The sequence below is a fragment of the Streptomyces sp. NPDC015532 genome (assembly GCF_043078065.1).
GTDB lineage: Bacteria > Actinomycetota > Actinomycetes > Streptomycetales > Streptomycetaceae > Streptomyces.
The window spans coordinates 187,881-243,878 of sequence record NZ_JBIBSY010000015.1; the positions used below are offsets into that span (position 1 = coordinate 187,881).

The 55,998-nt window shown below is 71.6% G+C and carries 52 protein-coding genes (1 of these 52 cut by a window edge); 23 read left to right on the forward strand and 29 right to left on the reverse strand.

What is annotated here, in order from left to right; all coding sequences use genetic code 11:
- The first annotated feature begins 233 nt into the window (after nt 1-233).
- Entirely contained in the window at nt 234-1,475 is a 1,242-nt protein-coding gene (locus tag ACF07B_RS34295) for a cation:proton antiporter (protein ID WP_392181800.1), read from the forward strand.
- Entirely contained in the window at nt 1,472-2,770 is a 1,299-nt protein-coding gene (locus ACF07B_RS34300; protein WP_365736569.1) for an ArsB/NhaD family transporter, read from the forward strand. The genes ACF07B_RS34295 and ACF07B_RS34300 overlap by 4 nt, the downstream gene beginning before the upstream one ends.
- Nucleotides 2,771-2,805: 35 nt before the next feature.
- On the opposite strand, the gene ACF07B_RS34305 is transcribed toward ACF07B_RS34300, so the two are convergent.
- Together ACF07B_RS34305 and ACF07B_RS34310 are read right to left on the reverse strand one after the other, a co-directional pair.
- Nucleotides 2,806-3,249 carry an ATP-binding protein gene (locus ACF07B_RS34305; protein ID WP_392181801.1) on the reverse strand — a complete coding sequence of 148 codons (444 nt, stop codon included), beginning with the start codon at nt 3,247-3,249 and terminating at the stop codon, nt 2,806-2,808.
- 979 nt (nt 3,250-4,228) lie between these two features.
- Entirely contained in the window at nt 4,229-4,675 is a 447-nt protein-coding gene (locus ACF07B_RS34310; RefSeq protein WP_392181802.1) for a nitroreductase family deazaflavin-dependent oxidoreductase, read from the reverse strand.
- Nucleotides 4,676-4,892: 217 nt separating this feature from the next.
- Here ACF07B_RS34310 and ACF07B_RS34315 point away from each other — a divergent pair, with 217 nt between their 5' ends.
- The 3 genes from ACF07B_RS34315 to ACF07B_RS34325 all read left to right on the forward strand — a co-directional run bounded on the left by ACF07B_RS34315 (nt 4,893) and on the right by ACF07B_RS34325 (nt 7,513).
- A complete protein-coding gene (locus tag ACF07B_RS34315; protein WP_392181803.1) occupies nt 4,893-5,981 on the forward strand; it encodes a PP2C family protein-serine/threonine phosphatase in 1,089 nt (362 codons plus the stop codon).
- A gap of 34 nt (nt 5,982-6,015) precedes the next feature.
- Nucleotides 6,016-6,552, forward strand: a complete 537-nt coding sequence (locus ACF07B_RS34320; protein ID WP_392181804.1) for a MarR family winged helix-turn-helix transcriptional regulator — start codon at nt 6,016-6,018, stop codon at nt 6,550-6,552.
- Between the two features lie 262 nt (nt 6,553-6,814).
- Nucleotides 6,815-7,513, forward strand: coding sequence for a hypothetical protein (locus tag ACF07B_RS34325; protein WP_392181805.1), 699 nt, complete (start codon nt 6,815-6,817; stop codon nt 7,511-7,513).
- Here the strand turns inward: ACF07B_RS34325 and ACF07B_RS34330 are convergent, their stop codons facing one another.
- A complete protein-coding gene (locus tag ACF07B_RS34330; protein WP_365736555.1) occupies nt 7,514-8,254 on the reverse strand; it encodes a DUF4142 domain-containing protein in 741 nt (246 codons plus the stop codon). It abuts the gene before it with no gap.
- Nucleotides 8,255-8,607: 353 nt separating this feature from the next.
- Between ACF07B_RS34330 and ACF07B_RS34335 the strand changes: the two genes are divergently transcribed.
- Nucleotides 8,608-9,831: a permease gene (locus ACF07B_RS34335; RefSeq protein ID WP_392181842.1), complete on the forward strand. Its 1,224-nt coding sequence runs from the start codon at nt 8,608-8,610 to the stop codon at nt 9,829-9,831.
- A 341-nt stretch (nt 9,832-10,172) separates the two neighbouring features.
- Here ACF07B_RS34335 and ACF07B_RS34340 read toward each other — a convergent pair whose 3' ends face one another.
- The gene (locus ACF07B_RS34340; RefSeq protein WP_392181806.1) at nt 10,173-10,415 is read right to left on the reverse strand and encodes a hypothetical protein; all 243 of its coding nucleotides are present in this window, start codon (nt 10,413-10,415) and stop codon (nt 10,173-10,175) included.
- Nucleotides 10,416-10,536: 121 nt separating this feature from the next.
- Nucleotides 10,537-12,216, reverse strand: coding sequence for a chloride channel protein (locus tag ACF07B_RS34345; RefSeq protein ID WP_392181843.1), 1,680 nt, complete (start codon nt 12,214-12,216; stop codon nt 10,537-10,539).
- Between the two features lie 722 nt (nt 12,217-12,938).
- Here ACF07B_RS34345 and ACF07B_RS34350 point away from each other — a divergent pair.
- Nucleotides 12,939-13,574 (forward strand): uracil-DNA glycosylase, encoded by a 636-nt coding sequence (locus ACF07B_RS34350; RefSeq protein ID WP_392181807.1) that lies wholly within the window; start codon nt 12,939-12,941, stop codon nt 13,572-13,574.
- 189 nt (nt 13,575-13,763) lie between these two features.
- On the opposite strand, the gene ACF07B_RS34355 is transcribed toward ACF07B_RS34350, so the two are convergent.
- Nucleotides 13,764-14,912, reverse strand: coding sequence for a lactonase family protein (locus ACF07B_RS34355; RefSeq protein ID WP_392181808.1), 1,149 nt, complete (start codon nt 14,910-14,912; stop codon nt 13,764-13,766).
- 419 nt (nt 14,913-15,331) lie between these two features.
- On the opposite strand from ACF07B_RS34355, the gene ACF07B_RS34360 reads away from it, so the two are divergent.
- Nucleotides 15,332-16,048 (forward strand): flavodoxin family protein, encoded by a 717-nt coding sequence (locus ACF07B_RS34360; RefSeq protein ID WP_392181809.1) that lies wholly within the window; start codon nt 15,332-15,334, stop codon nt 16,046-16,048.
- A gap of 470 nt (nt 16,049-16,518) precedes the next feature.
- On the opposite strand, the gene ACF07B_RS34365 is transcribed toward ACF07B_RS34360, so the two are convergent.
- Nucleotides 16,519-17,049: a TerD family protein gene (locus ACF07B_RS34365; protein ID WP_392181810.1), complete on the reverse strand. Its 531-nt coding sequence runs from the start codon at nt 17,047-17,049 to the stop codon at nt 16,519-16,521.
- 244 nt (nt 17,050-17,293) lie between these two features.
- Between ACF07B_RS34365 and ACF07B_RS34370 the strand changes: the two genes are divergently transcribed.
- The 3 genes from ACF07B_RS34370 to ACF07B_RS34380 all read left to right on the forward strand — a co-directional run bounded on the left by ACF07B_RS34370 (nt 17,294) and on the right by ACF07B_RS34380 (nt 19,865).
- Nucleotides 17,294-17,929, forward strand: a complete 636-nt coding sequence (locus ACF07B_RS34370) for an LmeA family phospholipid-binding protein (RefSeq protein WP_392181811.1) — start codon at nt 17,294-17,296, stop codon at nt 17,927-17,929.
- 487 nt (nt 17,930-18,416) lie between these two features.
- Nucleotides 18,417-19,454 (forward strand): hypothetical protein, encoded by a 1,038-nt coding sequence (locus ACF07B_RS34375; RefSeq protein WP_392181812.1) that lies wholly within the window; start codon nt 18,417-18,419, stop codon nt 19,452-19,454.
- A 66-nt stretch (nt 19,455-19,520) separates the two neighbouring features.
- Nucleotides 19,521-19,865 carry a hypothetical protein gene (locus ACF07B_RS34380; protein WP_369482545.1) on the forward strand — a complete coding sequence of 115 codons (345 nt, stop codon included), beginning with the start codon at nt 19,521-19,523 and terminating at the stop codon, nt 19,863-19,865.
- 57 nt (nt 19,866-19,922) lie between these two features.
- On the opposite strand, the gene ACF07B_RS34385 is transcribed toward ACF07B_RS34380, so the two are convergent.
- A complete protein-coding gene (locus ACF07B_RS34385; RefSeq protein ID WP_369482546.1) occupies nt 19,923-20,315 on the reverse strand; it encodes a DUF5997 family protein in 393 nt (130 codons plus the stop codon).
- Nucleotides 20,316-20,396: 81 nt separating this feature from the next.
- Between ACF07B_RS34385 and ACF07B_RS34390 the strand changes: the two genes are divergently transcribed.
- Together ACF07B_RS34390 and ACF07B_RS34395 are read left to right on the forward strand one after the other, a co-directional pair.
- Nucleotides 20,397-21,206: a LysR family transcriptional regulator substrate-binding protein gene (locus ACF07B_RS34390; protein ID WP_369482547.1), complete on the forward strand. Its 810-nt coding sequence runs from the start codon at nt 20,397-20,399 to the stop codon at nt 21,204-21,206.
- A gap of 162 nt (nt 21,207-21,368) precedes the next feature.
- Entirely contained in the window at nt 21,369-21,812 is a 444-nt protein-coding gene (locus ACF07B_RS34395; RefSeq protein ID WP_392181813.1) for a DUF6314 family protein, read from the forward strand.
- On the opposite strand, the gene ACF07B_RS34400 is transcribed toward ACF07B_RS34395, so the two are convergent.
- Together ACF07B_RS34400 and ACF07B_RS34405 are read right to left on the reverse strand one after the other, a co-directional pair.
- Complete coding sequence (locus ACF07B_RS34400; RefSeq protein WP_037628345.1) at nt 21,794-22,387, reverse strand: histidine phosphatase family protein; 594 nt, start codon at nt 22,385-22,387, stop codon at nt 21,794-21,796. The genes ACF07B_RS34395 and ACF07B_RS34400 overlap by 19 nt on opposite strands.
- Before the next feature lie 165 nt (nt 22,388-22,552).
- Entirely contained in the window at nt 22,553-23,989 is a 1,437-nt protein-coding gene (locus ACF07B_RS34405) for a PLP-dependent aminotransferase family protein (protein ID WP_392181814.1), read from the reverse strand.
- On the opposite strand from ACF07B_RS34405, the gene ACF07B_RS34410 reads away from it, so the two are divergent.
- The gene (locus tag ACF07B_RS34410; RefSeq protein WP_392181815.1) at nt 23,988-24,944 is read left to right on the forward strand and encodes a DMT family transporter; all 957 of its coding nucleotides are present in this window, start codon (nt 23,988-23,990) and stop codon (nt 24,942-24,944) included. The two genes, ACF07B_RS34405 and ACF07B_RS34410, sit on opposite strands and share 2 nt — an antisense overlap.
- Nucleotides 24,945-25,036: 92 nt before the next feature.
- Entirely contained in the window at nt 25,037-25,234 is a 198-nt protein-coding gene (locus ACF07B_RS34415) for a DUF1918 domain-containing protein (RefSeq protein ID WP_326788826.1), read from the forward strand.
- Between the two features lie 35 nt (nt 25,235-25,269).
- Here the strand turns inward: ACF07B_RS34415 and ACF07B_RS34420 are convergent, their stop codons facing one another.
- Nucleotides 25,270-26,517 (reverse strand): glycoside hydrolase family 10 protein, encoded by a 1,248-nt coding sequence (locus ACF07B_RS34420; protein WP_392181816.1) that lies wholly within the window; start codon nt 26,515-26,517, stop codon nt 25,270-25,272.
- A 169-nt stretch (nt 26,518-26,686) separates the two neighbouring features.
- Here ACF07B_RS34420 and ACF07B_RS34425 point away from each other — a divergent pair, with 169 nt between their 5' ends.
- Complete coding sequence (locus tag ACF07B_RS34425) at nt 26,687-27,547, forward strand: 3-hydroxybutyryl-CoA dehydrogenase (protein ID WP_326788824.1); 861 nt, start codon at nt 26,687-26,689, stop codon at nt 27,545-27,547.
- 209 nt (nt 27,548-27,756) lie between these two features.
- Nucleotides 27,757-28,014 carry a hypothetical protein gene (locus tag ACF07B_RS34430; RefSeq protein WP_392181817.1) on the forward strand — a complete coding sequence of 86 codons (258 nt, stop codon included), beginning with the start codon at nt 27,757-27,759 and terminating at the stop codon, nt 28,012-28,014.
- 27 nt (nt 28,015-28,041) lie between these two features.
- Here ACF07B_RS34430 and ACF07B_RS34435 read toward each other — a convergent pair whose 3' ends face one another.
- From ACF07B_RS34435 to infC, 10 genes are all read right to left on the reverse strand, one after another.
- Nucleotides 28,042-28,587, reverse strand: a complete 546-nt coding sequence (locus tag ACF07B_RS34435) for an NUDIX hydrolase (protein WP_392181818.1) — start codon at nt 28,585-28,587, stop codon at nt 28,042-28,044.
- A gap of 188 nt (nt 28,588-28,775) precedes the next feature.
- On the reverse strand, nt 28,776-30,116 hold the full coding sequence (locus ACF07B_RS34440; RefSeq protein ID WP_369482565.1) for a transcriptional regulator: 1,341 nt from the start codon (nt 30,114-30,116) through the stop codon (nt 28,776-28,778).
- A 398-nt stretch (nt 30,117-30,514) separates the two neighbouring features.
- On the reverse strand, nt 30,515-31,753 hold the full coding sequence (locus tag ACF07B_RS34445) for a PP2C family protein-serine/threonine phosphatase (protein ID WP_392181819.1): 1,239 nt from the start codon (nt 31,751-31,753) through the stop codon (nt 30,515-30,517).
- Between the two features lie 283 nt (nt 31,754-32,036).
- Complete coding sequence (gene pheT / locus ACF07B_RS34450) at nt 32,037-34,541, reverse strand: phenylalanine--tRNA ligase subunit beta (protein WP_392181820.1); 2,505 nt, start codon at nt 34,539-34,541, stop codon at nt 32,037-32,039.
- Nucleotides 34,541-35,668 (reverse strand): phenylalanine--tRNA ligase subunit alpha, encoded by a 1,128-nt coding sequence (pheS, locus tag ACF07B_RS34455; RefSeq protein WP_369482567.1) that lies wholly within the window; start codon nt 35,666-35,668, stop codon nt 34,541-34,543. Before pheS ends, pheT begins: the two co-directional genes overlap by 1 nt.
- Before the next feature lie 182 nt (nt 35,669-35,850).
- Nucleotides 35,851-37,026, reverse strand: coding sequence for an ATP-binding protein (locus ACF07B_RS34460; RefSeq protein WP_369482568.1), 1,176 nt, complete (start codon nt 37,024-37,026; stop codon nt 35,851-35,853).
- A gap of 53 nt (nt 37,027-37,079) precedes the next feature.
- Nucleotides 37,080-37,940, reverse strand: a complete 861-nt coding sequence (locus ACF07B_RS34465) for a TrmH family RNA methyltransferase (protein WP_392181821.1) — start codon at nt 37,938-37,940, stop codon at nt 37,080-37,082.
- A 265-nt stretch (nt 37,941-38,205) separates the two neighbouring features.
- On the reverse strand, nt 38,206-38,589 hold the full coding sequence (gene rplT / locus ACF07B_RS34470) for a 50S ribosomal protein L20 (RefSeq protein WP_007457565.1): 384 nt from the start codon (nt 38,587-38,589) through the stop codon (nt 38,206-38,208).
- A 94-nt stretch (nt 38,590-38,683) separates the two neighbouring features.
- Complete coding sequence (gene rpmI, locus ACF07B_RS34475; RefSeq protein WP_006374321.1) at nt 38,684-38,878, reverse strand: 50S ribosomal protein L35; 195 nt, start codon at nt 38,876-38,878, stop codon at nt 38,684-38,686.
- Nucleotides 38,879-38,984: 106 nt separating this feature from the next.
- The gene (gene infC, locus ACF07B_RS34480) at nt 38,985-39,716 is read right to left on the reverse strand and encodes a translation initiation factor IF-3 (protein ID WP_369482579.1); all 732 of its coding nucleotides are present in this window, start codon (nt 39,714-39,716) and stop codon (nt 38,985-38,987) included.
- Nucleotides 39,717-40,117: 401 nt separating this feature from the next.
- On the opposite strand from infC, the gene ACF07B_RS34485 reads away from it, so the two are divergent.
- Nucleotides 40,118-40,474 (forward strand): DUF1844 domain-containing protein, encoded by a 357-nt coding sequence (locus ACF07B_RS34485; RefSeq protein WP_362398440.1) that lies wholly within the window; start codon nt 40,118-40,120, stop codon nt 40,472-40,474.
- A gap of 42 nt (nt 40,475-40,516) precedes the next feature.
- Here the strand turns inward: ACF07B_RS34485 and ACF07B_RS34490 are convergent, their stop codons facing one another.
- Complete coding sequence (locus ACF07B_RS34490) at nt 40,517-41,248, reverse strand: SseB family protein (RefSeq protein ID WP_384238851.1); 732 nt, start codon at nt 41,246-41,248, stop codon at nt 40,517-40,519.
- Between the two features lie 149 nt (nt 41,249-41,397).
- On the opposite strand from ACF07B_RS34490, the gene ACF07B_RS34495 reads away from it, so the two are divergent.
- A complete protein-coding gene (locus ACF07B_RS34495) occupies nt 41,398-42,363 on the forward strand; it encodes a serine hydrolase (protein ID WP_392181822.1) in 966 nt (321 codons plus the stop codon).
- 78 nt (nt 42,364-42,441) lie between these two features.
- On the opposite strand, the gene mycP is transcribed toward ACF07B_RS34495, so the two are convergent.
- Both mycP and ACF07B_RS34505 read right to left on the reverse strand, forming a co-directional pair.
- Nucleotides 42,442-43,752: a type VII secretion-associated serine protease mycosin gene (gene mycP / locus ACF07B_RS34500; protein ID WP_392181823.1), complete on the reverse strand. Its 1,311-nt coding sequence runs from the start codon at nt 43,750-43,752 to the stop codon at nt 42,442-42,444.
- The gene (locus ACF07B_RS34505; protein WP_392181824.1) at nt 43,749-44,567 is read right to left on the reverse strand and encodes a hypothetical protein; all 819 of its coding nucleotides are present in this window, start codon (nt 44,565-44,567) and stop codon (nt 43,749-43,751) included. The genes mycP and ACF07B_RS34505 overlap by 4 nt, the downstream gene beginning before the upstream one ends.
- Nucleotides 44,568-46,946: 2,379 nt before the next feature.
- Between ACF07B_RS34505 and ACF07B_RS34510 the strand changes: the two genes are divergently transcribed.
- Nucleotides 46,947-48,149: an amino acid deaminase/aldolase gene (locus tag ACF07B_RS34510; protein WP_392181825.1), complete on the forward strand. Its 1,203-nt coding sequence runs from the start codon at nt 46,947-46,949 to the stop codon at nt 48,147-48,149.
- A gap of 60 nt (nt 48,150-48,209) precedes the next feature.
- Here ACF07B_RS34510 and ACF07B_RS34515 read toward each other — a convergent pair whose 3' ends face one another.
- The 4 genes from ACF07B_RS34515 to ACF07B_RS34530 all read right to left on the reverse strand — a co-directional run bounded on the left by ACF07B_RS34515 (nt 48,210) and on the right by ACF07B_RS34530 (nt 52,838).
- Nucleotides 48,210-49,124: a DUF2510 domain-containing protein gene (locus ACF07B_RS34515; RefSeq protein WP_392181826.1), complete on the reverse strand. Its 915-nt coding sequence runs from the start codon at nt 49,122-49,124 to the stop codon at nt 48,210-48,212.
- 101 nt (nt 49,125-49,225) lie between these two features.
- On the reverse strand, nt 49,226-50,017 hold the full coding sequence (locus tag ACF07B_RS34520; protein WP_369484740.1) for a 3-oxoacyl-ACP reductase: 792 nt from the start codon (nt 50,015-50,017) through the stop codon (nt 49,226-49,228).
- The gene (locus ACF07B_RS34525) at nt 50,014-51,369 is read right to left on the reverse strand and encodes an aldehyde dehydrogenase family protein (RefSeq protein ID WP_392181844.1); all 1,356 of its coding nucleotides are present in this window, start codon (nt 51,367-51,369) and stop codon (nt 50,014-50,016) included. Before ACF07B_RS34525 ends, ACF07B_RS34520 begins: the two co-directional genes overlap by 4 nt.
- Before the next feature lie 98 nt (nt 51,370-51,467).
- Nucleotides 51,468-52,838, reverse strand: coding sequence for a glutamine synthetase family protein (locus ACF07B_RS34530; protein WP_392181827.1), 1,371 nt, complete (start codon nt 52,836-52,838; stop codon nt 51,468-51,470).
- A 77-nt stretch (nt 52,839-52,915) separates the two neighbouring features.
- On the opposite strand from ACF07B_RS34530, the gene ACF07B_RS34535 reads away from it, so the two are divergent.
- Entirely contained in the window at nt 52,916-53,653 is a 738-nt protein-coding gene (locus ACF07B_RS34535) for a FadR/GntR family transcriptional regulator (RefSeq protein ID WP_369484742.1), read from the forward strand.
- Between the two features lie 180 nt (nt 53,654-53,833).
- The gene (locus tag ACF07B_RS34540) at nt 53,834-54,514 is read left to right on the forward strand and encodes a gamma-glutamyl-gamma-aminobutyrate hydrolase family protein (protein WP_392181828.1); all 681 of its coding nucleotides are present in this window, start codon (nt 53,834-53,836) and stop codon (nt 54,512-54,514) included.
- 132 nt (nt 54,515-54,646) lie between these two features.
- Here the strand turns inward: ACF07B_RS34540 and ACF07B_RS34545 are convergent, their stop codons facing one another.
- The gene (locus ACF07B_RS34545) at nt 54,647-55,573 is read right to left on the reverse strand and encodes a LysR family transcriptional regulator (protein ID WP_392181829.1); all 927 of its coding nucleotides are present in this window, start codon (nt 55,571-55,573) and stop codon (nt 54,647-54,649) included.
- Between the two features lie 95 nt (nt 55,574-55,668).
- Between ACF07B_RS34545 and ACF07B_RS34550 the strand changes: the two genes are divergently transcribed.
- On the forward strand, nt 55,669-55,998 hold the start of the coding sequence (locus ACF07B_RS34550; RefSeq protein WP_392181830.1) for a TDT family transporter. 828 nt of this gene lie beyond the right edge of the window; the window shows 330 of its 1,158 coding nt (coding positions 1-330); it begins with the start codon at nt 55,669-55,671; its stop codon lies beyond the right edge, outside the window.

Genomic DNA, 55,998 nt, shown 5'->3' on the forward strand with positions numbered 1-55,998 from the left:
TCCCGCGCTATTCAGGAGGGTCGCGTCGGTGCTCCCGCCGTTCAGTGGTTGTGCCAGTCCCAGGAACCCGATGGGGCCCGGTCCTGCCGGGAACCGGCAATCTCCTGCTGTCCTGAGTGCCCGGCAACAACCTGTTAAAGGCGCGTCAAGAACCGGTAAGGTTCCCATCGGTGTGCCGGGAAGCCTGGTCGGCGAGCAGGGGATCACTCTCTCTTCCGATCGGGGCGTTCGACATGGTGCTGGTGGTGGTGTTCGGCGTCGCGCTGCTGGTGGCGGTGCTGTTCTCGGGTCTTGCGGCACGGACGGTGCTGTCGACCTCCTTTCTCTTCCTCGTCGGCGGTGCGCTCGTCAGCGATGGTTTCCTCGGCCTGATCCACATCACGCCGGACAGCGAGATCGTCTCCGTGACGGCGGACCTGGCCCTCTTCGCGGTCCTGTTCACCGACGGGATGCACGTCTCACTGCCGACACTGCGCTCCAACTGGCGGAACCCGGCGCGAGCCCTGGGCCTGGGCATGCCGCTGGCGTTCGTCTTCATGGCTCTGGTCACCCACTTCCTGGTGGGCCTGGACTGGACGACGTCGTTCCTCGTCGGAGCCGTCCTGGCGCCCACCGACCCGGTGTTCGCCTCGGCGATCGTCGGCCGCAGGGAGGTCCCGGCCAAGCTGCGGCAGCTGCTGAACGTGGAGAGCGGTATCAACGACGGGCTCGCCCTCCCGGTGGTCCTCGTGCTGATCGCCGCCGCCGGCCCGATTGCCGGCAAGGGCGAGGCATCGCCCGGGACGATCGGCCTGGAGCTGCTGCTGGGCATGGCGTTCGGCATCGCACTGCCGCTGCTGGTCAACGCTCTGGTGCGCTTCCGTCTGCTGGGTGCGGAGCCGAAGCTGCAGCCGCTGCTGCCGCTGGCGACCGGGATCATCCTCTACGCGACGTGCCACCTCACGCACGCCAACACCTACCTGGCGGCGTTCTCGGCCGGCGCCGTCCTCGCACACGTCTCACCGGAGGCACAGAAGTCCTTCGAACCGCTGGGCGAGGCCCTGGCGGAACTGGCGAAGTTCGCGGCCCTGCTGGTCTTCGGAGCGCTGCTGACCCCGGCCCTGTTCGGGGACCTGTCGTGGGGCGGCTACGCCGCGGTGATCCTGGCGATCCTCCTGATCCGCCCCGCCTCGCTGCTGATCTCGCTGCTCGGTACGCGCATCTCCCGCAAGGAGAGGCTGGTGGCGGCGTGGTTCGGCCCGAAGGGCTTCGCCTCCGTGGTGTACGGGCTGCTGGTACTTCAGTCCGGCATCCCGCAGGCGGAAGAGGCGTTCGCCCTGATCGCGGTGTGCATCGCCTTCTCGATCATCGCGCACAGCTCCACCGACGTGCCGATCGCGCGGGCCTTCGACGTCGACGACCTGGTGGGTATCCCTGACGGGAACGAGACCGGGAGCAGGACCGTGCAACCCCTCGCAGGAACCGGAGCAACGTGAACGACTGGCACAGCTGGGCCGCAATCGCCGTGTTCGTCGGCGCGTACGCCCTGATCATCAGCGAGAAGATCCACCGCGTCGCCGTGGCCCTCGGCGGCGCGGGCCTGATGCTGGCGATCGGAGCGACCGACGACGTGTCGGCGTTCTACTCCGAGGACTCCGGCGTCGACTGGAACGTCATCTTCCTGCTCATGGGCATGATGATGATCGTCGGCGTGCTGAAGAAGACCGGCATGTTCGAGTACCTGGCCATCTGGTCCGTGAAGAAGGCGAAGGCCCAGCCCTTCCGGGTGATGGCCATGCTCGTCGTCATCACGGCGGTCGCCTCCGCGCTTCTCGACAACGTCACCACGGTCCTGCTCATCGCCCCGGTGACGCTGCTGGTCTGCGAAAGGCTCGCGCTGCCGGCCGCCCCCTTCCTCATCGCGGAGGTGTTCGCCTCCAACATCGGCGGCACAGCGACCCTGGTCGGCGACCCGCCCAACATCATCATCGCCAGCCGGGCCGGACTGACCTTCAACGACTTCCTGGTCCATCTCGCCCCACTGGCCGTGCTGCTGGTTGTCGTTCTCGTGGCACTGTGCCGGGTGATGTTCCGCAGGTTCTTCGTCTACGACGAGGACCGCGCCGCCGAGATCATGGACCTGGAGGAGCGGGAAGCCATCAAGGACCCCCGGTTGCTGGTCCAGGGCCTGATCGTCCTCGCCCTGGTCGTGGCCGGATTCGTCCTGCACCCGGTGCTGCACTACGAACCGAGCATCGTCGCCCTGCTCGGCGCGGGACTGCTCATCGCCGTCTCCACCGCCGAGACGAGCGAGGTCCTGTCCGAGGTCGAGTGGCCCACCCTCGCCTTCTTCGCGGGCCTGTTCATCATGATCGGCGGTCTCATCGACACCGGTGTGATCGACGAGGTCTCCAAGGCGCTGGCCGATGCCATCGGCACGAACGAACTCGGCGGCTCCCTGACTCTGCTGGGCGCCTCGGCCGTGCTGTCCGGCGTCGTGGACAACATTCCGTACGTCGCGACCATGGCGCCCATCACCGGCGACCTGGTCCACAACATGGGCGGAGGCAGTGACCACGTCATGTGGTGGGCTCTCGCCCTCGGCGCCGACCTGGGCGGCAATGCCACCGCGATCGGCGCCTCCGCGAACGTCGTCGTCCTCGGCATCGCCGAACGCAACCGCCAGCCCATCACCTTCTGGCAGTTCACCAAGTACGGCCTGATCGTCACCGCCGTGACCGTGGCGATCTCCCTCGGCTATGTGTGGCTGCGCTACTTCGCCCTGGCCTGATGCGGGGCTGGTCTGACTGGCGAAACCCGGGCGGGCTATGCGGTGATTGTGAGGACGATGTCCGCGGTGATGCGCTTGCCGAGGGGTGTCCGCTCCACGGTGACGGTCTGGGCGAGGGCTGTGACGATCTCCAGGCCGTGCTGGCCGATGCGTTTCGGGTCCGGGGCCTTGGCGGCCGGTGCGACGGGATTGCTGTCCCAGAGTTCGACCTGCAGCATGGCGCCGCTGATCCGCAGACGCAGAAGAGCGGGCCCTGGGGCGTATTTGCGGGCATTGGTGACCAGTTCGCTGACGATCAGCTGGGCGTTCTCCACCGCCCTGGTCGCCACCGGGATGCCATGATCGTCTCGGGCCTGCACCAGGAAGGCCACGGCCAGATCGCGTGCCTCGGCTATGCGGGAGCCGTCGTTGTCCAGCGCGAGCGACGTCTCCAGCACAGAGGCCGCCGTCCCGACGTCGTCCCGGCTCGATTCATTCATTTCTACCGGCGTCCATCCCCCCAGCACCTGCCCTCCAGGCGTGCCCCGCGTGGGCACGCCGACGTCTTCGGCCTTCACCCCACGCGGGATGCGGGCGACGGTGTGTCCGCGGACGCCGGGCCGGGCGGGAAGGCTGTCTCCGTGGATGGGTCGTCGGGGGCGTCCTCGGGCTGCTGCGAGGTGGCGTCCGCAGACCTGTCGGACGGAGCGTCCGAACTCGTCGGCAAGCAGGAGGCGGTTTTCAGGAGCGCGAGGATCGCGGCAACCGTGACGAGGGCGCGGGCGACGCGTCGGCGCCTTGCCCGGCCGTCCATGTCCCTCCAGGCCGGACCTCGCCAGGGCTCCTCCGGCTGCCACAGCTCGCCGACCGCGTCCGGCAGGTGCTGCCGGGACCCCGAATCGGCCGCCCAGCTCAGATTCCTGCATTCCGTCGGCCACCGAGTGGCGTCCGCCTCCAGTGGAGCACGATGGTCGGGCGTTGCCCTCTGAAAGGCGGAAGGTTCCTCAGGCGCGGAGGCCAGGATGGCGTGCTCGCCGTCATTGAGGAACTTTTGCCACACCTCGTCCGCGAAGGAAGGAGCGTCTTCCCCTTCGTTCGGCGTTGTGTCGCAGTCCGGCTCTCGATCGGCCACGGCCCCCTCTTCTCCTCATGCGGCGGATTCCATTCTGAGACCCAACGGGCTCGGTATCGAGGCCTTTCGACGTCGCCAGGGATCTTGCCGCGTTGCCTGATCGATGAGTTGGGCAAAATGTCAAGCATGTGAGGGTTGCCAACGGCCCGCTGGTGGGGGCCATCCGACGGCCGGCGCCTTGCCCGTGCCGGGGAATCGTGCCGTCGTCACTCCTGGACGCCAGGCGGCAGCAGGCCGTCGGATCGGCCCCCGAAACAGATCATTGCACAGTGCAAAATGTGCTGCTCATGCTTTCGGACTGTTTCGAGAGGTGGCGGAGCGGTCGACCCCTCCGTACGCCGCGCCGCTCACGGCAGCCGGGGCCGGGCCTCGTCCAGCCGCACGAACGGGATGGCCCGGCCCGCGTCACGGAACGAGGCCTCACTCCCGTCCGACGGCAGCTTCATGAACGCGCACAGTCGGCGTGCAGTCCGGGGGTGCCGCCGTCCGTAGCGCGCCATGATGTCGGCTCCGTCGTCCGCGCTGAGGAAGTGGGCGGTGACGGCGTGGTGCCGGTTGCCGAACTGGATGACGGTCTTCGGCTCCGCGCGCAGATTCCGGTACCAGTCCGAGCGCGTTCCGAAGCCTGAGGCCACGATCCAGCTGCCGGCGTTCGACTCGTACGCCACTACTTCGAGTACCACCCGCCGGTCGAGCCCGGTGGCGCGGCCGGTGTGGTGCAGCAGGAGCAGCCGCCCGCCGAAAGCCGGCCCCAGTCCCATGCGGAAGAGAAGGATCGGCAGCCGTGCGGCCATGCGTCGCCATCCGGCCGGGGGTGGTGGTCGCCGGGGGTCGGCCTGAGGCATGTTCACCCTTCCCGGGGGACTGGAGCGACGGATCCCGGCTTCGATTGGGTAAAGGGTCGAGCCGGAGTCGCTTGACCTGAGAAACCTTTGCATAGTCTAAAGGAAGGGGCTCCTGCCGTGCCTGTGGAAGGCGGCTCTCGATCGTTGCGACACCGTGGAGAACGTCATGACCGTGAACAGGGCGACGTCCGGTTTCCCTGTGCTGTCCTGGATGCCGGTGGCCGCGATGGGCGTCGTGGCCACCGCTGATGTCGTCGCCGGACCGGGAGTGGGCTTTCTGCCTCTGGTCTCGCTCGGGCCGGCGTTCGCCGGGCTGGTCGGCGGCTGGCGGCGGACGGCGCTGATCGGCGCGATCGCTCTGGTGCTGTGCGTCGGACTCGGCCTGTACGACGGGCTGTTCGAGGAGCGCCGGGGGTTCACCGCGATGGCGTCCGTGGCGGGCGTCACCGTTGCCGGCATCGCGGCGGCCGTCATGCGCGGCCGACGCGAGGTGGAGCTGGCCAATGTGCGCTCGATCGCGGAAGTGGCTCAGCGGGTGCTGCTCCGGCCGGTGCCACGGACCGCAGGGCCGCTGCAGGCTGCGGTGTCCTACACCTCCGCCGTGGCGGAGGCGCGCATCGGTGGCGACCTGTACGAAGTGGTCGCCTCGCCGCACGGCGTGCGGGTGATCGTCGGTGATGTGCAGGGCAAAGGTCTGGCCGCGGTGGAGACGGCGGCCGTGGTGCTGGGCGCCTTCCGGGAGGCCGCGCATGACGAGTCCGACCTGGTCGGACTCGGCGAACGCCTGGAGCGCAGCGTGGCCCGGGAGCTGGAAGGTGAGAAGTTCGTCACCGCCGTGCTCGCCGAGATCGGCTCGGACCGTGAGGTCGTCTTCCTCAACTACGGCCATCCGGCGCCGATGGTCGTACGTCAGGACGGGTCTGTGGACTTTCCGCAGCCACCCTCCTACGCGCTTCCGCTGGGTCTGGGCGCACACGGGGTCGAGGGGCCAAGACCGCATCGGGTGGCTTTCGCCCCCGGCGAGCAGCTGCTGCTGTTCACCGACGGCGTCTCCGAGGCCCGCGACGAGGGGAACTCGTTCTATCCCCTTGGTGAGCGTGCGCACCTTCTCAAGGATGCCGACGCGCACGGCGCCCTGGACGCCTTGCGGGAGGACCTGATGCGGCATGCTGCCGGACCGCCCCACGACGACGCTGCCATGCTGCTGCTCCGGTATCACGGTCATGGGGAAGGAAAATCTACTCCCGGCGGGTAAGTGGGTGGTGACTTCGGCACGGTAGAAAGGACGCATGCCGGAGCGAGAGACCCCTGCTGGGGCCATGGATGATGTCGATGCTGTGACGAGGGCGGTACTGACCGCGACACGGCTGCTGGTTGCGGTCTCGGCCCGCTCCCTCACCGAGGTCGAGGAGCGAGTCACTCTCCCGCAGTTCCGGATGCTCGTCGTGCTGTCCGCGCGTGGTGCCACCAAGCTGGTCGCCCTGGCCGAGCTGCTCCAGGTCGCGCCCTCCACCGCCATGCGCATGGTCGACCGGCTCATCACGGCCGGGCTGGCCGACCGGCAGACCAATCCCGAGAACCGGCGCGAGACGCTGCTGCGGCTCACGGATGAAGGGCGCAGGACCGTCGAGGACGTCACCGCCAGGCGCCGAGGCGAAATCGCCGCGATCGTGGAACGGCTCGCTCCGCGGCAGAGAGTGGCCCTCGTCGAGGCACTCGCCGCCTTCAACGAGGCAGGGGGAGAACCTCCGGCCCCAGCGGCGGACGATCCGGAGCCGCATCCGCTCGGCTGGGTTATCGACGCCGAAGCGGCGCACGACTCCTGACGTGCATGACGAACCGGCGTCGGTATCCCGACGACGCCCTGCCTGACTTCTCTGCGGCCGGATCATTTTGCATAATGCAAGAGAATGGTGAACGGGCGTCCACTGGTGCCGGTCCGGCAATGCGGCCGCGTCCGGGCGCGTGCAGGACCGGAGGCTCCCGGGCCCGGGACATGCGGCTGCTGCCGGAAAAGGGACGACGCTGGGGGACGGGACACGTATGCGCCGACTGCATCATTTCCCGCCCGTGACGGAGCCACGTCTCATGGCGCACCTTCGGACGACGGTGTGGGGACCCGCCGAGTTCGTCGGCCTGCCTCCTTGGTGGCTGCTCGGGGAGGGACTCCTTGCCGGAACCCTCGGGGCCCTGGCGATCGTCGGTACGGGAGCCGTCGGCGCCTGGACCGGTGCGTCCGCAATGGCCGACGGTGAGGCGGGCCTGGTGTGTGCCGCAGCCCTCGTGCTCTATCTGGTCCTCGTGCGGGCTGGGCGCGCGCTGGTCGGCATCGTCGCGGTGCTCGGCGTGTGTCTGGCGCTCCATGCTCCGCAAGCCGCGGCGGCCGTCGTTCTGGCCGGTCAGGGGCGTGAGCAGTCCGTTGTTGTCACATCTGTCGACGGCGGGAGTCAGGCGGCACCCGGCAGCGGCCGCCACCTCTGCTCGGTGGCCGACCAGGACGGTGTAGCGCTCGAGGTCCGCATCTGGCGGGGCTGCGGCCGGACCACCCGGCCCGGGGACGCGCTCGCCCTCGTCTACGACCCCGAGGGGCGGGTGCCGCCGCGTGGAGTGGAGGCAGGGTCGGTGACCGGCCCGCTCCGTGATCTGGCCGCCCTGGCCGCTGCGCTCGTCGCCGGTTGCGTGGTCGCGGTCGTACGCTCCTACCGCCTCACGCATGCGGTCTCGACCACGGCGCGGCCCTGCGCCGATGCGGCCGTGCGAAATCGGAACACGATCGACTCCCGGTGATCAGCCCGTTGTCGGGGTCGGTGTCGGAGCAGCCGTGTGCACGTTCAGGTCCGGACGCGCTTTGAGGACCAGGACGGGTGCTCCCGGCTGGGGCGGCGGCGGAGTCAGCTGGGCCTGGGGAAGTTTCGGCGGACTGGTCTGCTGGAAGTTGGCCTGGTCGAAGTTGACCAGGCCGGTCTTCTCCAGCACGGTGATGTGATCGAGAACGGTGTCGTTGGCCAGGTCGGCCAGTTGGCGCACCAGGGTGTTCTCGGTGCTCGCGCGGATCTTGGCGATGACGGGGAAGATCTGCCCGTGGGTCACGCGCATGATGTTGACCGCGGTGGAGTCGAACTCGTTCCCGGTCTTCGAGTCGGCGGTCGCCACGAACTGTTGCTGTTGCGGGGTCGCCTGGTTGGGCAGGGCGATGTTGAGCTCGGGGGCGATCTTTCGGCACAGTTCGTCGAGCCCGGCGTGGCCGACGATCAGGTGCGCGCCGGCTTCCTTCACGGCCGCTGTCGTGCCCTTCTGCATCGCGATCTCGCCGAGGGGGTACTCCCACAACCCGGCCGAGCGGACCTTGACCACGAAATCCCGGTCGGCCTCGGTCAGCGGGCCGAACCGGGTGTTGGCGATGATGCGCGTCGTGGACGTGGTCGTGGTCTGTACTCCGAGCATCGCGGGGTACACGAGGGCCGCGAGGGTCAGGCTCAGCGCACCGCCTACGAAGACGGTCCCCAGCCGGTTGCGTGATTTGGACATGCTGCCTCCAGACACGAACGGTTCCGTATGCCAGGAAGTACGGACGGGTCGGCCCGATCCATCATTGCTCTGCGCAAAATTTGCACTGTGCTATGTGTTGTGCGTCACACGCGTCAGGGGCTGTGGTTCAGGGAAGGGTGATCGCCCGGAAGTGATGAAGAAGGAGCCTCCGGACGGGTAGGCGCAGCTGACTCCGATGACAGGCTCTGTCCGCTCCATCTGGCTATTCCCGACGAGAAACGGCGGAGGGGTATGACCGAACGTGCCGCGCGGCCGGACGCGGAAGCGACGCTCGAATCGCGCAACGTGGTCATGGCGAACTGCGGTGCCCGCCCGGGAAGGCTTCAAGGATGATCCACGCCGTACTGCACGCTCTGTCGATCACCGGATCCATGACCTGGGAGATCACCTGGGCCCTGATCCTGGGCTTCGCACTGTCCGCCGTGGTCCAAGCCGTCGTGCGCAAGTCCACCGTCGCCTCCCTGCTCGGAGACAACCGCCCGCGCACGCTCACGGTCGCCGCCGGTCTCGGCGCCGCCTCTTCGTCGTGCTCGTACGCCGCCGTGGCCCTGGCGCGCTCACTGTTCCGCAAGGGCGCGAACTTCACCGCCGCCATGGCCTTCGAGATCGCCTCCACCAACCTGGTCGTCGAACTCGGCGTCATCCTCGCCCTGCTGATGGGCTGGCAGTTCACCGCGGCGGAATTCGTCGGCGGCCCCATCATGATCGTCGTCCTGGCGGTGCTGTTCCGCCTTTTCCTTCGCGAGGGGCTTCTGCGCCAGGCGCGGGATCAGTCCGAACGGGGACTCACCGGTTCCATGGAGGGGCACGCAGCCATGGACATGTCCGTACCCGGCGAGGGGTCCTTCGTCCGCCGCTTGGTGTCCCGCGAGGGCTTCACGTCGACAAGCCACGTCTTTGTCATGGAGTGGGCGGCGATCCTGCGGGATCTGGTGATCGGTCTCCTCATCGCCGGAGCCATCGCCGCCTGGGTGCCGGACTCCTTCTGGCAGACGTTCTTCTTCGACGGCCACCCTCTGGCCGCAAAACTGTGGGGTCCGGTCGTCGGCCCGCTGGTCGCGATCGCCTCGTTCGTCTGCTCGATCGGCAACGTACCGCTGGCGGTGGTGTTGTGGACCGGGGGCATCAGCTTCGGCGGCGTCGTCGCGTTCATCTTCGCCGATCTGCTGATCCTGCCGATCTTGAACATCTACCGGAAGTACTACGGCGCGAAGATGGCCCTCTTCCTCCTCGGCACGTTCTATCTCGCCACCGTCGTGGCGGGCTACATCGTGGAGTTCGCCTTCGGGGGCCTGGGCCTCATCCCCGACCAGGCTGATGCGAAGATCCCGACGGAGGGCGTCACCTGGAACTACACGACCTTTCTGAACATCGCCTTCCTCATCCTCGCGGCCGCCCTCCTCATCAGGTTCTTCCGCACCGGCGGCAGGGACATGCTTCGCATGATGGGCGGCGCGCCCGGCAGCGGCCGTGACGGGCACGGTGCCGCCCACGCCGGCCGCGCAGGGCAGAGCGGCGAAGCGGCACGCCGGGACGGGCGTCATGGCCATCAATGAGCGCGGCACGGGCCTGGCTCACCTAGGGATCGACGCGGGGCCGACCGACACCCGCAGGATATGAATGACCCCATGCGGGCGGCCCGGCCCGTTGCGGCCCGGAGGCCCTGCACAGCCGGCCGCCGCCAGGCTCGACAACGAGCAAGACGTACGGGGCTGCCCGCGAAAGCCGTGGAGAGCCGTTTTTCGACCAATCGCTGGACGGCGCTGCGGCAGGTGTCATCGCCGCCCACCGCTGCGGGCTGCCGGCGAGCGGCGCGGCCAACTGTCATCGCAGCCTCTGACGTTGCAGTCCACCCGTCGGTCGAACTTGCATGGGCGCCCGCCGGGCGACGCGTCCTTCAGATTTCGTGGAGACGTGCGGACGAGACGCGCCCTGGCCGCATGATGCGGATCTTGCGGCCTTCGCAGGCGGGGCATTGGGGAGACGTGAGGGGCGAGGGCACGCGGCTGCCATCGAGGTGGTAGACGGCGGAGATCCGGGCGTGCTCGTCCATGGCCACGTCTATCTCGTACGCGCTCTCCCAGCCGTACCCGCAGTCGAGGCACGCGAACGAGTAAGCGCGGTGAACGTGTGAATGCATGGTTCACCTCTCTCGGGCGGTCTTCCGGACAGGTCACCCCACCCATCTTTGCACAGTGCAAAATACTCTGATGGACGCCGAGCGGACCCTGACGGCTGTCTTGGTTCCGTCGGCCGCTCCCTCACACGGCTGTGTGCACGGCCCGCAGTGCGCTCTGGTGGCTGAGCCAGCCGACCGGCTTGCCGTGCTCGGGATCCAGGACCGGCACCCCGGTTCCCCCTGCCGAGAGCAGGGCGTGCAGAGCCTGCCCGAGGGGCTGGTCCGTCGTGACGGGCGTGGGCGGCTCAGCGAGATGCCCGACCGTTGTCGGTGCTGCCTCCGGCTCTTCCGCGAGAGCCTCGGCCACTGATTGAGCCGTGACGGTGCCGACGTACTGTCCGGCGCCGTCGACGACCGGGAGCGCGCCGTGGCCGGAGAGGCTCAGCAACTCGGCGGCGTCGCCGAGTGCCGTGGACGCCGGGAGCGCAGAGGGCAGCGGGTCCATGACGCTGCCGACTTGCTGAGTGCTGATCTGCGCACCACGGGCGGGGCCCTCGAGGTCGACGCCGCGTCGGCGCAACTTGAGCGTGTAGATGGTGTCGTGGGACATCAGGCGGCTGGTGACGGTGGCCAGCACGACCGCGAGCATCAGCGGCAGGATGATCGAGTACTCGCCGGTCAGCTCGAAGAGGATCACCACGGCGGTGATCGGCGCCCGGGAGGCGCCGGCGAAGACGGCACCCATGCCGACCAGGGCGTACGCGCCCACAGCGCCAGCGATGTGTGGCAGCAGATCGTGTACGGCGGCGCCGTACACCGAGCCGAGCATGGCGCCAATGAACAAGCTGGGGGCGAAGACCCCGCCCGAGCCGCCGATGCCGATGGTGAGACTCGTCGCCAGCATCTTGCCGATCAGCAGCAGGAGCAGGAAGCCGATCGCGTAACCGCCCTCGGTGGCCTTCTGCAGCACCGGATAGCCGACCCCGTACATCTCCGGCAGGGCCAGCAGTACCAACCCTAGAGCGAGTCCGCCGACAGCCGGGCGCAGCCATTCCGGCCCACGCCAGGCCCAGTCGCAGGCGTCCTCGATCAGGTACAGCACCCGGGAGAATCCCACCCCGGCGATGGCGGCGACGACGCCGAGCAGGGCGAACAGGCCGTACTGGGCGACGTGGGCGACGTGGAAAGGTGGCAGGTCGAGGAAGGCCACGTCGCCGAAGGCGGCACGCCCGATGACGCTGGCGGTCACGCTGGCCAGGACGGTCGCACCGAACGCCTCCGCGCTGAAGGTGCCCAGAATCAGTTCCATGGCGAAGAAGACGCCGGCGAGCGGCGCGTTGAAGGTCGCGGCGATGCCGCCTGCCGCGCCGCAGGCGACGAGGAGCTTCAGTCGCCCCTCGGTGAGCCTCGCCAGTCGCCCGAGGGTCGAGCCGAGCGCGGAACCGATCTGCACGATCGGTCCCTCACGGCCCACCGAGCCACCCGAACCGATGGTCAAGGCTGAGGCGAGCGTCTTGACGATCGCGACCTTCGGGCTGATCCGCCCGCCGCGCTGCGCTACGGACAGCATCACCTCGGGCACGCCGTGTCCGCGCGCTTCCTTCGCGAACCGGTTGACCAGCGGGCCGTACAACAGTCCGCCGATGACCGGCGCCAGGAGGACGAAGTAGCGGCCGAGCCAGGGTGCGTGCGGGTTGGCGGCGCCCGGCGAGGCCGCGTAATCCATGTGCCCGGAGAACAGGTGCGTGAACGTCTCGATGCACCACCGAAAGACGATCGAGCCGGCACCGGCGCCGGCGCCGACCGTCACCGCCAGCGCCATCAGTCCCCAGGGAGCGGTGCGGAGTCCCGTGGGACGCAGAGAGGGCCTGGCGAATCCCGTGTCCGTGCCGAGGGTCCGCTCGCCCTGCCGGACCGCCTGTGTGGTGCCCATTCCTTCCCCTTCCTTACTTTTGCATTATGCAAAGTATGCCAGGGCTCGCTGGCGCGGGGCTGCCTCTCGGGTTGCAGGGGCGTACAGGTCCGCCCCTGGTCAGCTTTGGCCGGAGGCGCTTGCTGCCCCCCACGTGCGTCGCGGCCTACGACTCCGTTGCACATCAGCCGTATCCGGAACTCGCCGCAGAGCAGACTGATCACGGCCGACTGGTCGAGGGCGCCGGGCAATTGCTCGTTCCCGGCGTCCGTGCTCGCGTGCCATCCGATTGCTCTTTCCCAGCCCGTGCCCGTCGCAGGGGCGCTGTGAGACGGGGAGGTCTCGCCGGTTGCAGGGCGCGCTTGCATCAACCGTCCGTGGAACCTGGCGGGAACGCAGGGCCGAGTCCGCGGCGTAATGCCGATCGGGCCCGGAGGGAGGCCGGCCCAGAAGCTCGAAATCTCGCCGTTCGGCGATCACCTCGCCTGGGTGCGGCAGGAAACGATCTGAGTCGCCAGGCTGGCTGGAGCCGAAGCCTGTGACAGGTCCGATCGAAGAGTGTCAGACGCGCCGGTTAGGGTCCCTGCGAAGCGAAGCTGCCGGCGAGCGTTGGAGGAAGTATGGCCAGACGGATGCGTGAAGAGGCGTTCCAGGCGGAGCAGGAGCAAGAGCGCTACGCCCCCCACGTCCGTCCGGTCAACGAGATGGTGGATGCCTTGCGTGAGCCGGAAGGACGCGGCTGGATGCCTTACGTCGCGCCGTGGCACGGAGGAGCGGAGGCTCGCGTCCTGTCCATTCTGCGAGACCCGGGCCCCAAGACGCTGGACGGAACAGGCTCGGGATTCCTCTGCGTGGAGAACGATGATCCGACAGCGGAGCTTCAGGCCCAGATCTTTGAGGAAGCCGGGATCGCTCCGCATGACGTCACTCCCTGGAACGCCTATCCCTGGTACATCAACCGCGCGCCGAAAGCAGCTGAGCTCCAGGCCGGAGCCAAGGTTCTGGAGCAGTTGCTGGGGTTGATGCCAAGGGCCGAGGTAGTGCTCCTCCAAGGTAACGAAGCGCAGGACGTGTGGCGGCGCCTGCTCAAGGCCCACCCGGATGCTGTCCGTGGCCGCACCCTGGAAGTCGTCAGCACCTACCACCCGGGGAAGCAAGCTCTCTTTGTAAGGGACCAGGACGAACGCGCCCGCCGCGCACAGCACCGAATCGACTCCTACCAGAAAGTCGGTGAAGCCCTCCGCGAGAGGGCGGCCGTGCAGCCGTAGGGCTCAACGATGCCGAAGAGCCCAAGTCCGGCGAGGCCATACTCTCGGATCACGACGGCAAGATCGCGTGTGTCATCGTGCAACGCCAATGCGGGACCTGCAGACCCAGAGATGCGGTGGATTGGCGCCAGGAGGCTGCGGCCCCGCTTGGTGGGCGGGGCCGCGGTCTTGTGCCGTGCGTGTGGCCGGTCAGGGGGCGACGATGCCTTCGCCGCCGACGGCTCCCGGTACGGTCCGGGAGCCAAGCGGGGTGAGTGAGCCGTCGTGGTTGACCGCGAACTCGTCGACGATGCCGTTGACCCCTGTCTGGACGTAGAGGTAGTGCCCGTCCGGGGTGGTCGCGGCGTCGACGGTGCCGGGGTCGGTGGGTGTGTTGCCCAGGGGAGTCAGTCGGCGGCCGTGGTCGGAGGCGCGGAAGCCGCTGAGGGTCGAGCTGCCCGCGTTGGAGGCGTAGAGAAGGCTGCGGGCGGCGACGATCCAGCAGGTGGCCGACTGGCCGGTGGGCGCGAATGCCTCCTGCGATGCGGTGCCGTCGCGGTGGATGGTGAAGGTCGCGACGGCGTTCGTCCCGGCCTCGGCCAGGAACAGGCCGTGGCGGCCGTTGGGGACGAAGGCGAAGGGCACGGCGCCCGGCAGATTCGTGGTGACCGGGGAATGGGCCGGTGCGCCGGAGCGGTTCAGGTTGAACACCAGGAGGTTGCTGCCGTTCGCCTTGGTGGTGACGACGAGCTGGGAACCGTCGCCGGTGAAGCCCACCTGCCCCGGGGTGTTGGTGAACTGGGGCGTGGCGTTCGGGTCGAGCCCCAGACTGCGGTTCCGTCCGGCCTCCTTGTGCAGGCGGCCGTGATCGACCGTGTAGCCCTGGATCGACCCGCCGTTCAGGGCGTTGAGCACGTACACGTCGTCGTCGTGCACGGCGATGCTCACCGGGAAACGGCCGCCGGAGCGGACGACCTGCCGCAGTGCCAGGCGGTCGCCGTCGACCGAGAACACGGAGACGGTGTCGCTGCCCGCGTTGACGGCATACAGCAGGGCGTGGCGCGGGTCGTAGGTCAGGGAGCCCTGCGAGGCGAGGTGGTCGGCGACCGACCCGGCCAGCACGCCCCCGAGACCGCGCGTGTCGTAGGTGCGGGCCTGGGTCAGCCGCCCGTTCTCCGCACGCCGGTAGGCGACGATCTGGTTGCCCGCCGGATTGTCGGTCTGGACGAAGACCGCATGGTGGCCGCCGCGGTCGTGCCCGCCGCCACCGTGTGCCGCAGCGGGCACGGACGGGGTGCATACGGCTGCTGTGGCGAGCGCGGTCGCGACGGCCATGCCGATGCGAGTGATCTTCTGCACGATGTTCTGCCTCCAGGAAGGACCGGGATCGACGTCTCGCTGGAGGCCTGCGTCCCTGGTCGAGCCAGATTCGGGCACCGTGGGCCGCGAGCGGAGACGACATGGACGAGGGCCGTGGTGGGCGCGCGCGACGCGGACAGCGTCTCCGCGCGTGAGCAACCACTACTCCTCGCCGACAAGATATGTGATGATTTGTCAGAATTCTTGGAGGTGCTGCGTTTCGGCGCTGCCGGGGTCGTGACGTGGTCGCTGCTGCCGTCCCGCGGGTCCCCCCAGGTCTTCCAGCGTCGACACTTCAGCGCTCCGTCCGGGCGGCCCGCACCGTGCTTGCACGTCTGGCCCAGCCCGCGGGCGTCAGCGGGCCCCGCCTGGTGAAGTGGACAGGACTCCATGCCCGCCCGACGACGGAAGGCGCACCCATGCCGGACACGGCGACCTCGTACACCGACCTGCGCGCCCTGATCATCAACTGCACGCTCAAGCGTTCACCCGAGCGCAGCCATACCCAGGGCCTGATCGACGTCAGCCGCGGCATCATGGAGCGCCAGGGCATCGCGGTCGACGTCGTCCGTGCCGTGGACCACGACATCGCCACCGGCGTCTGGCCCGACATGACCGAACACGGCTGGGAAAGCGACGAATGGCCAGTCCTGTACAGCCAGGTGATGGCCGCGGACATCCTGATCATCGCGGGACCGATCTGGCTGGGCGACAACTCCTCCGTGACGAAGCAAGTCATCGAACGCTTGTACGCCTGCTCCTCGCTGCTCAACGAGGCCGGCCAGTACGCGTACTACGGCCGGGTGGGCGGCTGCTTGATCACCGGCAACGAGGACGGCGTCAAGCACTGCGCGATGAACGTGCTCTACAGCCTCCAGCACCTCGGCTACACCATCCCGCCGCAGGCCGATGCCGGCTGGATCGGCGAGGCGGGGCCCGGCCCGTCCTATCTCGACCCGGGTTCCGGCGGACCGCAGAACGAGTTCACCAACCGCAACACCACCTTCATGACATGGAACCTGCTTCACCTCGCCCGGATGCTCAAGAACGCCGGCGGCATCCCCGCGCACGGCAACCAGCGATCCGAGTGGGACGCGGGCTGCCGCTTCGACTTCGAGAACCCCGAGCACCGCTGACCGTGCCGACCCGTACGCGTGTCCCCGCGGGCGTGTGCGCGGGCATCGCGGCCCGCCCGGTCCGTGTCCGGGCGTCGGGCGGGGTCCACCGGACCGGCGCGCTGGCGTTGTTGTTCACGTCGGCGTGCGCGGGCGCCGTATCCCTGGCGTTCTCGAGCAGGATCGCCGCGACCTGGCGGCGGCTGGAGCGGTCCTCTTCGAAACCCCGTTCCGCGGCCAACGCGGCCGTCCCGCCCGTGGTCGCGCCACCCAGCACACCCACGGTCCATGCGACGAGCAGCAGCCGCGCCTAGACCGGGTCACTCGTGCGCCGCAGCGGGCTGCGCCGCCACCGCCTCGCACGCAGCGTCACGCCCCGTCCGGACCTCATCGCCATTGGGTCGACACCCCTTACGAACAGCAGCGCTCTTGCGTGGTGCTGTCCGGATCCGTAAGCAAAGCGGCCGATCGTCGAAAGTCCCGGGGAGCGCTCAATGCTGCGGGCTGCCCATCTCCGCGGTGAAGACCACCGGGTCGCTGTCGAAGCCCCGGATCATCTCCCGCATCTCCCAAACTCCAGCGGAGTCCCGGGCGAACTCGGCCACCGTCGCGGCCGTGGCATCGGCGACCCGGGCGAGGTCGTCCGCGATCAGCTGCCGGTATCCCTCGACGACGACCACCCCTGCGTTGGAGATGTCGCCGAACGTGCGGGGGCCGCCGTCCTGGTGGATGGCCACCCCGACCACCACCCGCCCGTACGAGGGTGAGAGCCGGTCCAACTCCAGGACCATCACCTCGACGAACCCGAAGCCCATGCCGGTCTGGCTGTGCCGGCTCATGTTGATGGTGCCGTCCGGCGACCGGCTGTCATAGTGCACGACATACGCCGGCCGCCCGTAAGGGGCGTCCGCCGGATACGTCGTCGCGATGATGTCGAGGTGCCGAGGCGGCTCCCCGTACGGACTCGGATCCCACTTCAGCCGCACCTCGACCTTGCCGAGCCCCTGGCCTCCGCCACTCACCTTGCAGCTCCCCCTCAGGACCACCGCGAGACCTTCCCGCACGTTCAAGTATGTTCCCCTGACGCCCCTTTGACGCATCCTTGGCGGTCAACATCCGACGCAGACCCAGGTCCGACCTGCCGGTCGCGTATGCCGCGAACCCGTAGCCCCACTCCACCAGGCTGTCGCACGAGCCGCGTGCCGTGCATGATCGGTTCCCGAACTGGCCGTGTGCAGCCGAGGTTGGAACTACGGGGAACTCAACATGAGACGTCGCTGGGTGAAGGTCCTCGCGATCACGGTGGTGGCGCTGGCCGTACTCTTCACCATCGCGGACCGAGTCGCCGTGTGCGGCTACCCGAACACCACCGACGGCCACCTCAACGTGTGGGTCGAAGGATTCCCCTTCTTGTCTCAGGCACCCGGCCAGACATTCGCCCGCGTCAAGCTGACAGCGCGGCAGTTCACCATCGACACCACGAACAACGCTCAGGGCGGCTACCTGCCCGTCAAGCAGCTCCAACTCGACCTGCATGGCGTGCAGGTGACCTCCCTCACCGCACGCAGCGCCGAGGCGAACCTCGCCACAGGCACACTGACCCTCTCGTACGAAGCACTGTCCGGCGTGGTCACCCGACTGGCGGGCAACGGCGGCCCCATCCACATCTCACAGGCCCCGGGCTCGACCGGGCAGGCCGCGCAGCTCAAGATCACGGGCACCGTCGGCGAGCGGGAACTGAACAGCACGGGCACACTGCTCGCCCAGGGAACGGAGATCTCCCTGAACCTCCCCGCTGCGGAACAGCCCACGGCCACCTGGCGGGTTCAACTCCCCGAAAACGTGGACTTCACCGAGGCGCGTGCCACTTCGGACAGAGGGGTCTGGCGCACGATCGGGTGACATCTTGAACTGGCTCACCCGTCACTCACGCACAGTGCGCATCCAAGCTCATGATCCGCCAACTATCCCTCTCAAGATCCGCCACCAAAAATTCTCCACACTCTCCTGACCTGCACGGCTCGAACCATGATCCGCCAACTAAAATTCTCGGTCACACCCGAGACTCCGCGACGGCCCCCGTCCGCCGGCACGGTGGGAATCATGCCCAGCGCGGGCGCAGTCCATGAACCACATTTCACGGTCGGCCGGACGCCCGGGCGCGGGCGGCCGACGCCGGCCGGAGCGTGCGCTCCCGGCGCGGGGCGCTGGGAGCCTGTACCGCCGGCGCGAGGTCGAGCGGAGCGTGCGCTCCCGGCGCTGCCACGCCCCCTGCCGCTCGGACATCACACGATCGGATCCGGCGGAAAAGCAGACCCACCCCGGATGAATTGCGGTCAAAGCCTGGCATCACCTTCGCCGGAGGGCGCCGGATTGGAACCATCCCCGCATGCCTCTCCCCCGGGCCCCGCACAGGGCTCTCCTCCTCTGCGTCGCCGCGGCGACGCTCGCCGCCTGTTCCGCGTCCGGCTCCGGCTCCGCGGACCGGTCGCCGGGTGCGGCGGGGGCCGTCCGTTCGGGCACCGCGTCTCCGTCCGCCGCCGCGGACTCACCGCGGTCCGTGGTGACCTTCGCCGGGGCGACACCGCTGGGGGCCGACGCCGCGCGCCGGACCGCGGACCGTATGCGGGCGCGGGCCAAGGCGCTGGGACTCCAGGACGTGCGCGTCGAGACGCGCGACGGAGGGGTCGACGTCACGGGCCGCACCGCCGACGAGAAGCGTCTGACCGGGCTGGGCACGTCCGGGCGCCTCGGTTTCCGTGCCGTCCTGGCCGAGGAGACGGTCGGCGCGGCTCCGACTCCGACTCCGACGCCTTCGTCCAGCGCCGACCCCGCGCGGGGTCGTGCCGTCACCGACGGTCTGCTTCCCCGTGCCGCCGGGTCGGCGAGCGCGAGCGCCGGGCCGGCTCCGGCCGAGGGGGGCGCCCAGGACGCGGCGCTCCAGGCGCGCTACGCGGCGCTGGGCTGCTCGGCACAGGAGAGGGCGGCGACAGAGCGGAAGGCCCGCGCGGAGGACTCCGTCGTCGCCTGCGGAACCGACGGCGGCGGATCCGGATCGCGCACCAAGTTCATCCTGGGGCCGACGGCGGTGGACGGGGCTCATGTGGCCTCGGCCAAGGCGGTGCTCGGCCGGCAGACCGGGGGCTGGCTCGTGCGGCTGCGCTTCGACTCGGTCGGCGCCCGGGAGTTCGCCGCCCTGACGGGGGGCCTGTCCGTGAACACACCGCCGCAGAACCAGATGGCCATCGTGCTGGACGGTGCCGTGATCTCGGCCCCGTCCGTCAACCAGCAGCTCGGCGGCGGTACGGCCGAGATCTCCGGAAGCTTCACCCGGGAGTCGGCCGAGCGGCTCGCCGTCACCCTCGGCTCGGGCGCGCTCCCGGCTCCCGTGACCGTCACCGGCGTGACCCGGCTCCCGCACGGCTAAGGGGCGTGGCCCGGGCGGGCTCGGTCGTACGGCGTGCTCATCACCGAAAACCTTGGAGGAACGACCGTGTCATCGTCGCCGTCCGCGCACTGGAGCGCGTACGAGATCTTCGCCGTCCTGTCGGGAATCATCCTGATCGGAGCGGCCTTCGTCCCCGGGAACTCGTTCAAGAACCGCGCCTGGGCCGCTCTGGGCGGGATCTTCCTCACCTGTTACGGGTGGTACGTCGCCCATCAGACGACGGGCACGTTCCAGTTCCCCGTCGTCATCTTCCTGATCCCGCCGGGCGCGGTGATCTACCTGCTCGTCAAGGCGTTCGGGCACTCGGGCGGCACGGCATCCCCGCCCGGCGCGAACGGCTCCGGGGCGCCCGGTCCCGACGGGCGCGGCACCCCGGGGACCGGCGGCTGAGATCCCGGCGCGGGGCGGCCCGGCCTGCGCCGGCCTCCGCGGCGGGCGCGGCCCGGGTCAGGAACGCTTGGCGTCCCGCTCCGCGTTCTTCTCCTTGAGGCGCACCGTCTCCTTGCGGACCTCGGCCTGGGTGGCGCGCTCGCGCCGCAGCCACCCGGGGTCCTCCGTCTTCAGCGCCTCGATCTGCTCGGTGGTGAGAGCCTCGGTGACGCCGCCGCGGGCGAGTCCCGCGATGGAGACACCGAGCTTGGCCGCGACGACCGGCCGCGGGTGCGGACCGGTGCGGCGCAGTTCCTGGAGCCAGGCGGGCGGGTCGGTCTGCAACGCGTTCAGCTCAGCACGCGAGACGACACCCTCCTGGAACTCGGTGGGGGTGGCCTCGAGGTACACACCCAGCTTCTTCGCCGCGGTGGCGGGCTTCATCGTCTGGGCGGTCTGGTGCGAACTCATGGGGTCAAGGGTATCGAGCGCGCGGGCCTTCGCCGACCATCGCCGGTACGGCGCCATGGCCACGGCGGGTAATCTGACGTGGTGACCGGCTCCGAAGCATCCCCCTCGTTCAGGCTCGCCTACGTTCCGGGGGTGACGCCCTCGAAGTGGGTGCGGATCTGGAACGAGCGGCTGCCCGACGTACCCCTCGCCCTCGTCCCGGTCTCCGCCGACGAGGTGTACGACGTCCTGCGGCGCGGCGACGCCGACGCGGGCTTCGTCCGGCTGCCGGTCGACGGGACCGACCTCAGCGCGATCCCCCTCTACACCGAGACGACGGTCGTCGTGGTCCCGAAGGACCACATCGTGACGGCGGTCGAGCAGGTCAGCGGCGAGGACCTCGCCGACGACATCGTGCTGCACCCCCTCGACGACCCGCTGGACTGGGAGCGGCTGCCGGGCAGGCCCGCGCTGGAGCGGCCCGCGACCGCCGCGGACGCCGTGGAACTCGTCGCGGCGGGCATCGGGGTCGTTCTCGTACCGCAGTCCCTCGCCCGTCTCCACCACCGCAAGGACCTCACGTACCGGACGGTCACGGACGCCCCCGAGTCGCGCGTCGCGCTGGCCTGGCCCGAGGAGCGGACCACCGAACGGGTGGAGGACTTCATCGGCATCGTGCGCGGACGCACGGTCAACAGCACCCGGGGGCGTTCCCAGACCCCGCCGGCGGCGGCGCAGAAGGACCGGGGCGCGGCGAAGTCCACGCCCCGGAAGTCGGACTCGGGCGGCGCCCGGCGCACGTCCGCGCCCGGCAGGACGGGTGGCAAGGGCGGCGGGACCTCGGCCAAGAACACCCGGGGCGGCGGCCCGAAGGGCGGCGCCAAGCGCGGCAAGCCCCGCCGCAGCTCCTGACCGGGCTCCACCCTCCCCCCGACCCTGGTCTCGGCCCCTGGGATGCCCCGAAGCCCCCTGACCGGTACGCCGGTCGTCGGCCGGTGACCGGGGCGGCAGGATAGGGGGAGGCCGGCGCGCGTCGAGGGGCGCCGCATCGGACGGGACGGAGAGCGGGACGGCATGGGCGAGTTCTGGCCGGTCGAGGACGTGCTGACGTACCTGCGCGGAAGCTGGCGGGTCGAGCGCACCGTACGGGACCTCGCGAGCGACGCCGAAGGCCGCTTCACCGGCACGACGGTGTTCGGGCCGCTGGAGGAGGGCGGGCTGCTGCACCGGGAGTCGGGCACGTTCGTGTGGCAGGGCGTCGCGCGGGCCGCCGAGCGGACCCTGCGGTTCCTGCCGGGCCGGTGCCCCGGGACCGCCCTCGTACGGTTCTCCGACGGCCGCCCGTTCCACGACCTGGACCTGACGACCGGGCGGTACGTCGCCGACCACCCCTGCGCCGCGGACCTCTACCGCGGCGAGTTCACCGTCCGGGACGAACACCACTGGCGGTCCGTCTGGCGGGTGCGGGGACCCGCGAAGGACCTGGTGCTCACCACCGGCTACACGCGCCCGACCTGAGCGGGCGCCCCGTCGACGCGCAGATTCCAGCGGCCCGCCCGGCCCGTCACGGTGATCGCCGAGAGGGGACGGACGTCGATGTTCCAGTACGTCGACGGCGGCGCCTTCAGCGCGTAGACCAGCGCGGCCCGTACCACCGACGGCTCGGCCACCGCCACGATGCTGCCGCCGTCCTCGCCCGGCCGGGTGTCGAGCCAGGCGCCGACCCGGGCGATGAAGGCCAGCAGGCTCTCACCGCCGTGGGGCGTGGAGCGCGGATCGGACAGCCAGGAGTCCACGGCCTCGGGCTCGCGGGCCATGGCCTCGCCCAGGGTGAAGCCCCGCCAGCGGCCCATGTCGCAGTCACGCAGCGCGAGCTGGACCAGGGGCGCGTAGCCGAGGACGTCACCGGTGGCCCGGCTGCGGGGGGTCGGCGCGCAGTAGCGCAGCTCGGCCGCCGCCAGTGGCAGCAGCCCCGCGGCGGCGCGCTGCGCCTCCTCCCATCCCGCCTGGTCCAGCGGCCGGTCGTCCTCGAAGCGCTCCGCCAGCAGCGCGGAACTGCGCGCGGCGGCGACGAACGTGACCCGAAGATGCATGCGCAGATCGTGGAGCGCGGGACTCCGCAGGTCAAGAGTGTTACGCAGAGTATCCGAATATTCACGGAACATCGGCTTCTGGTCTGTGCACCGACGGTGAAGGGGCTCTGTAGCCGCGCCGTCGCGTCCCACGGCTCCCCGTGGCACGAGGTCCGGCGCCTCCGCTCAGGCCCGCACCTCGTCGTACGCCGCCGTCAGTCGTCGTACGCCCTCCGTGATCTCCTCCGTCCCCGCCACCGCCGCGAAGCTCAACCGGATCTGGGCGGCCGGGGGTTCGGCGCTGTAGTAGGGGCGGCCGGGAGTCACGGCCACTCCCGCGCGCAGGGCGGCGGCCACCAGCGCGGACTCGTCGGTGCCGTCGGGCAGCCGCGCCCACAGGTGGTAACCGCCGAACGGGATGTGAGGCAGGGCGAGTTCGGGGAGCCGCAGCCGCAGGGCGGCGGTCATGGTGTCCCGCCGGACCTTCAACTCGGCCGAAACGGTTCGCAGATGGCGCGGCCAGGCCGGCGAGCCGACGAGTTCGAGCGCGGCCTCCTGGAGCGGGCGCGGCACGAAGAAGGTGTCGACGACCTGGATGGCGCGCAGCCGCTCCAGTACCGGACCGCGCGCGGCCAGGGCGCTGACCCGGAAACTCGGCGAGGTCGCCTTGGTCAGGGAACCGACGTGCACCACGACGCCGTCGGGGTCCTCGGCGGCCAGTGGCCGTGGCAGCGGGCCCGCGTCCTCGTGCACAAGGCGGCGTACGAAGTCGTCCTCGATGACGAAGGCTCCGGCGTCCCGGGCGATGCGCAGCACCTCGCCGCGCCGCTCGGGCGCGAGCACGGCGCCGGTCGGATTCTGGAAGAGCGGCTGGCAGACGAAGACGCGGGCGCCGGTCACCCTGAAAGCGTCGGCCAGGAGCTCGGGTTTCACCCCGTCGGGGTCCACCGGGACCGGAACGGGGCGAAGGCCGGCGGCGCGGGCGATGGCCAGCATGCCCGGATACGTGGGTGACTCGACCAGGACGGGGGCGCCGGGCGGCGCGAGCGCGCGCAGGGCGGTCGTCAGGGCGGTCTGGCCGCCGGCCGCGACCAGGACCTCGGCGGCGCCGATCGCCCCGCCGATACCGCGCGCGAACCACTCGCGCAGTTCGGGCAGTCCCTCCATGGGCGGCCGTGACCAGGCCCCGGGGCGGCGGCCGGCCCGGGAGAGGGCCGCGCCCATCGCCCGCTCCGGCTGGAGCGAGGGGTGCAGATAGCCGCCGTTGAACTCGATGACACCGGGGGGCGGCGCGGCGAGCGAGGCGAGAACGCCGGAGGCGTCCACGGTGCGCGGGACGGCCTCCGTCGCGGCGTCCGCGCTGAGCGCGACCTCCTGCCAGGAGGTGTCCCCGGTGGAGGTGGTGGCGGGCCTGGGCCTCGCCCGGAAGGCGCCCGCACCGGGCCGGGTGACCACGAGCCCCTCGGCGGCCAGTTGTGCCAGCGCCCGTGACACGGTCACCGGGCTCACGCGGAACCGCTCGACGAGGGCCCGGCTGGACGGCAGCTTTCCACCGGGAGAGTAGCGGTTCAGCTCCTGTCGCAGCCGATCCGCCAGATCGCCCACACTGCTACGCTCTTGCATGAGAGCAGAGAGTAGCGCTATCGACCGGACCGGGATAGCGGTCAGCACCGGCGTCGAGCCCCCGGCCTCCGTCCCGCCCCGCGGCCCCGTTCCGGCGGACCGCCGCTCGGGCACCCTTCAGGCGGCCCTGGGGGTCACCGCCTTCTCCCTCACCTTCCCCGCGACCGCCTGGGGCCTGGAGGGCTTCGGCCCCTGGTCGCTGGTGACCGTGCGCTGCGTCCTCGCGGCGGTCCTCGCGGGCGGCTGCCTCCTCGCGCTGCGGATCCCCCGGCCCGCCCGGCGGCATCTGGCGGGCCTCGCCGTCGTCGCCGCCGGTGTCGTCCTCGGTTTCCCGCTCCTGACGACCCTCGCCCTGCGGACGTCGACCACCGCGCACGCGGCCGTCGTCGTCGGGCTGCTGCCGCTCACGACGGCGCTGTTCTCGGCGCTGCGCACCGGCGCGCGGCCGTCGCGGACGTTCTGGGTGGCGGCCTGCGCGGGGGCGGCGGCCGTGATCGCGTTCACCGTGCAGCAGAGCGGCGGTGCCCTGACCGGTGCGGACGCCTATCTCTTCGGGGCCCTGCTGATCTGCGCGGCGGGCTACACCGAGGGCGGCCGGCTGGCCCGGGTGATGCCGGGCTGGCAGGTCATCGGCTGGGCCCTGGTCCTGTGTCTGCCGCTCAGCGTTCCGGGCGCGCTGCTGGCGCTCTCCTTCGAGCCCGTGCACCTGACGGCGCACAGCGTGACCGGGCTGCTGTGGGTCGCGGTCGGTTCGCAGTTCCTCGGCCTGGTGGTCTGGTACCGGGGGATGGCCTCGATCGGGATTCCCAAGGCGAGCCAGTTGCAGCTCGCCCAGCCGCTGCTCACACTGGTGTGGTCGGTACTGCTCCTGGGCGAGCGGCTCACCCCGGCGGCGCCCCTGACGGCGGCCGCCGTCCTCGTCTGCATCGCCCTGACCCAGCGGGCACGGGGCTGACCCGCACGCACAGGCCGCACCGACCCGCGCCCCGGGCCTTTCCGCCCGAGGCCACGAACCGTTGCTCCCGTACAGACGAGGAGACCGTTCAGATGCACGCAACCAAAGGCGACCAGCTGGTGCAGCACGGCAGGACCGTCGGCCAGCACGACAAGGTCGCGGAGATCACCGAGGTCATGGGAGCCGAAGGCGCTCCCCCCTACCGCGTGCGGTTCGAGGACGGTCACGAGGCCGTGTGCTCGCCGGGGCCGGACTCCGAGATCCGCCACCGGGACATGCCGCCGCGGTAGGACGGCCCAACGGCCGCCGGGATGCCGGCGGCCGCTCAGCGCGGGGGCTTCGCCGGCTGCCGGTAGTGGTCGGCGACCACCCGTGCCATCGCGCCGATCCGGTCGGCGCCCGCCTCCGAGGCCGCGAAGAAGACATGTCCGCGCACTTCGGCGTGGCCGCGGGCCAGGGTGAGATGCCGGGAGAGTTCGGCCGGGTCCCGCCATGCCGCGGGCTGCGCCGGGTCGCCCGCCTTGTACAGCGCCTCGCCCGCGTACAGGTGCACGCCGGTGCCCCGGGTGACCCGCGCCCACCAGGGCAGCAGCTTCGCGTAGTCGGCGGCGGCGAAGCCGATGTTCCAGTAGAGCTGGGGGCAGATGTAGTCGACCCAGTGCCGCCCGACCCATTTCCTGGTGTCGGCGTACAGGTCGTCGTACGTCTCGACGCCGGCCCGGGTCGGCGAACCGAGCGGGTCGGTCGACGCGTTGCGCCAGACGCCGAAGGGGCTGATGCCGAAGCGGACCCCGGGGCGGACCTTCTTGATGCCCTCCGCCATCTCCTGCACCAGCAGGTCGATGTTGTGACGCCGCCAGGCCGACCGGTCCGGGAAGCCCGCGCCGTGTTCGGCGTACGCCGCGTCGTCGTCGAAGCGCTCGCCGGGCACCGGGTAGGGATAGAAGTAGTCGTCCCAGTGCACGCCGTCGACGGGGTACCGGCGCACCGCGTCGAGCATCGCGGCCCGGACGAACGTGCGGACCGGGGGCAGTCCGGGGTTGTAGTAGAGCTTCCCGCCGTGGCGCACGGTCCACTCCGGGTGGAGACGCGCGGGGTGCGAGGGGGCGAGCCTGCCGGGGTCCGGTTGTCCCGACACCCGGTAGGGGTTGAACCAGGCGTGCAGTTCCAGACCGCGCGCGTGGGCCTCGCGCACCGCGGTGCCCAGCGGGTCCCAGCCGGGATCCTTGCCCTGGACGCCGGTCAGGTACCGGGACCACGGCTCGTACGGAGAGGGCCACAGCGCGTCGGCGGCGGGGCGGACCTGGAAGATCACCGTGTTGAGGCGCAGACGTACGGCCGTGTCCAGGTGGCCGACGAGTTCGGCGCGCTGACGGGCGGGGCTCAGGCCGGTGCGGGAGGGCCAGTCGCGGTTCGACGCGGTGGCGAGCCACATGCCGCGCATGGCGCGCGGGGCCGCCGGCCGGTGCGGTGGGACCGCGGCACGGGCGGCTGCGGCGTCCCCCGCCGTGCCGACCCCCGACAGTGCCCCGAGCGCGGCCGCCGCGAACGCCCGGCGTGGCAGTCGCCCCATGTCCGTTACCCCCTACGCTGCGAACCCGTCCGGTCACGTTTCGTATCGGGAACCAGCATGCACCACCCCGGCGATCGATCATCGATACTTGGGGGTAACGTGCACGTTCGGAGCAGGGCCCGAACAACGGACGACCTGCCGGGCCGTACGGATCAGCGAAGGGGACGATGTGACCGACATCGAGCGCGTCGGAGTGGTGGGCTGCGGCCAGATGGGAGCGGGCATTGCCGAGGTGTGCGCCCGCGCCGGTCTCGACGTCAAGGTCGCCGAGACCACCGGCGAAGCCCTGGAGATCGGCCGGACCCGGCTCTTCTCCTCCCTGTCCAAGGCGGCCGGGCGCGGAAAGATCTCCGAGGAAGAGCTCAAGGCCACCCAGGACCGGCTGAGCTTCACCACGGACCTCGGCGAGTTCGCCGACCGTGACCTGGTGATCGAGGCCGTCGTCGAGAACGAGCAGGTGAAGACCGAGATCTTCCAGGTGCTCGACCAGGTGATGACCAGGCCGGACGCGATCCTGGCCTCCAACACCTCCTCGATCCCGCTGGTGAAGCTGGCCGTCGCGACCTCGCGTCCCGACCAGGTCATCGGCATCCACTTCTTCAACCCGGCCCCGGTGCAGCAGCTCGTGGAGCTGATCCCGGCGCTGACCACCTCCGAGGGCACCATCAGCCGCGCCCAGCTGTTCGCCGAGAAGGCGCTCGGCAAGCACGCGATCCGCGCCCAGGACCGCTCGGGCTTCGTCGTCAACGCGCTGCTGATCCCCTATCTCCTGTCCGCGATCCGGATGTTCGAGTCGGGCATGGCGAGCCGCGAGGACATCGACAACGGCATGGAGATGGGCTGCGCCCACCCGATGGGCCCGCTCAAGCTGTCCGACCTGATCGGTCTCGACACGGTGGCCTCGGTCGCGTACTCGATGTACGAGGAGTACAAGGAGCCGCTGTACGCCGCTCCCCCGCTGCTCCAGCGCATGGTCGACGCCGGCCGCCTCGGCCGCAAGTCCGGTTCGGGCTTCTACACCTACGGCTGACCAGGCCGGACATCGACTGAACACCCGCTCCGCTCACCGGAGTTCGCACGGGCCCGGCACCTTCTGTGGTGCCGGGCCCGCGGCGTTCACACGCCGTGTGCGTACCGGGCTCGCATATGCCTGGCGCACACTCTCCCCACGTGTCCACCAGGCGAGTTGACTTTCCGTGCACAGACAGGGATGTGCCGACCACGGAAAGGAGCGGACTCGTGAACGCCGACCCCGAGCATCCCGCGGCACCGAAGGAGATCGCGGAGTTACGCCGGTCGCTCGAAGTGGGGTTCACCCGCATCGAGGGAGGACTGGCCCTGCTCACGCAGCGCGACGACCAGACGGCCAAGGACCTCGATGACCTCAGCACACGGATCGTCGCGCTCGAACACACCCGCTGGCCACTGCCCACCCTCGCCGCCGTCGCGGCCGTGGGCGCGCTGGCCGTGGCGGTCTGGCAGGCCCTGGGGCACTAGGACCAGGGGGCTGTGAGGGGGGACCGGTCAGGGCAACGCGTCCTGTCCGAGCCTGAGATGGTGCAGGAGGAGCAGTGCGGCCGCCATGTTGGCGGCCGGGACCTCACCCCGGGCGACCATGTCGGGAACGAGCTTCAGGGAAACCCACTCCCGGCGGTCGGACTCGAAGTCGTCCACGGGGTGTCCGATGTACACGCCCTCGTCGGCCCAGTAGATGTGATGCCGGGCGTCGGTGAGCCCGTTGGAGGGCTCGACACTCATCAGATGCCTCAGGGGTCCCGGCCGCCACCCGGTCTCCTCCTCCAGTTCGCGGGCCGCCGCCACGGCGATGTCCTCGCCGTCCTCCACGACGCCCGCCGGGAGCTCCCACCCCCAGCTGTCGGTGATGAAGCGGTGCCGCCACAGGAGCAGCACCTCGTTGGCCTCGTTCACCACCGTGGCCACGGCGACGGGCCGCAGCCTGATCAGGAAGTGATCGAGATGCCGCCCGTCCGGCAGCTCCACATCTGCGAGATTGACGCTGAACCAGCGGTTTGCATACACAGTTTGTTCGTTCTGTTTCGTCCACTGCACGGTTCTGCCACCTTCCGCCGAGTGATGGCAATATGGCAGCAGCCGCGTCCCGACAGCAGGGCTCACTGGGGTCGGGGCGCAGCACAGTGGCGGTGAACACGGCCGCGCGCGACGGTCGCCCGCGCCCCGGCGCCGCTCGGGCCGCGGCGCTCCGGCGCCGCCTGTGAAGCGGCTCGCCGGGCTGCTTCCTACAGCGGTACGCGCAGTGCGCCGTCGATGAGTTCAGCGGCCTCGGTCGTGCCCGAGCAACCGCTGCGCACCAGGTGTTCGCGTACCGCGCGCAGTCTGTCGCGCAGCCGCTGGGACTCCATCCCCCGTGCCTGCTCCGCCATCCGGACGGCCGTCGCCACCGCTTTGTCGGCGTTGCCCTGGCGCAGTTCGATCTGGCTGAGCATGGCCAGCCGGTGCACGCGCCCCCGGTCGTGCGCCGGAGTGTCGACCGCGGCCGCCGCGTGCTCCGCGGCGGCCACCAGGTCGCCGAGGCTGAGCAGTGCCTCCGCCACCTGTACGTTGACCAGTCCCGGCTGGACATAGCCGGTCTCGTCGGGCTCGTAACCGCGCCGGATACGCTCGGCGGCCTGCTCGGCACGCCGTATGCAGGACAGCGCGCTGCTGCCGTCGCCGAGGTGCGCGTACGCCTTGGCCTGCATGGCGTAGAGGTCGGAGGCGAGCGCCGGGGTGATGTGGCGCCCCGCCGCCCGTAGCGCGGCCTCGGCGAAGGCGACCGCCTGCCGGTACTCGCGCATGAACAGCGACTGGTTGACCAGCAGCGCTATGACGTACGCACCAAGTCCCCTGTCCCCACTGGCCTTCGCCAGACGCAGTGCCTGGTGGAAGTAGCGCTGGGCGAGTCCGTGCGCGTCGGAGTCGTAGGCGCAGATGCCCGCGATGGCCACCAACCCGCCGGTCGCGCGGTGGAGTTGGCGGCCGGTGGCGTCGGTGTAGCTGCCGCGCAGCAGGGGTGCGGTCTCGGAGTTGAGGAAGCCGACGATCCGGGTGCGGGTCGCTATGCCGCCGGCCTTGCGGTACATCTGCTCGTAGTGGGCCCGCGCCGCGCGCAGCATCTCGATGTCGGCCATGCTGACCTGATGGCGGCCGCCGCGGGAGACGTCCACGTCCTCGGGAGGGTTCTCCCACTCCCACACGGGCATCACGGCCGGGGTTCCGGTGACGGCCTGGGCGCCGAGGATGTGCGGGCGCTGCTGTTCGTCGGAGCGCCACAGAGCGGTGGCGCGTTCGACGAAGCCGGAGAGCGAGCCGGCGTGCGGGGTGGCGGGCTCACCGGGGACGCCGAGGCCGATGTCGTCGAGCGTGACCGGCCGGTGCAGGCGTCCCGCGAGCACCTCGCAGATCAGGTCGGGCACCTGACCGCGCGGCCGCTGGCCCTTCAGCCACCGTGCCACGGCGGTGTGTTCGTAGCGCAGGGCCAGACCGCGGGCCCGGCCCGCCTGGTTGACGTGGGCGGCGAGCCCCGCGTGCGATATGCCCGCCTCGTCGAGGATCGCGTCGAGCAGAGTGTTGGGCTGCATGGGAGGCCCCCCGGGTGGCTCGTTGCCGACGGCGCCGGTCGTGCCGACCGCGCCCGACCGCATCAGAGAGAGTAGTGCGTCCCCTTTCACACGGGGTGTGATGGGAATGCCCGTATCCGCGCTGTGCGCGCGCTGTCGCGGAGAGTTTCGCACCGGTTGACTGAAATGCCTCGCAAGAGGCCGGCCGGGCCGCCGGCTCCCCCTCGTACAGTACGGCGGCCCGCTCCGCGCCGTCCGCCCGGCCGCCTGCCCGACACTCCGTGGCCGGGCGGACGGCAGAGCCGGTCGGCCGGGGCGTCCGCGGGACTCCGGTCGTCCGGGTGTGGGTCCCGTGGCCGGTCGCCCTCCGGCCGGGGAGGTCGGCCGCGACCGGTGGCCGCCCCTGCCCGCCGTGCGCGCTAGCGCGGCACATGCCGGGACACACGGCCCGGTTTCAGGGCGAGGGGCCGGCGGTCGTTGTGGAGCACCAGGAGGGCCACGTCGTCGTCGGGCCGGCCGCCGGTGTGGCGCAGCAGGCCGGTGAGCACCGCGCGCAGCACGGCCTGCGGTACGACGGGTCCGTCGCGCACGGCCGCGGTGAGCGCCGGCAGCAGCGGAAAGAACCGCCCCCGGGCGTCCCGCGCGTCCTCGGCACCGTCGGTGTGCAGGAAGAGACCCTCGCCGGGCCGGAGCCGGCCGCAGGATTCGGCCGGGAGACGGGCCGGCAGCGGGAACGGCCCGAGCGGGGGCAGTGGTTCGGCGCGGACCAGGGGCCGGACGCGGCCGCGCGTGAGCAGATACGGCCAGGGGTGGCCGCAGTTGAGGGCGTGCACCTCGCCGTCCCCGCGGATCTCCAGGAGCAGGACGGTGACGAACTCCTCGGCGGTGTGGCTGTCGGGGTCGGGCCCGGAGGAGGGGGGTTCGGCGCGGTCCCGTTGGCACAGGTGCCGGGCCAGCGCCCGCTCCAGTCTTCTGAGGACGCCGTCGAGTCCGGGTTCGTCGTGCGCGGCCTCGCGGAAACTGCCGAGGACCGCGGCGACGGTCCCGATGGCCCCCAGTCCGTGGCCGCGGACGTCTCCCATCACGACCCGCACACCGTGCTCGGTGGCGATCGCCTCGTACAGATCGCCGCCGATGCTCGCGCCGTGGTCCGCGGAGAGCTGGGCCGCCGCGATGTCCAGTCCGTCGATGCGCGGGGGCAGCGGGCGCAGCAGGACGTTCTGCGCGGCTCCCGCGACCTTGCGGATCTGCCGGAGCTCGCGCATCACCGCTCGTCTGACGTGGAGTATCAGACCGGCTCCGACCGCGAAGAAGACGGCGCTGGTGACGACGCGGGCGCCGAGCCCGTTCTCCTGAGCGAGCGGGCAGGCCATCTTGTACGAGATCGCGAGCGCGCCCCAGACGGCGGGCAGCCCCAGGTTCACCGCCCGGCGCGGCGGCGGCCGGTCGGCGCCGCGCGGGACCCGGTGGCGGAGCGCGCCGCGTCCGCACGCCGCCGGGGTGAAACAGAGGCGGGGCCGGCGACCGCGCACCGCCCGGTCGAATCCGGCCCGCAGCCGGTCACGCCGACGGCGCGGGCCGAGGACCGTTCTGGCCGAATTCCCCGAATGCGTCCGAAGCGTCGCCCTGCGGGAAGCCCCGGTCTTGATACGGATCATGCCGATTGGCCCCCCAATAGGCACGGACAGCGCAGACGGCCTCGGAGAGACCGCTCCGATTCTGTCGACCGTCCGGCCCGGCCGGGCCGGATCACCCGGGCATGTCACCCGAATGAGTGAGGTGTCTTCGGACACCCGCATTTATGCAGGCAGGGGCCGTGGAACCGCTGGGCAGGAGCCGGTGGAACCCGCTGAAACAGGCGCGGGGAACCGTGCGCCAGGCCGCGAGATGATCCGCGGCCCCATCATGGCGCACAGTTCCCCGGGACACCCGGTGGAGCGGTCAGGCTCCGCGCAGCACCGCCCCCGTGCGCTCGGAGGCGAGCGCCACCGCCGCATCGCGGGCCGCGGAGGCCTCGTCGACGGTCAGCGTGCGGTCGGCGGCACGGAACCGCAGCGCGTAGGCGAGGGACTTCTTGTCCGCGCCGAGCTGCTCGCTCTCGTACTCGTCGAACAGCCGGATGGACTCCAGGAGTTCACCCGCGCCCTCGTGCAGGGCCGCCTCGACGTCCGTGTGCGGGACGCTCTTGTCGACGACCAGCGCGACGTCCTGCGTGGCGACCGGGAAGGTCGAGATCTTCGGGCCCTTGGGGTGGCCCGAGCTCGCCCGCTCCAGCGCGTCCAGGTCCAGCTCCATCGCGCAGGTGCGCGCGGGCAGGCCCAGCGTCTTCAGGACACCGGGGTGCAGCTCACCGGCGTACCCGATGACCTGCTCCGCGCCGTCCACCACGACCGCGAGCTCGGCGCAGCGGCCCGGGTGCCACGGCCCGTACTGACCGGAGCGGACGAGGAGTTCGGTCCCCGACTCGCGGGCCAGGGTGCGCGCGGCCTCGATCGCGTCGGCCCAGTCGGCCGGGCGTCCCTTGCCCCACCAGCCGGCCTGCTCGCGGGCGCCCGCGAGGACGACGGCGGCGTGCCGGGGCTGGGCGGGAAGCGCGGCGGTCAGGGTCGCGATCTCCTCGTCGGTGGGACGGCGGTCGACGGGCAGCCGCCCGGCGACACGCGGTTCCTCCCGGGGGTGGAAGACCAGGCCTGTCTCGAAGAGCGCCAGGTCGTGGCTGCCGCGTCCGTCGTTGCGGCGCAGGGCGTGCAGCAGGCCCGGCAGCAGCGTCGTACGGAGCGCGGGCTCCTCGTCGGAGAGCGGGTTGACCAGCTTGACGACCTTGCGCTTCGGGTCGTCCTCGGCGAGGCCGAACTGATCGAAGACGTGCTCGCCGATGAACGGGTAGTTCGGCGCCTCGACGTATCCGGCACCGGCCAGCGCGCGGCCGGCCCGGCGGTGCAGCCGCTGCCGGTCGGTGAGGCCGAGGCCCGCCGGGGGCTTGGGCAGCGTGGAGGGCAGGTTCTCGTAGCCCTCCAGCCGGATGACCTCTTCCGCGAGGTCGTTCGGGTCGGTCAGGTCGGGCCGCCAGGACGGCACGGTGACGATGAGCTCGTCCTGCCCGTAGACGTCGCAGCCGACCTCCTGGAGGCGGCGGACGACGGTCTCGCGGCCGTAGCCGACACCGGCCACCTTGTCCGGGTGGTCGGCCGGGATGGTGATGGTGTGCGGCGCGGACGGCGCGATCACCTCGGTGACCCCGGCGTCGGCGGTGCCGCCCGCGAGGAGCACGAGGAGGTCGACGGTCCGCTGGGCGGCGGCCGAGGTGGCCTCGGGGTCGGCGCCGCGCTCGAAGCGCTTGGACGCCTCGGAGGCCAGCTTGTGACGGCGGGCCGTGCGCGCGATGGTGATCGGGTCGAAGTGCGCGGCCTCGATGACGACCTCGGTGGTGGTGCCCTCGGTGTCGTCGATCTCGGTGTGGGCGCCGCCCATGACGCCCGCGAGGCCGATGGGGCCGCGGTCGTCGGTGATCACCAGGTCGCCGGCGTCCAGCGTGCGCTTGACGCCGTCGAGGGTGGTGAGCTTCTCGCCCTGCTCGGCCCGGCGCACGCCGATCGTGCCCTGGACCCGGCTGCGGTCGTAGGCGTGCAGGGGCTGGCCGAGCTCCAGCATCACGTAGTTGGTGATGTCGACGGCGAGCGAGACCGGGCGCATGCCGGCCTTCTGGAGCCGGCGGCGCAGCCAGATCGGGGACTGGGCGTCGGGGTCGAGGCCGGTCACCGTACGCGCGGTGAAGCGGTCGCAGCCCATCGGGTCGGAGACCCGCACCGGGTGGCCGAACGCGTTCGGGGCCGGGACGTCGAGCAGCGCGGGGTCGCGCAGCGGCAGGCCGTAGGCGGTGGCGGTCTCGCGGGCCACACCCCGCAGCGACAGGGCGTAGCCGCGGTCGGGCGTGACGGCGATGTCGAGGACCTCGTCGACGAGCTGGAGCAGCTCGATCGCGTCGGTGCCGGGCTCGGCCTCCGGCGACAGCACGATGATGCCGCCGCTGCCGTCGTCGCCCATGCCCAGCTCGTCGCCGGAGCAGATCATGCCGTGCGAGGTCTTGCCGTACGTCTTGCGCGCGGCGATCGCGAAGTCGCCGGGCAGGACGGCGCCGGGCAGGACCACGACGACCTTGTCGCCGACGGCGAAGTTGCGCGCGCCGCAGACGATCTCCTGGGGCTCACCGGTGCCGTTGGCGGTGCCGACGTCGACGGTGCAGAAGCGGATGGGCTTCTTGAACTCCGTCAGTTCCTCGATGGTGAGCACCTGGCCGACGACCAGGGGGCCCTTGAGGTCGGCGCCGAGCTGCTCGACCGTCTCGACCTCGAGGCCGGCCGAAATGAGCTTGGCCTGGACGTCGCGCCCGGTCTCCGTCGCCGGCAGGTCGACGTACTCCCGCAGCCAAGAAAGCGGGACCCGCATCAGATCTCCATCCCGAACGGCCGGGTGAACCGGACGTCACCCTCGACCATGTCTCGCATGTCTTCAACGTTGTGACGGAACATCAGCATCCGCTCGATGCCGAACCCGAAGGCGAATCCGCTGTACTTCTCCGGGTCGACGCCACAGGCGACCAGCACCCGCGGGTTGACCATGCCGCAGCCGCCGAGCTCGATCCAGCCCTCGGAGGAGCAGGTCCGGCAGGGGCGGTCGGGGTTGCCGACGGACTCGCCCTTGCAGACGTAGCAGAGCATGTCCATCTCGGCGGACGGCTCGGTGAAGGGGAAGTAGTTCGGGCGCAGCCGGGTCTTCATGTCCGGGCCGAAGAGCGACTGGACCATGTGGTCCAGGGTGCCCTTGAGGTCGGCCATGGTCAGGCCCTCGTCGACGGCCAGCAGCTCGATCTGGTGGAAGACCGGGGTGTGCGTGGCGTCGAGCTCGTCCGTGCGGTAGACGCGGCCGGGGCACACGACGTAGACGGGCGGTTCGCGGTCGAGCAGGGCGCGGGCCTGCACCGGGGAGGTGTGGGTGCGCAGCACGACACCGGACTCGTCGCCGTGGGTGCCCTCGGGGCCCTGGACGAAGAAGGTGTCCTGCATCTGCCGGGCCGGGTGGTCGGGCGTGAAGTTGAGGGCGTCGAAGTTGAACCACTCCGCCTCGACCTCGGGGCCCTCGGCGACCTCGTATCCCATGGACACGAAGACGTCCGCGACCCGCTCCATCATGGTGGTGAGCGGGTGCCGGGCGCCGGACGGTACGCGGTCGTAGGGCAGGGTGACGTCCACCGCCTCCTCGACCAGGACGCGCGCGTCGCGCTCGGCCTCCAGTTCGGCCTGGCGGGCGGCGAGGGCCTTGTTCACGGCGCCGCGGGCCTGGCCGACGAGCTTGCCGGCCGCGGCCTTGGCCTGCGGGGGCAGTGCGCCGATCTCGCGGTTGGCGAGGGCCAGCGGAGAGGTGCCGCCGGTGTGGGCGACCTTGGCCTCCTGGAGCGCGTCGAGGTCGCCGGCGGCGGCGAAGGCGGCGAGCGCCTCGTCCCGCATGCGCTCGATCTCTTCCGGTTTCAAGGCCTCGACCTCTACAGGGTCGTACGACTTATTAGGTGCCGACATCTCTTCCCGTGCTTCCGGTTGGCTGGCTGAGGGTCCCCGTCATCGACTCGGAGACGAATCGTCCGCAGATGAGAGGACGCAAAGGTGCCAAAGGCCGAGTCTAACGGGGGTGGGGGCCTGCCCAGGACTGGGCGTCCTCGCGGTGCTCCCGTGCGGATGCGCCCGTGGGGGCCGCTGTGGCGTTACAGAAGGTACGCCGGGGTGCCCACGGGCAGCGTAAATCGGAACTCGGCGCCCCCGCCGGGGGCGCGGCCGACCGTGATGGTGCCGCCGTGGGCCTCGACGATGCCCTTGACGATGTAGAGCCCGAGGCCGGTGCCGCCGCGCTTGCTGCCCCGCCAGAAGCGGGTGAAGACGCGGTTCATGGACTCCTCCGGGATTCCGGTGCCCTCGTCGCTCACGGTGACCGACGTGACGGCGTTCGCCGTGCCCTCCTCGTCCGGCCGCTCGCGCGGCGAGGTGGAGGGTGCCACGTCAATGGTGACGGTTCCCTCTCCGTGGCGCACCGCATTTTCGATCAGGTTGCTGAGCACCTGGTCGACCTTGTCGGGGTCGGCCCAGAGGCCGGGCAGGGGCTGCTCGATGCGGAGCAGGAAGCGGTCGGCGGGCTGGCCGGAGGCGACGTACGCCTGGATGTGCCGGCCGACGGCGGCGCCGATGTCGACGGGCTGGCGGCGCAGTTCGAGGCGCCCGGAGTCGATGCGGGAGATGTCGAGGAGCTCGGCGATGAGCCGCGTGACACGGTTCGCGTCGGCGTCGACGGTCTCCAGCATCAGTTTCTTCTGGTCGTCGGTGAAGCGCTCCCATTTGGCGAGCAGGGTCGCGGTGAAGCCCTTGACGGAGGTCAGCGGCGAGCGCAGTTCGTGGGCGACCGTGGCGATCAGCTCGGCGTGGCTGCGCTCGGTGCGGCGGCGGGCCTCGGTGTCGCGCAGGCAGACGACGACCCGGCGGACCGGTCCGGTGGGGTGGGTGCGCACATAGCGGGCGGACACGAGGATCTCGCGGCCGCCGGGGAGCAGCAGATTGCGCTCGGGCTGGCCGTTGCGGATGGCGAGACCGCCGTAGGGGTCGGTCATCTGCCACCAGCGGCGGCCTTCCAGGTCCTCCAGCGGGAGCGCCGATTCGAGCCGGCGGCCGAGGGCCTCGGCGGCGGGGACCGCCGTGATCCGGGCGGCGGCGGCGTTGAAGCAGACGACCTGGCCGTGTTCGTCGGCGACGACGATCCCGTCGGGCAGGTCGTCGGGGTCTATGCCGAGACCGGGACCGCCTCCGGCGGCGTCATCGCGCGGGGGCGCGGATGTGCCGCGCGCGTCTCGTGCTCGCAGCGCGCTGTGGGCACCGCCCGTGCCGACACTCATCCCCGTACCCCACCTCTCGTCTGGCGCAGAGGGCCCCCGGGCCCGTCACCCTACTAGCTGCCGGTGACGGAGCGGCACCCTGTGGAGGCGCGCTGTGCACGGGCTGACGCGTAGAGACATACGGCCGCGGCCGTGGCCAGGTTCAGGCTCTCGGCCTTTCCGTGGATCGGAACGCGCACGACGGCGTCGGCCAGCGCGCGGGTCTCCTCCGGAAGCCCCCAGGCCTCGTTGCCGAAGACCCAGGCGGTGGGGCCGCCCATGGTCCCCTTGTCGAGCTCGTCGTCGAGGTCGTCCTCACCGGCGCCGTCGGCGGCGAGGATGCGGACGCCGGCGGCCTTGAGTCCGGCCACGGCCTGCTCGACGGGCACGCCGACGGCGACGGGCAGATGGAACAGGGAGCCGACGGAGGCGCGTACGGACTTGGGGTTGTAGAGGTCGACGGACGCGTCGGTGAGGACGACGGCCTCGGCTCCGGCGGCGTCCGCGCAGCGCAGCACGGTCCCGGCGTTCCCGGGGTCGCGGACGTGGGCGAGCACGGCGACGAGACGGGGCCGGGCCTTGAGGATCTCCTCGAAGGGGGTGTCGAGGAAACGGCAGATCCCGACGAGGCCCTGCGGGGTGACCGTGGTGGAGATGTCGGCGATGACCTGCTCTTCGGCGAGGTGCACCCGGGCGCCGGCCCGGCGGGCGCCGTCGACGATGTCGGCGTAGCGCTCCGCGGCCTCGACGGTGGCGAACAGTTCCACCAGGGTCGCGGTGCCGTCGGCGCGGTGCGCGGCGGCCTCCCGGACGGACTGCGGCCCCTCGGCGAGGAACAGCCGCTCCTTGCCCCGGAAGTTCCGCCTGGCGAGCCGCCGGGCGGCCAGGACACGCGGGGAACGGGGCGAGATCAGCTCGGGGCTGGCGGGGGGCATGTTCTGGTTCACCTTCGGTATCTGTGCGGCGCGCAGGACGGCGGGGCGACTCGGCTCCGGCCCCCGGGGGCGCGGGGCCCTGTCGATCTGCGGCTCGGACGCGATGGGGGTCCCCCCTGTTCGAGCGGAGCCGAGAACTCGGGGGAGCGATCAGCCCCCGATGGCCGACACCCGGACGAACAGCCTCAGCGGGCGACAGCAGCAAAGGACCCGCAGGCCGAAACCTGCGGGTCCTTCGGTCACGTCGGCTGGAGCCGGCGTGGCGTCACGCGGCCTTCGGCGCGTTGACGTCCGACGGCAGCGCCTTCTGCGCGACCTCGACGAGCGCGGCGAACGCGTTGGCGTCGTTGACGGCCAGCTCCGCGAGGATCTTGCGGTCCACCTCGATGTTGGCGGCCTTCAGACCCTGGATGAGGCGGTTGTACGTCATGCCGTTCTGGCGGGCCGCAGCGTTGATGCGCTGGATCCACAGCTGACGGAAGTCGCCCTTGCGCTTCTTGCGGTCGTTGTAGTTGTAGACCAGGGAGTGGGTGACCTGCTCCTTGGCCTTGCGGTACAGGCGCGAACGCTGGCCGCGGTAGCCCTTGGCCGCCTCGAGGATCGCCCGGCGCTTCTTGTGTGCGTTTACTGCCCGCTTGACGCGTGCCACTTTTAACTCCTTGTAGCGGGGCCGTGGTTGGACTCACACGACCCGAAATCGATGGGGTCCCGGATCAGACGTGCGGCGCCTGGGCGCCGGTACGTCACTTGCCGAGAAGCTTCTTGATCTTCGCGGCGTCGCCCGGGGCCATCTCGGCGGTGCCGGTGAGACGACGGGTCACGCGGGACGACTTGTGCTCGAGCAGGTGGCGCTTGCCGGCGCGCTCACGGAGCACCTTGCCGGAGCCGGTGATCTTGAAGCGCTTGCTGGCACCGCTGTGCGACTTGTTCTTCGGCATAGCGCCGTTCTCTCCTCGTCAGTGGCGTTCCGGTGCCCGGTCGCGGGACCGGGCACGGTGGAACGTCATATGTATGAATTGGCGTCCCGGGGCGTCAGCCCTGGGATCAGGCCTCGGCTGATGCCTCGGCCGGAGCCTCGGCGGACTCGGCCTCGGTGATCTCACCTTCGACGGCTTCGCCCTCGACGGTCTCGCCCTCGGCGAGGTCGTCATCGGCGGCGTTCTGCGAACGACCAGGGTTGGCCTTCGCTTCTGCCTTGCGAGCCGCCTGAGCCTCACGGGCCTCGGCCATCGCCTCGGTCTTCTTCTTGTGCGGACCGAGAACCATGATCATGTTTCGGCCGTCCTGCTTCGGGTTCGACTCGATGAACCCGAGGTCCTCGACGTCCGTGGCGAGACGCTGCAGCAGTCGGTAGCCGAGCTCCGGCCGGGACTGCTCGCGACCACGGAACATGATCGTGATCTTGACCTTGTCGCCCTGCTTGAGGAACCGGACGACGTGACCCTTTTTGGTGTCGTAGTCGTGCGGGTCGATCTTCGGCCGGAGCTTCATTTCCTTGATGACCGTGTGCGCCTGGTTCTTGCGCGCCTCACGGGCCTTCATGGCCGACTCGTACTTGAACTTCCCGTAGTCCATGAGCTTGCAGACCGGCGGGCGTGCGCTCGCGGCCACCTCGACCAGGTCGAGGTCATACTCCTGAGCAAGCTCCAGGGCCTTGGCAAGCGGAACAATCCCGACCTGCTCGCCGCTGGGACCGACAAGTCGCACTTCGGGAACGCGAATCCGGTCGTTGATGCGGGGCTCGGTGCTGATGGATCCTCCTCGGTAGCACCACACGGCGGTCTGGCGGACAGCCGCGTATGTCTCTGATGACAGTGGACCAACCATCACGGCACATGAAAAATGCCCCGGACGGGACACAGGCGGGGCTCCATGGCTAACCGGAGCACCGCCGCGGTCAACCGCGGGGCGCACATCGGGCGACTCCACCGTCCGTACGGAACGGTGGTGGCCACCTGACCGGATGACCCGCCGTCCCGGAGGACAGTCGGGTGGGAGATCGGAGCCTCCACTTGTGGGCTGAGCACATACGTGAGCACATACGTGTCCAGCCGGTCGTTACACAAGGTTAGCAGTTCCGCCGGGTACGCGCTAACCGGAGGCCGCCTCAGCGCCGCTCACCGGGCGGAACGCTCCCGCGGACGGGGGCACGCGCGCCGGGGCCTATCGTGTGAGGCATGAGTGACACCCCTCCCCAGAACCCCGACTACGACACCATGACCCGCGACATCGCCGAGGTCCCCGCGGTCGAGGTCATCGTGACGGTCGCCGTGAACCTGATGAGCGCCGCCGCCGTGAAGCTCGGTCTCACCGAGGAGGGCGACGAGCACAAGGACCTGGACGAGGCGCGCAAGCTGGTCGCCGCGCTCGCCGGGCTGCTCGACGCGAGCGCGACCGAGATCAGCTCCTTCCACGCGGCGCCGCTGCGCGACGGTCTGAAGTCCCTCCAGCTGGCCTTCCGCGAGGCGTCCCTCGTCCCGGACGAGCCGGGCCAGGGCCCGGGCGAGAAGTACACCGGACCCGTCTACGGCTGACCCGCGTCCGTCCGTCGCACGGACACGGACCCACCCGCGTACCTATCCGCGTACGTACAGGGGCTCGCCCGGAGGCGTCGCCTCGGCCGGCAGCAGTGCCAGGTCGAGGCCGCGCACCAGGCGGGCCCTCAGTGTTTCGTCGGCCGCGAGCCGCTCGGCCACCGCGCGGGCGGCCTCGGCGGGGGCGGCCGACGGGTCGAGCACGAGCGCGAGGGTGCCGTCCGCCGGACCGGGGCCCAGATGGGCGCGGACCACCAAGGGCTCCGCGGCGACCGCGGCGCGTACCGCCTCGACCACGGCGGGATCGGCGAGCGGATCGGCGGTCGTCCGTCCCTCCGCGAGCGCCAGCAGGGCGGAACCGGTCAGCTGGTAGGAGACGGGCCCGGCCAGGTCCAGCACGATCGTGTCGGCCTTCTCGTGCGCCGCGGCCTCCAGGACCTGGTTCAGGCGTACGGCGACGGGGCGGGCCTCGGGATCCCAGCGGGCCAGCGCCTCCGTGGACGTGAAGGCGGGCAGGGCCGTACGGTTCCCGGCCTTGAGCGTGGGGACCGCCATGTCGCTGGTCTTCTCGCGGCGCAGACCGTTCTCGTCCTCCTCGACCTCGCCGAGGATCGCCACGACGGGCACGAGGAGCCGGGCACCCGTGAGCGCCTCCAGGAGGGGCGGTACGGCGGTGCGGTCGGCGGACCAGGCCGCGAGGGCCGCGCTCAGCCGGGGGTCGGCCGAGCCGTCGTCGTCGGAGAAGCCGGGGTCGGGAATGTTCTTGTTCGCCACGGTCCCCGACCCTATAGGGGGGATGCTGCTGGGCTTGTGCGCCCCCTGAAACCCCGAGTTGACAGGATTCACGAGTTTCTCAGTCTTCCCTGACACACCTCTAACACTGGTCTAACCGCAGACACAGCCCGGCCGTCCAGCATCAGCGGATGGACCGTCACAGAGCACGCGGGCGCCGAGCCCGGCCCTCCCGACGCAAGCCGCTTCTGTACGCCGCGGTCGCCTCCGCCGTCCTCGTGGGCGCCACCGCGACCGGGGCGGTGTACATGAAGGCACAGGCGCACGACGGTCCCGCCGTCGTATCGTCGGCCGCGTCGGCATCACCCTCGTCGTCGCCGGCCGTGAACGAGGAGGCATCGGTGGAACCCGTGGCGGAACCCTCCGTGGACCGGGACGCCCTGCTCGCCAAGGCGCTGGAGTCGGTGACGGTGGCGGCCGGAGCGAAGACGTCGGTGGCCGTGCTCGACGTGGACTCCGGCGAGAGCGCCGCCTACGGTGACGCGGCCTTCGACACCGCGAGCATCGTCAAGGTGAACATCCTGGCCGCGCTGCTGCTCCAGGCACAGGACGCGGACCGGCATCTGACCGTGCGGGAGAAGACGTACGCCACCGCGATGATCGAGAACAGCGACAACGCGTCGGCGACCGCCCTGTGGGCCTCCATCGGGCGGGCCGACGGTCTGGGCGCGGCGAACAAGCGCTTCGGTCTGACGGACACGCGGGGCGGCGACGGCGAGCTGTGGGGGCTGACCCGGACCACGGCGAGCGACCAGCTCACGCTGCTGCGCCAGGTGTTCGGGGACGAGTCCGAGCTCAGCGCGGCCTCGCGGTCCTATCTCCAGGGGCTCATGGGCGGGATCGAGACCGACCAGCGGTGGGGGGTGTCCGCCGCTGCCGACGACGGTTCTCGATGGGCGCTGAAGAACGGGTGGCTGGCGCGCAGCACGACCGGGCTGTGGGACATCAACAGCATCGGGCGGATCTCGGCCGGCGGCCACGACTATCTGGTGGCGACGCTGTCGAACGGGAACTCCACGCAGGCGAAGGGTATTTCGCTGGTGGAAGCGGTGTCGAAGGCCGCGGTGTCCGCGTTCCAGGACACGGCCGAGGGCTGAGGCCGGCCGCCGCAGGGCCGGCCCGCGGGGTCAGGTGCGGTGGGCCACAGGTGCGGTGGGCTCCAACGGCTTGTGCGGCTAAGGCCGTTCGAAGGGTTTCGTGTCTCTGCGCCCGCGCCACAGGAACACGGCGGCCGTCAGCAGGGCGAGGCCCAGGGCGCCCGCGAGGGGGGCCGCCCATACGGCCGAACTGCCGCCGTCGTCGGGGGCGTCGGGGCCTGTGCCGAAATACCGGTGGCCGTACTCGGCCGACGTGAGGCCGCTGTCCGGCTTGAGCCGTCCGGCCGCCTTGATGGCGGCGGCCGGGTCGACGAAGCCGAAGCCCCGGGAGTCGTCGCGGCCCCCGGAGGGAACGTTGCGGGCGGTGTCCTCCAGCAGCCGTTTGATCTGTGCGGGGGACAGACCCGGGTGGGCGGCCTTGACGAGCGCGACCGCTCCGGAGACGAACGCGGACGCCGCGCTGGTGCCCCAGCCCTCGTAGTACCGGTCGTCCGGGTCGGCGATGACCACGTCGACGCCCGGGGCGCTGACGGTGGCGTACCAGCGGCGGGTGGAGAAGGACGCGTGGGTTCCGTAGCGGTCCACGGCCGTCGCCGCGATGACGCCGGGGTAGGCGGCGGGGTACGAGATGTGGTCGCCCTTCTCCCCGCCGTTGCCGGCGGAGGCGACGACGGCGACGCCCTTCTTCAGCGCGTACTGGACGGCTTCGTCCTCGGCGGGTTCGGGGTGGGCCGACCTGGAGTCGTCGCCGAGGGAGAGGTTGATGACGTCGGCGCCGTGGTCGGTGGCCCAGCGGATACCGTCCGCGAGGGCGTTGCCACGGGTGTTGCGGGCCTTGGAACGCGCCGGGTCCTTGTCCTCCAGGATGACGCGGACGGGCAGGATCTTCGCCTCCGGGGCGATTCCCATGACGCCGTTGGCGTCGCCGGGCCCGTGGCCGTGCCCGGCGATGATGCCCGCCATGGCGGTGCCGTGCCGGGCCCAGCTCGCGTCACCGCGGCTCGCGCCGAAACCGACCAGGTCCTTGTCCGCGAGGACATTGCCCTTGAGATCGGGGTGCAGGGCGTCGACGCCGGTGTCGAGGACGGCGACGGTGATGCCCTTGCCCTTGGTCGTGCGCCACGCCTGCTGCGTGTGCATCGCGTCGAGGCCCCACTGCTGGGCGCGGATGCCGTCGGCGTGCGCGGTGGCCGCGGGCACCAGGGCGAGGGAGGCGGCGAGCAGGGCGGCGAGGGCGCCGGCCCTGCGGGAGATCCGGGGCCCGCGGGCCTCCGGGGCCGGACGCGGGTGCCGGGCCCGGCCGACGGGGGGCGTCGTAGGGGTCGTACCGCTACGACCGCCGGCGCGGGACTGCCGGATGCGGCCGTCGGGGCCGTCGTCGCGGGTCATGACGGCTTCTCCGTGGACGAGGTGACGGTCTTGCGAAGGCCTCGCTCGACCCGGTCGGCGAGGCCCTGTGCCTCATGGCCGAGGCCCGCCTGGGCCGCGGCGGTGGTCGAGTCCGGCCTCATCGCGTCGGCGGCGGGCAGCGGGGCGGCGACCGTACGCCCGTCCGCGAACCCGGAGACCGCGTACACGACGACGGGGGCGTCCGTGAGGACCGACACCGTCCAGGAGGCACGCTGGGCCTGGCCGAAACCCTCGGCCGCGGTGCCCTTGGCCGCGTAGGGCAGGGGCAGCAGGTCGGTGCGCCGTTCCAGGCCCTCCTTGCGGAAGCGGGCCTTCAGGGAGGTCATGCCCGCCGCGTCCGCCTTGGTGAACAGCAGGCCGACGGTGGTGACATGGCTGCGGGTCGCGTCCACGTACGTGGCACGCAGCAGGCGCAGGCAGCCGACGGGGGCGAGGGCCTGGCGCAGCAGCGGGTCGAAGGCGTCCTTGCAGCCGGAGTCGGGGGCGACGGCGATCCGGGTCCAGGCGCGGTCGGAACCGCCGGGGCCCGCGCCGTCCCCGCGCACGGTCGGCGGGAAGAGCCGGTCCACGGGCACGCTGTGCCAGAGCTCTCCGGCCGATGTGAAGGCGCCGGGCGAACCGGGTGCGTCGGTTTTGTCGCCGGTGAGCCAACTGCCGGTCACCGCGCCGCCGATGAGGCCGAGGCCGAGCACGACGCACGTCGCGGCGGTCACGGCGCCGGGCCGGGCCCGCCGGCGGAACCGACGCACGCGCGCGGTGTCGCCGCCGTACGTCTCGGGCTCCGCGAACGACACGAAGGGGCGCTGTACTTGGGGGGTCTCCTCGGTGGGCGCCGCCGGGGCGGGAATGAACGGCCGCGCGGCCGGGGCCGGGGCCGGGGAGGCCGGGGCCGACTGATCGTTTCGCCCGGACCGCGTCTCCCTCGTCGCTTCCGCGACCCGCTCCCCGTAACCGGAGCCCCGCTCGGACGCCCCGGACCCGGAGGAACGCGGGGGCTCGGGCGGGCGCGAGGGGACGGAGGAGTGCGGAGGCGCGGAGAAATGCGCGGCCCCGGACGGGCGCCGCGGCCCGGAGGGGCGTGAGGAGTCGGACGGGTGCGAGGAGTCGGACGGGTGCGAGGAGCCGAGAGCGCGCGACGGGTCGGCGGACGGCGGGGGCTCCGACGGCGGCATGGAGTCCGGGGGGCGCGGAGGCTCGAAGGCGCGCGGGGGCTCGGACGGGCGCTGAGGCGCCGACGGGTGCGAGAGCCGGGCGGGACGCGGGGCGGGACGCTGCGTCCCGCCGGGCCGCGACGGCCCCGCGGTGCCCGGAGCCTCGTCGGCACGTGCCGGGCCGGCGGACGCGGGGGGCGTGTCCGGGAAGCGTGCGGAGGCCGCGGGGGGCGGCGGGGCCGACGGTCCCGTCCGGCCCTCGGGGCGCAGGTGGGGGTAGCGCCGGGCCTCCGGCCGCGACGCGGGACCGGGACCCTGAGAAGCCGCGTCCGGCGCGGAGCGCCGCGAAGCCTCCGACGGCGGGGCCGGGTTCACCGACGGGGAGGTCGCGGAGTCGTACGGGGCACCTTGCGAGACGGGGCGCGGCGCGGCGGACGATGCCGAACCGGTCGGGGCGGACCGTCGCGCGTCGTGCTGCGGTGTTCCGGGCGAGACGGGTCCTGGCGCGTCGGGTCCCCGCACGCCGTTCGCGGCGGCCCCCGGCGTCCCCGTCGGACCGGACGGTGGCGCGTCGGACCCCGGTGTGCCGGACGAGGCCGACCACGGCCTGCCGGGCGAGACGGACTCCGGCGCGGCGGGAGCGGCTGCCCCCGGAGCACCGGGTGAAGCGAACCCCGGCGCACGGGAGGCGGTCGGCTCCGGGGAGCCTCCCGCACCGGCCGAGGCGGGCGTCGGCCCGCCGGACGAAGCAGTCCCAGGGGTACGGGGCGCGGCGGCCCCGGACGCACTCGCCGACGCGAACCCCGGCGCACGGGACGCGGCCGGGTCAGGCGAACCCGTCACACCGGCCGAGGCGGACGCCGGTCCGCCGGACGAACCGGTCCCGGGGGTACGGGGCGCAGTCGGCGAAGCCGCTCTCGGGCGGGTGAGCGAGTCGGGCCTCGGGGTGCCGGGAGCGGCTGAATCCTGGGCGCCGGGCGCGGCGGCACCCTGCCTGCCGGGCGTACCCGGCGAAGACGCCCTCGGGCGGGTCAGGGACACGGCGGGCCCCGGAGCGCCGGGAGCGGCTGAGTCCGGCGCTCCGAGCGCGGGGGCTTCCTGCCTGCCGGGCGGAGCGGTCCCGGTTCCGCCGGACCCGGTGGACGCCCGTGTACCGGACGAGGCCGGCCGCGGCTCGGACGCCGGGGCGGACCTCGGGGCGTTCGTCGCGGCGGAGGGTGCGTCGGGCTCCGTGGACATGTCGAAGAAGTCGAAGGACGGCGGCGGCGCGGGCACCCGAGGGGCGTGTCCGGGCCTCGGCTCGGCGGATGACGCCAGGCCGGAACCCGGCGCGGAGACCTCGCCGGAGGAGCGGAATCCGCCTCCGCCCGCGGATCGTCCGCCCGGCGCAGCGGACCGCGTCGGCGCGGACGGCGGCCCGGCGGGCTGGGGCGGCACCGACGGGGCCGCGCCACGGGGCGGGCTGGCGGGGCGCGGCGGGACCGCCGGAGCGCGGTCGGACGCCGCCTGCCCGGGTCCGGAAGGGGACCCCTGGGCGCTCGGCGTGAACTCCTCGGCGGACCAGTCCTCCCCGCCCGACAGGTCGGGTCCGGGCGACCGGACCGGCTTCGAGGGAACAGGAGCCGGCGGACGACCGGGAGCGGGACCGCCCGGCGGGTTCGCGGGGGGCGGCGGAGTCGGGGAGGCCGGCGGCGCCGAGGCGGGCGGGCCGGAGGGAGGCCGGGGATGCGAGGCGCGCCGCGCTTCCGTACCCATGCACCCCCCGTTTCCTCGTACCGGGCTGTCGGACGCCCCGTAGCTCGGCGAGCCGTTCCGTGTGCGCGAGAGGTCCGCCACGGGCACGCATACCCGCACCGGTGGACCGTCACCCGGGCAGGACCCACCGGGGCAAGGTCGTTCCTCCCTGCGTCCGCGTCACTCTACGGGTTGACGCGCCTTGGGCGGGAACCAGTACGAGGCCCCGGGGCATCTGCCCGGAACGTCCCCCTACCCTGCGGTAATGGAGTCTGGCAGTCTTCGCTCATGACTGCCCGTGCCTCCGACAGGGCCCGCTACGACCGGGCCACCGCTCACCTCGACGCCCCCGTCGCCATCGTGGACCTGGAGGCCTTCGACGCGAACGCGGACGATCTGGTTCGCAGGGCCGGCGGGAAGCCGATCCGCGTCGCCAGCAAGTCCGTCCGCTGCCGCACCCTCCTGGAACGCGTCCTGGCCCGGGACGGCTTCGCGGGGATCATGTCGTTCACGCTCGCCGAGTCGCTGTGGCTGGCCAGGTCCGGTTTCGACGACGTCCTGCTCGCCTATCCGTCGGCCGACCGCAAGGGCTACGCCGAGCTGGCCGCCGACCCCAAGCTGGCCGCCGCGGTGACCGTCATGGTCGACGATCCGGCGCAGCTCCGTCTCATCGACGAGGCCCGCGAGGGCGGCACCGAGGTCGTGCGGGTCTGCCTGGAGCTGGACACCTCGCTCAAGCTGTTCGGCGGCCGGGTCCGGGTCGGGGCGCTGCGTTCGCCGCTGCACTCCCCCGCCCAGGTGGCCGAGATGGCCCGTGCCGTCAAACGCGCCCCCGGGTTCAAGCTGGTGGGGATCATGGCGTACGAGGGTCACATCGCGGGTGTCGGTGACGCGATCTCGGGGCGGCCGCTGCGCTCGCGTGCCGTGCGGCTGATGCAGGCCACCGCCCGCAAGGAGCTCGCCGAGCGGCGCGCTGAGGTCGTCCGGGCCGTACGGGCCATCGAACCGGACCTCGAATTCGTCAACGGCGGCGGCACCGGCAGCGTCCAGCACACGGCGGCCGAGGACGCGGTGACCGAGATCGCGGCCGGGTCGGGGCTGTACGTGCCGAGGCTCTTCGACAACTACACGTCCTTCAGCGGACGCCCTGCGGCGCTGTTCGCCCAGCCCGTGGTACGGCGGCCGGGTGTGGGTGTGGTGACCGTGCTGGGCGGCGGATATCCCGCGTCCGGGGCCGCGGGCCCTGACCGGCTGCCCGTCCCGTATCTGCCGGAGGGACTGTCGTACGACCCCCAGGAGGGGCCCGGCGAGGTGCAGACCCCGCTGCTCGGCTCCCCGGCGGACGACCTGCTCATCGGCGACAAGGTGTGGTTCCGGCACGCGAAGGCCGGTGAGCTGTGCGAGCGGTTCGACACCCTGCACCTCGTGGAGGGCGACACCGTCACGGCCTCCGTCCCGACGTATCGCGGCGAGGGTCACACCTTCCTCTGATCCGCGGGATCACGCCCGCCGGGCCGGGGGACGTCTGTCCGCCGGCCCGGCGGGCGCCGTTCACTCGGGCGGGCCGATGCTGCTGCCCACACCGCCGCCGGTGTCCTTGCCGCCCACCGAGCGGATGCCTTCGGTGATCCGGTCCATGTCGGACAGCGGCGGCCCGTCGGCGCCGGCGTCGAAGGCGAACCGGACGATGACCAGGGCCTGCGAGCCCACGCTGGACGGGAAGGCCAGCGACTCGACGTAACCGCCGGGCCCCACACCGGTCTTGACCTTCCAGCGCACGAGATACCCGGCGCGTCCGGCGACGGCGACCGAGCCGGACTTCACCAGCCGGTGGGACGCGATGCCCCGGAAGGGCCGGCTGCCGACGAGGTCGTGGCCGTACGCGCTGTCGGCGGCGTCCTCGATGTCTCCCTCGGCGAGGGCCTTCGGCGACGTCTCGTCGGTGGCCGTCGCGGTACGCGCCTCGACCCGTCCGTGCCGACACAGGCCGGGGTCGCCCGGGCAGTCGTAGGTGCGCGGGGTCGTCAGCACCATGTCGTGGTCGGCGACGTACTGCGGTTTCGCCCAGCCGTCGAGGACCGGGAAGGTGATGCCGTCGAGTTCGTCCACGACGACGGAGGGGTCACCGGCCGACGGCGAGGGGCCGGACGGTGACGGTGAGGGGTCGTCGGTCCGGGTGGGGGACGCGGCCGCGGGCGTGGTCCGCGTCGCGGTCTCGTCGCCGCCGCCGTCGTCGCGCAGCAGCACGGCGCCGGTGACGATCGCTGCCACGAGGACGACGGAGGCCGTCACGAGGGCGACGGTCCTGGCGCGGCCGGGGCCGCCGGGCGACGGGGCCGGTATCAGGGGCTGTCGGGGGGTCTCGGGCTGACGCCGGTGGTCGGTCCACGTGGTCCCGTCCCACCAGCGCTCGACGAGCGGGTACGAGGGGTCGCGGTACCAGCCGGGCGGAGGCGTCATGCTCATCCCGGCACTCTAGGACGTGCCGGGACGAGCGGTACACGGGGTCCCGCGGGGCCGGGCACGAACAGGCCGTTCCCTCGCCCGCGGGCCGTTCGCGCGGCCGGCTACAGCGGTGTGACGTACGCGCCGGAAATGCCCCCGTCCACCAGGAAGTCGGTGGCGTTCACGAAGGAGGAGTCGTCGCTGGCGAGGAACGCTACGGCCGCCGCGATCTCGTCCGCCTCGGCGAACCGCCCGACAGGGATGTGCACCAGCCGGCGCGCGGCCCGCTCGGGGTCCTTGGCGAACAGCTCCCGGAGCAGCGGGGTGTTGACCGGTCCGGGGCACAGGGCGTTGACCCGGATGCCCTCCCGGGCGAACTGGACGCCCAGTTCACGGGACATGGCGAGCACACCGCCCTTGGAGGCCGTGTACGAGATCTGGGAGGTGGCCGCGCCCATCCGGGCCACGAAGGAGGCGGTGTTGATGATGGAGCCCTTGCCCTGGCGGCGCATGTAGGGGAGGGCGGCCTTGCAGCACAGGTAGACGGAGGTGAGGTTGACCTCCTGGACGCGCTTCCAGGCCTCCAGTCCCGTGTCCAGGATGGAGTCGTCGTCCGGCGGCGAGATGCCCGCGTTGTTGAAGGCGATGTCGACCGAGCCGTAGGTGTCGTACGCCGTCCTGAAGAGCGTCTCGACCTGCCCGGGGTCGGTCACGTCGACCTTGACGAAGGTGCCGCCGACGTCCTCCGCCACGGCCTTGCCGTGCTGCTCGTCGATGTCTCCGCAGACGACGTGGGCGCCCTCGGAGGCGAGCCGGCGCGCGGTGGCGAGGCCGATGCCGCTGGCGGCGCCGGTGATGACGGCGGTGCGGCCGACCAGGCGGCGGCAGATGGTCTCGGGGGTGTCTGAAGTCACAGTGCGGGGCCCTCCGTGCTGATGAAGACGTTCTTGGTCTCGGTGAAGGCGGTGAGGGCGTCCGGGCCGAGTTCGCGGCCGATTCCCGACTGCTTGTAGCCGCCGAAGGGGGTCCAGTAGCGGACGCTGGAGTGGGAGTTGACGGACAGGTTGCCGGCCCGGACGGCCTGGGAGACGCGCAGGGCGCGGCCGACGTCGCGGGTCCAGATGGAGCCGGACAGGCCGTAGTCGGTGGCGTTGGCGAGCCGGACCGCGTCGGCCTCGTCGTCGAAGGGCAGCACGACGGCGACGGGGCCGAAGACCTCCTCGACCGCCACGCGCGCGCCGGGGTCGACGCCGGTGAGGACGGTGGGCGCGAACCAGAAGCCGGGGCCCTCGGGGGCCTTGCCCCGGATGCCGGGCGCGTCGGCGTCGACGTAGGACCGTACGCGTTCCCTCTGGGCCGCGGAGATCAGCGGGCCCATCTGGGTCCGCTCGTCGGAGGGGTCGCCGACGACGACGGACTCGACGGCCGGGGCGAGGAGTTCGAGGAAGCGGTCGTGGACGGAGCGCTGGACGAGGATGCGGGTGCGGGCGCAGCAGTCCTGGCCGGAATTGTCCAGGAAGGACATGGGGGCGGACGCGGCGGCGGCCTCGATGTCGGCGTCGGCGAAGACGATGTTGGGGCTCTTGCCGCCGAGTTCGAGGGTGACGCGCTTGAGGAGGGCGGAGCCCTTCGCGAGCACCTGCTTGCCGACGGCCGTCGACCCGGTGAAGACGATCTTCGCGACGCCGGGGTGGTCGACGAGCGCGGCGCCGGCGACGGGCCCCGCGCCGGGCAGCACCTGGAAGAGGTGGTCGGGCAGGCCGGCCTCCAGGGCGAGTTCGGCCAGTCGCAGTGCCGTGAGCGGAGTCGTCTCGGCGGGCTTGAGGATGACGGCGTTGCCCGCGGCGAGGGCGGGTGCGGTGCCCCAGGCGGCGATGGGCATCGGGAAGTTCCAGGGCGCGATGACGCCGACGACGCCGAGCGGTTCGAGCAGGGTGATGTCGAGGCCGCCCGGGACGGGGATCTGGCGGCCGGTCAGGCGCTCCACTCCCCCGGCGGCGTAGTCGAGCAGATCACGGACGTTGCCCGCCTCCCAGCGGGCGTTGCCGAGGGTGTGGCCGGCCTCGCGGACCTCCAGGCGGGCCAGTTCCTCGATGTGGCCGTCGACGACGGCCGCGAAGCGGCGCAGCAGCCTGGCCCGGTCGGCGGGCGCGAGGGCGGCCCAGCCGGCCTGCGCCCGGCCGGCCCTCACGACGGCGTCCGCCACGTCCTGGGCGGTGGCGGCCGGGACGGTGGCGACGACCTCTTCGGTGGCCGGGTCGAACACCTGGAGTTCGTGGTCGTACGGGGGTGAGGTGTACGGGTGCGACGGGCGCGGGTGCGGCGCGTCCGGGTGCGATGCGTGCGGGTGCGGCAAGGGTGTCCTCACATGCGTTCGAAGGAGCGGCGCAGCTCCCAGTCGGTCACCGCGGCGTCGAAGGCCTCCAGTTCGACGCGCGCCATGTTGCGGTAGTGCTCGACCACCTCGTCACCGAAGGCGGCCCGGGCGATCGGGCTGTTCTCCCAGAGCTCGGCGGCCTCGCGCAGGGTGGTGGGGACGTGCGCGTACTCGGCGGTGTAGGCGTTGCCGGCGCACGCCTCGGGCAGCTCCAGCTTCCGCTCGATGCCGTACAGGCCGGCCGCGACGAGTCCGGCGACGGCCAGGTGCGGGTTGACGTCGCCGCCGGGGAGCCGGTTCTCGAAGCGCATCGAGCGGCCGTGGCCGACGACCCGGAGCGAGCAGGTGCGGTTGTCGTACCCCCAGGCGACGGCGGTCGGGGCGAAGGAGCCGGGCTGGAAGCGCTTGTACGAGTTGATGTTGGGCGCGTACAGGAGGGAGAAGTCGCGCAGCGCGGCCAGTTGTCCGGCGAGGAAGTGGCGCATGACCTCCGACATGCCGCCGGGGTCCTGGGCGGAGCCCGCCATCACGTTGGTGCCGTCGGCGTCGGCCAGGGAGAGGTGGATGTGGCAGGAGTTGCCCTCGCGCTCGTTGTACTTCGCCATGAAGGTGAGCGAGACGCCTTCCTGGGAGGCGATCTCCTTGGCGCCGGTCTTGTAGACGGCGTGCTGGTCACAGGTGACGAGGGCCTCGTCGTACTTGAAGGCGATCTCGTGCTGGCCGGGGTTGCACTCCCCCTTGGCGGACTCGACCGTGAGGCCCGCGGCCTGCATCTCGTTGCGGATGCGGCGCAGGAGGGGCTCGATCCGGCCGGTGCCGAGGACCGAGTAGTCGATGTTGTACTGGTTGGCCGGGGTGAGGCCCCGGTAGCCGGTGTCCCAGGCCTGTTCGTAGGTGTCCTTGAAGACGATGAACTCCAGCTCGGTGCCGACCTGGGCGGTGTAGCCGAGTCCGGCGAGGCGGTCGAGCTGGCGGCGCAGGATCTGGCGGGGCGCGGCGACCACCGGGGAGCCGTCGTTCCAGGCGAGGTCGGCGATGAGCAGGGCGGTGCCCTCGTTCCAGGGGACGCGCCGCAGGGTGGCGAGATCGGGGTGCATGGCGAAGTCGCCGTAGCCCCGGTCCCAGGAGGACATGGCGTATCCGTCGACGGTGTTCATGTCGGTGTCGACGGCGAGGAGGTAGTTGCAGCCCTCCGTGCCGTGCTCCAGGACCTCGTCGAGGAAGAAGGCCGCGGCGAACCGCTTGCCCTGGAGCCGCCCCTGCATGTCGGGAAAGGCCAGGACGACCGTGTCGATGTCCCCTGCCTCGACGAGACGGCGCAGTTCTTCGACGGAGAGCGGGGGTGTGCGGTCTGCCACCGGAAAAGCCTCCTTGGGTCAGCCGAGGGACATAAGGTATTGCCGAGAACCATTGCTTGGGAAGGGGGCGCGACCTGATGACGCGAGCGCAACCCGACCGCGGTACGGACGACCGGCTGACACCGGTCCTGCGGCCGGTACGGGCGGGCAACGGCTTCGAGGAGGCGCTGGAGCAGATCCTCCAGATCGTCCGGCTCGGCCTGGTGCCGGGCGGTGGACGGCTGCCCTCGGAGCGGGAGCTGGCCGAGCGGCTCGGCATCAGCCGGGTGACGCTGCGCGAGGTCCTGAAGGTGCTCCAGGACCAGGGTCTGGTCGAGTCGCGGCGCGGCCGGTACGGCGGCACCTTCGTGCTGGCGCGCACCGACACACCGGGCGAGCACGAGCTGCGCCGCCGGGTCGCCGCGGTCGACATCGAGGACGTGCTGCGCTTCCGTGAGGTCCTGGAGGTGGGCGCGGCCGGGCTGTGCGCGGCACACGGGCTCGACGCGGCGCGGGCCGGGCGCCTGCGCGAGGCGCTGGAGCGCACGAACGACGCCCCGCTGGCCGACTACCGGCGCCTGGACACGATGTTCCACCTCACGCTCGCGGAGTTGTGCGGCTCCCCTTCCCTCACGGCGCGGTACGCGGCCGTCCGCGCCGGGGTCAACGACCTGCTCGACTGCATCCCGCTCCTCGTCCGCAATCTGGAGCATTCGCAGCGCCAGCACACCGCGATCGTCGAGGCGGTGCTCGACGGGGACGCGGACGGGGCGCGGGAGATGATGCGGGAGCACTGCGCGGGCACGGCGGCGCTGCTGCGGGGGTTCCTGGCGTGAGCGGGAGGCGCGGTTGCGGGCATGAGGGGGCACCGCGGGCGGAGCCCCGGGTTCCGCCCCTCGCCTCACCTCGTTACGCCTCGTTTCGCCTCGCCTCGCCTCACAAAGGTATGAGACGTTTCCATTGACGCAGGCGCCGTTCATGGGCGCCGTGGCGACCCGGATCCGAGGGAGTAGCGCGTGGGCAGGCCGCTGATCGGTGTGAGTACGTATCTGGAGTCCCAGGTGCGCTGGGGCGTCTGGGAGCTGCCGGCGGCACTGCTTCCGGCCGGCTATCCGCGGCTCGTGCAGGGGGCGGGCGGACTCGCCGCGATGCTGCCGCCGGACGATCCGGCGCTGGCGCGCGCGACCGTCGCCCGGCTCGACGGGGTCGTCGTCGCGGGCGGCCCCGATGTCGACCCCGCCCACTACGGAGCCGAGCGCTCCCCGCGTACGGGCCCGCCCGCTCCCGAGCGCGACGCCTGGGAACTCGCCCTGATCCGGGCCGCGCTGGACTCCGGCACCCCGCTGCTCGGCATCTGCCGGGGTCACCAGCTCCTGAACGTGTCCCTCGGCGGCACGCTCGTCCAGCACCTCGACGGGCACGTGAAGGACACCGGGATCATCGGGCACCACGAGGTGACGCCCGTACCGGGGACGCGGTACGCCGGTCTCGTACCGGAGCCGTGCGCCGTGCCGACGTACCACCATCAGGCGGTGGACCGCCTCGGCGACGGCCTCCTGGTCTCCGCCCACGCGGCGGACGGCACCGTCGAGGCGATCGAACTCCCGGGCCCCGCATGGGTCCTGGGAGTCCAGTGGCACCCGGAGATGGGAGACGACGTCCGGGTGATGCAAGGCCTGATCGCAGCGGCGTCCTGAGCAGGGGGCCAAGTCCAGCCCCTCCGGCGTTTTGAGGAGCGGGGGTCCGGGGGCAGCGCCCCCCGGTACGGGACGGGCAGGGGCGGAGGGGGCGAGGAAACGCGGGTGCGGCCCCCGGGGGTTCCCGTGCGGTCAGCCCGCCCCCCGCGTCAGGGAGAGCAGATCGCGGGCCGGCCCCGTGGGCCGGTGCCCTGTCGGCCAGACGGCCCGCAGGGCCCGGGTGAGCCGCACGCCGGCGAGCGGGATACCCACCAGCCGGTGGGCGGACAGCTCCTCACCCAGGGCGAGTTCGCTGAGCACGGCGGGCCCCGCACCACTGACGGCGGACGCCTTGACCGCCGTCGTCGAGGACAGCTCGATCAGCGGACGGGCGAGCCCTCCGAGCGCGGAGTCGAGAACCTGACGCGTGCCCGACCCCTCCTCCCGGAGGATGAGCGGCGTGGCCGCCAGCTCCGCCGCTCCGAGCGGCGCCCGACGGCGCGCCCAGGGGTGCCCGGGCGCCGTCACCACGATCAGCCGGTCGTGCGCGATGACGGTGGCGTCGAGACCGGACGGCACCGAGAGCCCCTCGACGAAGCCGAGGTCCGCCTCACCGGACAGCAGCCGCTCGGCGACGGTGGTGGAGTTCCCGGCGAGCAGCGACACGGCCGTGTCGGGACGCTGGGCGCGCAGGGCGATCAGCCAGCCGGGCAGCAGATACTCGGCGATGGTCATGCTCGCCGCCACCCGCAGCCGCGAGTCGCGCCGGTCGCGCAGGGCCTGCGCCCCGGCGTCGAACGCCTCGGCCGCGTCCACCACCCGCCGGGCCCAGTCGGTGACGAGCGCTCCCTCACGGGTCAGCCGGGACCCGCGCGGCGAACGGTCGACGAGCGCCACCCCGAGCAGCCGCTCCATGGAACGGATACGGCTGCTGGCCGCCGGCTGGGTGATCCCCACCTCACGGGCGGCGCGCCCGAGACTGCCGAGGCGCGCCACCGCCAGCAGCAGTTCCAGTGCGCCGAGATCGGGTACCCGGTGCGCGATCCCGGCGCCGGGCCGATCCTCAGCACCGCTCGTCATGGCGATCCTCAGCGCTGCTGCTCATAAAGCCAGCTTATGCCGTCATAGGCGCGCACTCCCTGGTGGGGAACCCGCGGCGGCGCGACCGTGGTGTCATGGTCACCGCAGCCCAGCCCCTGTCCGCCCATCAGGCGGGAATCGTCCCTGACACGAAGACCCCCCGTGTCCCGGGAAACCGTGCCGTCGCCGCTGTCCGGCATCTCGGCCCGAACTGGTACGCCTCCGTGATGGGCACCGCCATCGTGGCCACGGCGGGGGCCGGGCTCCCCGCGGACGTGCCGGGCCTGCGCACCGCCTGCACCGTCGTGTGGGCCCTCTCGCTCACGCTGCTGCTGTCGCTGCTCGCCGCCCGCGCCCTGCACTGGGCGTACCACCGCGACCAGGCCCGCGCCCACCTCCTCGACCCGGCCATGGCCCCCTTCTAC

Bases quoted from the DNA above. Each gene is read 5' to 3' on its own strand.
- ACF07B_RS34295 (WP_392181800.1), top strand. From the start codon at position 234: ATGGTGCTGGTGGTGGTGTTCGGCGTCGCGCTGCTGGTGGCGGTGCTG.
- ACF07B_RS34305 (WP_392181801.1), bottom strand. From the start codon at position 3,249: ATGAATGAATCGAGCCGGGACGACGTCGGGACGGCGGCCTCTGTGCTG.
- ACF07B_RS34310 (WP_392181802.1), bottom strand. From the start codon at position 4,675: ATGGCCGCACGGCTGCCGATCCTTCTCTTCCGCATGGGACTGGGGCCG.
- ACF07B_RS34315 (WP_392181803.1), top strand. From the start codon at position 4,893: ATGACCGTGAACAGGGCGACGTCCGGTTTCCCTGTGCTGTCCTGGATG.
- ACF07B_RS34320 (WP_392181804.1), top strand. From the start codon at position 6,016: ATGCCGGAGCGAGAGACCCCTGCTGGGGCCATGGATGATGTCGATGCT.
- ACF07B_RS34325 (WP_392181805.1), top strand. From the start codon at position 6,815: ATGGCGCACCTTCGGACGACGGTGTGGGGACCCGCCGAGTTCGTCGGC.
- ACF07B_RS34330 (WP_365736555.1), bottom strand. From the start codon at position 8,254: ATGTCCAAATCACGCAACCGGCTGGGGACCGTCTTCGTAGGCGGTGCG.
- ACF07B_RS34340 (WP_392181806.1), bottom strand. From the start codon at position 10,415: ATGCATTCACACGTTCACCGCGCTTACTCGTTCGCGTGCCTCGACTGC.
- ACF07B_RS34345 (WP_392181843.1), bottom strand. From the start codon at position 12,216: ATGGCGCTGGCGGTGACGGTCGGCGCCGGCGCCGGTGCCGGCTCGATC.
- ACF07B_RS34350 (WP_392181807.1), top strand. From the start codon at position 12,939: ATGCGTGAAGAGGCGTTCCAGGCGGAGCAGGAGCAAGAGCGCTACGCC.
- ACF07B_RS34360 (WP_392181809.1), top strand. From the start codon at position 15,332: ATGCCGGACACGGCGACCTCGTACACCGACCTGCGCGCCCTGATCATC.
- ACF07B_RS34370 (WP_392181811.1), top strand. From the start codon at position 17,294: ATGAGACGTCGCTGGGTGAAGGTCCTCGCGATCACGGTGGTGGCGCTG.
- ACF07B_RS34375 (WP_392181812.1), top strand. From the start codon at position 18,417: ATGCCTCTCCCCCGGGCCCCGCACAGGGCTCTCCTCCTCTGCGTCGCC.
- ACF07B_RS34385 (WP_369482546.1), bottom strand. From the start codon at position 20,315: ATGAGTTCGCACCAGACCGCCCAGACGATGAAGCCCGCCACCGCGGCG.
- ACF07B_RS34395 (WP_392181813.1), top strand. From the start codon at position 21,369: ATGGGCGAGTTCTGGCCGGTCGAGGACGTGCTGACGTACCTGCGCGGA.
- ACF07B_RS34400 (WP_037628345.1), bottom strand. From the start codon at position 22,387: ATGCATCTTCGGGTCACGTTCGTCGCCGCCGCGCGCAGTTCCGCGCTG.
- ACF07B_RS34410 (WP_392181815.1), top strand. From the start codon at position 23,988: ATGAGAGCAGAGAGTAGCGCTATCGACCGGACCGGGATAGCGGTCAGC.
- ACF07B_RS34405 (WP_392181814.1), bottom strand. From the start codon at position 23,989: ATGCAAGAGCGTAGCAGTGTGGGCGATCTGGCGGATCGGCTGCGACAG.
- ACF07B_RS34415 (WP_326788826.1), top strand. From the start codon at position 25,037: ATGCACGCAACCAAAGGCGACCAGCTGGTGCAGCACGGCAGGACCGTC.
- ACF07B_RS34420 (WP_392181816.1), bottom strand. From the start codon at position 26,517: ATGGGGCGACTGCCACGCCGGGCGTTCGCGGCGGCCGCGCTCGGGGCA.
- ACF07B_RS34440 (WP_369482565.1), bottom strand. From the start codon at position 30,116: ATGCAGCCCAACACTCTGCTCGACGCGATCCTCGACGAGGCGGGCATA.
- ACF07B_RS34445 (WP_392181819.1), bottom strand. From the start codon at position 31,753: ATGATCCGTATCAAGACCGGGGCTTCCCGCAGGGCGACGCTTCGGACG.
- pheT (WP_392181820.1), bottom strand. From the start codon at position 34,541: ATGCGGGTCCCGCTTTCTTGGCTGCGGGAGTACGTCGACCTGCCGGCG.
- pheS (WP_369482567.1), bottom strand. From the start codon at position 35,668: ATGTCGGCACCTAATAAGTCGTACGACCCTGTAGAGGTCGAGGCCTTG.
- ACF07B_RS34460 (WP_369482568.1), bottom strand. From the start codon at position 37,026: ATGAGTGTCGGCACGGGCGGTGCCCACAGCGCGCTGCGAGCACGAGAC.
- ACF07B_RS34465 (WP_392181821.1), bottom strand. From the start codon at position 37,940: ATGCCCCCCGCCAGCCCCGAGCTGATCTCGCCCCGTTCCCCGCGTGTC.
- rpmI (WP_006374321.1), bottom strand. From the start codon at position 38,878: ATGCCGAAGAACAAGTCGCACAGCGGTGCCAGCAAGCGCTTCAAGATC.
- ACF07B_RS34485 (WP_362398440.1), top strand. From the start codon at position 40,118: ATGAGTGACACCCCTCCCCAGAACCCCGACTACGACACCATGACCCGC.
- ACF07B_RS34495 (WP_392181822.1), top strand. From the start codon at position 41,398: ATGGACCGTCACAGAGCACGCGGGCGCCGAGCCCGGCCCTCCCGACGC.
- mycP (WP_392181823.1), bottom strand. From the start codon at position 43,752: ATGACCCGCGACGACGGCCCCGACGGCCGCATCCGGCAGTCCCGCGCC.
- ACF07B_RS34510 (WP_392181825.1), top strand. From the start codon at position 46,947: ATGACTGCCCGTGCCTCCGACAGGGCCCGCTACGACCGGGCCACCGCT.
- ACF07B_RS34515 (WP_392181826.1), bottom strand. From the start codon at position 49,124: ATGAGCATGACGCCTCCGCCCGGCTGGTACCGCGACCCCTCGTACCCG.
- ACF07B_RS34535 (WP_369484742.1), top strand. From the start codon at position 52,916: ATGACGCGAGCGCAACCCGACCGCGGTACGGACGACCGGCTGACACCG.
- ACF07B_RS34545 (WP_392181829.1), bottom strand. From the start codon at position 55,573: ATGACGAGCGGTGCTGAGGATCGGCCCGGCGCCGGGATCGCGCACCGG.